Origin of the sequence: Photorhabdus asymbiotica (genome assembly GCF_003634575.1) — a bacterium.
Lineage (GTDB): Bacteria > Pseudomonadota > Gammaproteobacteria > Enterobacterales > Enterobacteriaceae > Photorhabdus > Photorhabdus asymbiotica.
Map to the genome: position 1 here is coordinate 173,015 of NZ_RBLJ01000001.1, position 57,671 is coordinate 230,685.

Genomic DNA, 57,671 nt, shown 5'->3' on the forward strand with positions numbered 1-57,671 from the left:
TAGGATTTTATTTGTTTTATCAAACTCCATTTCTGTTGCTTCTGTTTTAAAAAACATTTGCTTATAAGATGGCTCAATAATATTGATTTGATCTTTGCTCAAAACAAAATAGTGCTCTTTAGATGGGTTGACTTTTTCATAATATTTATCGTCAATATATTTCAATACTTCGTCGGAACATTCTCCACAATACCCCTTTCTACTTTCGAGGAGGATTTTCCGCTCATATGGGTTTTGCTGGTAATAATCAAACCCGAACATTTCATTGTTTTTTATAATGATATCATTTAATCGAGCTTCTACTTTATTGTTCAGCATTTCTGCTGTGTCATTATCACTTCCGTAGGAGGTATGCATGTCTACTCTCCGGGGAAGTGAACCTTCACTGCTACTGATTTTGGCTGAGATATATTGATAATTCGATACTGGCCCTAACATGTAGTTTATCCTTCTTGGATTCAAAAAATAGTAAGTGGATTATAATTCACAGCCAAAATTCAGTATACTAAAAAGGAGTATGAGTTTTTCAGAATAAAGCCCTATACCGGGGAATACGAAACTACTACATCAACTTCTTCATTTTAAGGCAAATCAGACTGTATGTATATACAGTCATTATAATTTATCCTCAAATCACTTGTTATTTGACCTAATCAGGTCATCTGTCTATTATAAAATTGACAAATGACTAACGAGGTGCTTATGCAAGTTTTTACACCAAGCCATAAAGTCCAAAGTCCTTCCCCACTTTGGCGAACAGTGGGTTTCCCTTCAAGCAGCGGGCCACATTTGAATGCGGTATTAAACGAAGGGCTACCAGTAACGATAGTTGAGAAAATACAAAATTGGTCCACATTCGGTAAAGGAGATATCCTGCGGATTGCTGGTATTCAAATACGCAGCTATTCAAGACGCCGTTCAGGCAAAGGTAAATTCACGGCTGATGAAAGTCAGCGGATTGCCCGATTCGTTCGTGTAATGGATTACGCTGTGGATCTATTTAACGGTGACAAAGATAAAGCAACTCAGTGGATGAAGCGCCCAATCCGAGGTTTAGGATACGTAACACCTGAATCAATGCTTGATACAGAAAGTGGAGCGTTAGATGTCATGAATCTCATAGGAAGAATTGAGCACGGGATTGTATCGTGATCCTATACCGACTTACCCGTTCAAAGTATGTCGAATCAGCATGGAGCGGTACTGGGGCAAAACTGTATGGTGGCCGCTGGCATAATATAGGAAGACCAGCGGTCTATGTTGCCACTTCTATTTCTCTTGCTGTGCTGGAAGTACTTGTCCATGTAGGAGACGATGAGCTTCTCGCTGATTTTTCGCTGTTAAGTATCGATATCCCCGAAAACCAAATTGATATTTTAAACCTTGATACATTACCGCCTGATTGGAATGATCCCATACCTCCTGCTTGCACTATGGAAATAGGCAGTGAATGGTTCGAAGTTAGTCATTCCATTGGTCTGATGGTTCCCTCTGCCATCGTCCCTTATGAAAATAACGTCATGTTGAACCCCATGGCGAAAGATTTTCATCAGTATATCAATACAGTTAAACACCTTGATTTCGGCATTGATTCCCGATTGGTAAAGACAAAAAATAATCTGAGATAGTAAAACAAAAAACCGGAGCACCTGTCTCCAGTTAGTTTTTCATGGTTAAAGCAGCATGCAAAAAGGGGTAGCTGCGATAACTGCCAACAAATGCAAGGCTGGCGTAGCCCCGCATTTACTATTGTTTAATACTTTGAAGTGACCTGCGACATTTCTTCCTGCTCGCCATATAAAACAATCCCAGACGTGTCGATTTGATTTTCCAACTGACGCAGGTCATAAGCGCTCTGGAGACGCAGCCAAAACTCAGGTGTACTTCCCAGCGCTGCGGCAATACGAATTGCCAATGGTGGAGTTAACGCAGTTTTACCGGCAAGAAAACGCGATACCGTAGCGGGTGTTACTCCAATATTGAGTGCAAAGCGACGACCACTAACACCCATGTCCTCTAAATCTCTGGCTATAATCTCTCCAGGATGGGAAATTTTAAATTGTCTCATTAGTGATAATCCTCATAATTCAAAATGTAAGCATCACCGTTAATGAACTGAAAAGTAATGCGCCAGTTAGCCCGGACAGTAATAGACCAGTAACCTTCGCGATCTCCTTTCAACGGGTGAAGTTTATAGATTTGACGGTTTAACTCACCTATTTCATTTGCCGCATCAATAGCCTGTAAACGGTCGTTAATCCTCTCGGCATCCTGCGCCAGTACACCAGAAGTAATCCCTTTTTCAAAAAGTTGCTTCAACCCTTTGTGCTTGAATGATTTAATCATCGTCCTATCCGTATTACATGGTGTGTAATAGCATACGACAATGTTACACGTCATACAATAGTCACAATAAGTCAATTATCGCAGTAAAACAAAAAACCGGAGCGCCAGTCTCCGGTTAGTTTTTCATGGTTAAAGCAGCAATTATTTCAAGCTGCCAACCATATCTTCAGGACGAACCCACTCGTCAAACTCAGCTTCTGTCAGATAACCCAATTTCATTGCTGATTGTTTCAATGTCAGCCCTTCTTTATGCGCTTTCTTGGCAATCTCAGCTGCTTTGTCATAACCAATATGCGTATTCAGCGCGGTTACCAGCATCAAAGATTCGTTCAACAATTGAGTGATCCGATCACGGTTAGGCTCGATACCTATAGCGCAATGCTCATTGAAGCTACGCATACCATCAGCCAGTAAGCGGATAGATTGCAAGAAGTTATCAATAACCATTGGGCGGAACACGTTCAGTTCAAAGTTGCCAGATGCTCCACCAATATTGATAGCAACATCATTACCCATCACTTGAGCACAAAGCATAGTGACTGCTTCGCATTGAGTCGGGTTAACTTTACCTGGCATGATTGAGCTGCCTGGTTCGTTTTCAGGAATTGAAATTTCACCAATACCACAGCGTGGGCCAGAAGCCAGCCAGCGAACGTCGTTGGCAATCTTCATCATTGAAGCCGCCAGACCTTTCAATGCACCGTGTGAATGAACCAGTGCATCACAGGTAGCCAGAGCTTCAAATTTATTTGGTGCAGTGACAAACGGATGGCTGGTTAATTCAGCCAGCTTCTTAGCCACGCGAACGGCATACTCAGGATGCGTATTCAGACCAGTACCTACCGCTGTACCACCTAGTGCCAATTCACAAACATGAGGAATAGTGTCTTCAATGTGTTTCAGGTTATGAGTCAGCATGGCTGCCCAGCCGGAAATTTCCTGACCAAGTGTTAGTGGCGTCGCATCTTGCAAGTGAGTACGCCCAATTTTGACGATATCCTTGTAAGCTTCAGCTTTATCAGCCAGTGTTTTTTGTAATACTTTCAGCTCAGGGATAAGGTGTTCACGCAGCGCGATAACTGCGGCAACATGCATCGCGGTTGGGAAAACATCGTTAGAACTCTGGCTCTTATTGACATCATCGTTAGGATGGATAAGACGTTCACTACCCCGTACCCCGCCAAGAATCTCGCTACCACGGTTCGCCAACACTTCGTTCATATTCATGTTACTTTGTGTTCCGGAACCGGTCTGCCAGATAGCAAGCGGAAATTCTGTTGAATGTTTACCTTCCAGCACTTCTTTTGCGGCAGCAATAATTGCGTCACCCCGCTCTTTCGGCAGAAGACCCAAATCCATATTTACACTAGCCGCAGCCTGTTTGGTTAATGCAAGAGCGTGGATCAATGCAACCGGCATTTTCTCCTGCGAAATGCGGAAATGCTCCAGCGAGCGTTGAGTTTGCGCTCCCCATAATTGGTCAGCAGGTACTTCGATAGGCCCCATTGAGTCTTTTTCAATGCGAGTGGCTGCCATTACTATCTCTCCTTAACACACAGAATAATCGAATATGCATATACCCTTCATCCTTCAAGTTGCTGCTTTGTTGGCTGCTTTCACTCACCCCAGTCACATAGTTATCTATGCTCCTGGGGATTCGTTCACTTGCCGCCGCGCTGCAACTCGAAATTTATTGGGTATATACCCTTCATCTTTCAAATCACTGCTTTGTTGGCTGCGTTCACTTACCCCTGTCACATCGTTATCTATGCTCCTGGGGATACGTTCACTTGCCGCCACGCTGTAAATTGAAATCTATTGGGTATAGCATTCTGTTATCATGCCATATATTAGTTCCTGATTATGCCGACCAAGTCGTGTTTATCGTATTGTAGTCGCAAGGAAATAGATTGATTTTTTTAAAAAGAGAGTAACGGCCATGTTTAAGATGATAAATCAGATCCAGCACTATTCCTGGGGAAGTCAAACTGCCCTGACTGATATTTATGGTGTTGAAAATCCAGATAATCTGCCAATGGCTGAATTATGGATGGGCGCTCATCCTAAAAGCAGTTCAATTGTCGTCAATCCTGAAACGGGGAAACCGGTTGCCCTAAATGAATTAATAGCCGGTGATCCGGAAAAATATCTAGGAAAAGAAGTTGCAGATAAATTTCACCGTTTACCTTTCTTATTTAAAATTTTGTGTGCAGCTCAACCGCTCTCTATTCAGGTTCATCCCGATAAGAAATCCGCAGAAGAGGGTTTTGCCAAAGAGAATACCGCGGGTATTCCACTAGATTCACCGGAAAGAAATTACAAAGACGATAACCATAAACCCGAATTGGTTTATGCCCTGACTCCTTTCCGGGCAATCAATGGATTTCGGCCATTAAACGAAATCGTACAATTATTGGAATTTGTTACTGCGGCGCATCCCAAGATTCGATTTTTTATCCAAAAACCGGATGAACAGAATCTTGCTTTTTTATTTTGCCAATTACTCAATATGAGCGGCAAACAAAAACAGCTGGCTCTCGGCGTATTAAAATCAGCATTAAACAGCCGCATCGGAGAACCCTGGGATACCATTAAAAAAATGGCAGAGTTTTATCCTGACGACAATGGTCTGTTTACCCCGCTTTTGTTAAACGTTATTGAGCTTGAACCAGGCCAGGCTATGTTTTTATGCGCCCGCACGCCTCACGCTTATCTGGAAGGCGTTGCGCTTGAAGTCATGGCAAACTCAGATAATGTTCTGCGGGCTGGCTTGACCAATAAACATATGGATATTCCTGAGTTAATGGCAAACCTCGATTTTGTACCAAAACCAGTAAACACATTATTAACCCTGCCAAAACAGCAAAAAACAGCGCAGAACTTCCCGGTTCCCATCAATGATTTTGCATTTTCTATTTATCCTTTATCAGAACAGCCAATTGCTCTTGAGAACAATTCAGCATCAATTGTTTTTTGTGTTGAAGGTCAAACAGTTATACAATCTGGCGAACACCAATTAAGAATTTTCCCAGGTGAATCGGTATTTATATCTGCTACCGAGAAAGTTGTGACTATTCACGGTAATGGTTTTACCGCTCGGGTTTTTAATTAATAATATACGCTAATCTGGGTCTAAAACTTATTCACAGGCTGTTAAACACGACTTAAACTCCAAGCTGTGTCAACGGCCATTTTATACTAGAAGAGTACATATTATCCGCTAATTACCTGCAAATATGTACTAAAAGGATGGATTTCCATTATGAAAAAATCGTTAGTGGCAGTAGGCGTTATCGTTGCCTTAGGTGCAATCTGGACTGGAGCTTCATGGTATACCGGTAAACAAATCGAGCAACATATTGGCCCAGCTGTTGCCCTCGCAAATGCAGAGTTGGAAAAAGCATTCCCTGAAACTGGTCTGGTATTACAGAGTAAAGATTTCCAGCGTGGCGTATTTAGTTCTGATGTACGTCTTGTCCTGAAGGTTAAAGAAGGTATTAAAAACGCAGAAATCAAACCTGGTGAAGAGATCTCAATTAAATCTGTGATTGATCACGGCCCTTTCCCGCTGGCACAAGTGAAGAAATTTACCCTTATTCCCAGCGCGGCTTCCGTGCATTCCGAATTGGAAAATAGCGAAGCTTTAAAACCATTATTTGAAGTTACGAAAGGCAAATCTCTGTTCACTGCTGATTCTCGTATCAGTTATAGTGGCGATACTATTTCTGATGTTGATATCATCCCTGTCGATTTTGCAGAAAATGGCGCTAAATTCAATTTTTCTGGCGCCAAACTGACTTCAGATCTCAGCCACGGGCTGAAAGATATCTCACTGACAATAAAGAGTGACCAACTGACCATCAACAAAAATGACGAAAACTTCGTTGTTAAAGGTATTGATTTAGACCTGTCCAATAAAAAAGGCAAGTTTGATATCTATGTGGGTGATCAAAACATCAAAATTCAGGAAATCAGTCTGAAAGGTATCACCAATCAAGATATCGTTCTCTCTGGCCTTAAAATGGGTTCAAATATCAGTGAAGACGAAACGAATCTGAAAGGGAAAATCACGTATAGTTTAGATGGTTTCAAACTAAAAGATATTGATTTTGGTTCCGGGACATTTGCTATTACCGCGGATCGTCTGGATGGTGCAGCCGTGCGTAAATTTACCCAAGCATATAATGATGCCACAGCCAAATCTCTCGCTTCTGGCGATCTCTCTTCCGATGCAGCAGACACAGCTATTATTGATGCTATTTTTTCTAATCTGCCCATCCTGCTGAAAAATAATCCGCAATTTGGTATCGAACCATTAACCTGGAAAAATACCAAAGGTGAAAGTACCATTAATTACAAAGTGAGTCTGAAGAATTTACCGAAAGATAAAAGTAGCTTATCTTCAATGAAAACCGAGGAAGCTATCCGCACTTTGATTCAGGATATGTCTCTGAATGTGACATTACCAAAACCAATGGTACTTGAATTCGCCACTCAAGCATCATTGGTTAATGGTATGGATAAAGGCAGAGCTGAAGAAAACGCGGAACAACAGGTAAAACAATTGGAGCAACTTGGAAAATTGTTTAGAATCACCACTGTTGATGATAACGCTATTAGCATTAAGTTTAATTATGCAGACGGTAAAGTAGAAATGAACGGTGAGAAAATGTCCTTACCTAAGTTCATGTCTGAGTATGGTTTATCCGAGTCTTCTGATGATGACGAAGCACCAGAGCAAACGATGCCAGAGGATGACAGCCACAACAGTGGAAATATACAGGCAGAAGGCACGGTGCAACCTGCACAATAAACAACCATAAACGCTTATGCTAAAATGCCAGTCAACCAATTTGACTGGCTTTTTTATATAAAAAAAGGACCCGGAATATGATTGATATACAGCTCCCACTAACAGATTTACACCGCCATCTTGACGGCAATATCCGGCCAGCAACCATTTTAGATCTTGCCCACCAGCATAATATTCAACTACCAGCTAATAACCTGGAATTACTACTTCCTCATGTTCAGGTTATTGAAAATGAACCCGATCTCGTTAGCTTTTTACAAAAATTAGATTGGGGTGTGGCAGTACTGGCTGATTTAGATGCCTGCCGGCGGGTTGCTATTGAAAATGTTGAAGATGCTGTAAATGCTGGTCTGGATTATGTGGAATTACGTTTTTCCCCTTATTACATGGCAATGAAACATCAATTACCCATTGAAGGGGTTGTTGAAGCCGTTATTGATGGTATCTATTCTGCCCGCCAAAATAACGACATCGATATTCGCCTTATTGGTATTCTAAGCAGAACTTTTGGTGAAAACGCCTGCTATCAAGAATTGGCTGGTTTACTGGCTCACCACCAGCATATTACTGCATTGGATCTGGCGGGTGATGAATTAGGTTTCCCAGGTCATCTTTTCCAATCTCATTTTACTAAAGCTCGTGATACTGGCTGGCAAATAACTGTCCATGCTGGTGAAGCAGCAGGCGCTGAAAGTATTTGGCATGCCATTCGTGAATTAGGCGCGACTCGTATCGGTCACGGTGTAAAAGCGATTACTGATCCAGCCTTGATGGATTATTTAGTTGAAAATCGTATCGGTATTGAAACCTGTTTAACCTCAAACCTTCAAACCAGCACCGTTAATTCTTTATTGGACCATCCACTAAAAAGATTCCTGGAAAAAGGGATTCTTGCTTCCATTAATACAGACGATCCGGTAGTTGAAGGTATCGACATTCGCCATGAATATGACGTTGCTGCCCCTGCCGCAGGTTTATCCGCCGCTCAAATCCGCCAGGCTCAAATAAATGGGCTGGAAACCGCTTTTATCAGTGATGCAGAAAAACAAGCATTACGGGCGAAAGTAGCAAACCGTTAAGTTCAGATAGTAATCAGGAATGGGTTTCCCATTCCTGATTATGGTTATTTATTTGGAATTTAATCCTCGTCTTCCGTTGGTAAAACCGCCTTGGGTAAAGCACTAAACGTTCCCCAATAAAAAGCAATTAAAGATATCACTGCTACTGCAACGATATCCCAAGGCGCTGAAATAATGCCTTTACCGCCAAATGTGCCTAAATAGGACAAAATGATCATTGCACTATAGAAACCAATCAACCACAAAGAAGAAGTTATCTGTTGGCGTAAACTCACTTTGTCTACAGGAACTTTATTTTTGAATAACAAGTAGATAAAGAATAAGACAATCTGTAATCCAAGCAACCAGGAAACCGTTTCCCAACCAGACCAATAAACAATGAAAGCGGAAATAATAAAAGAGAGCGGACCAATGATCGCAAACCATTTAATATAAAAGGGACGTTTTATCTCTTTGGCATTTCGGCGTAAAGCAGAAACGGTTACTGGCGCTAACGCATAGCTCAAGACTAATGCCGCGGAAACAACACTGATGAGTTTTTCCCATGAAGGAAAAGGTAATGTCCAAAAAATAGCAAGAATAAATGTCAACCAAAGTGCAGGACGGGGTATTCCCGATTGTTCATCAATATGGGTAAACACATTAAACAACGTTCCACTTTTTGCCCAGCCATAAATAACACGCGGAGTCGCATTCATATAAATATTCCCAGTGCCACTTGGGGAGATCACCGCATCACATACCACCAAAAAAGCAAGCCATCCTGCACCCAGTATTAAAGCTATGTCACGAAACGGCAGTGAAAAATATTGTCCAATTTGTTTCCAGCCACCAAAGAGTAACTCTGAGGGTATCCCACCAAGAAAAGCTAATTGCAATAAAACATAAATGACCGTAGACAGTAAAATAGACAGAATAAGGGCAATCGGAATTGTCTTTTGGGGTTTTTCCACTTCACCGGCGACAGAAATAATTGGCGTCAAACCAAGATAGGCAAAAATAATGCCACCAGCCGAAACCGCAGCTTGAACACCAGATACCCCATAAGGAGAAAATCCGTGAACTTGCAGATTACTTGGATTGAAGTAATTCAAAAGGATAACAATAACCAGCAGCGGAACAACGAATTTGAAGATACTAATAATATTGTTGGATTTCGCAAAGGTTTTCACACTGTTGTAATTAAGGTAAAAGAAAAATGCTAATAAAATAAATTGAACCAACCAACCTGCCAAAGTTGGATCACCAGAACCAGGCCGACTAAGAAATGGGAACCACGCAGCCGCATATTGTCGAGCCGCAACAACTTCAATAGCGATAAGACTAGAAAACGCGATTAAAGTGATAGACCCCATTAAATATCCCATGAGCTCACCATGAGAAAATACCGGATAACGAATAATGCCACCCGATTTAGGTAATGCCGCCCCCAGTTCGCAATAAACAATGCCGAGTAAAAGTACGGCGATACCGCCAATCACCCAGGAAAAAATCCCAGCTGGCCCTGCAATAATAGACACATGGCTGACGGCAAATAACCAGCCAGAGCCAAAAATAGCCCCCAATCCAATGAAGGTTAAATCTGTGAGTGTTAACTGTTTTTTAAATTTTCCCTGCCCGGAATCGGATTTTGGCAGTGACGCGGCTTCGTATGGGACCATAATTATTCGCTCTTTTCTGTTTTTTATTTGATATACGCCAAAGCAAGGTAACTTCGCATAACAGTGGCGCAATAATGAGCTTCCCGATAGCAAGCGATGCTAACTTATAATGCTTCTCTACTCATTCCCCCATTAATTAACCGAGAAATATTTAACGGATTACGGTTTTGCAGAGCTGGGGGAAGTAAGGATTCAGGATAGTTTTGGAAACATACCGGACGCAGAAAACGCCATATCGCCAGTGTGCCAACTGAAGTGCCTCTCGCATCTGAAGTCGCTGGGTAAGGCCCGCCATGAACCATGGCATCACCTACTTCAACTCCTGTTGGGTAACCGTTAATAACCACCCTGCCAGCAATGTTCTGTAATCTTCGACTAAGCTCGTGCGCATTAGCTAATTCATCGTGTTCACCAATCAAGGTCGCGGTAAGCTGTCCCGGCAAACAGTCAATTGCGTGCAAGAGCTGATGTTGATTTACGGCTTCAATCACAATAGCAACAGGACCGAAAACCTCTTCTTGTAATAAGGTATTTTTATTCAACAACAAAGCAATATCTGCATAATACAGCATCGCACTGGCTTGATTTTCATGATGTTTACCAATGGCTAACCGTCTCATTAAGGGTTCATTATCCAGCTGATGAATACCTTTTTGGTAACTCAGTAATGTGCCTCGGTTTAGCATTGACTGTGCCGGACGAAGAGTGATTTCCTGCCCTAATTGAGCCATAAACTGAGTAAATTCTGGTGAACGAATACCCAGGATCATCCCCGGTTTAGTACAAAACTGACCGCAACCTAGTGTGAATGAATTTACCAGTTCTTGAGCGATTTGTTTTCCTCGCTGTGTTAAGGCGTTTGGCAGCACAATAACTGGATTGATACTCGACATTTCAGCAAAAAACGGAATAGGTTGTGGTCGCTGCATGGCCATATCAAATAGTGCCCGTCCACCAGCGAGTGAACCGGTAAAACCAACGGCCTGAATAATCGGGTGTTTGACGAGATCGGCCCCCACGTTATTGCCATAAATCATATTGAACACACCTAAGGGCATTTGTGTGGCGGTGATTGCACGTTCAATGGCTTCTGCAATAATTTCAGCGGTAGCCATATGGCCGCTATGTGCTTTAAAAACAACAGAGCAGCCCGCAGCTAATGCTGACGCCGTGTCACCACCAGCGGTTGAAAAAGCTAAAGGGAAATTACTGGCACCGAAAACCGCAACAGGACCAAGAGGAATATGACATTGGCGAATATCAACTCTGGAGAGTGGTTTTCTCTCAGGTTGTGCCGTATCAATACGGGCAGCATGAACATCACCACGGCGTAACAGCGTGGCAAATAGCCTCATTTGCCCGCTTGTTCTCGACTGTTCGCCCTGAAGTCTGGCGGGTGGTAAGGCTGTTTCTGCTGATACAAGGGCAATGAAGTCATCGCCGAGAGCATCAATTTCATCTGCAATTTTATCTAAAAAAGCGGCACGTTCTGCTAACGATGTTTGGCTATAACATGTAAATGCATTGCCGGCGGCTTGAGCGGCGAGCTCAACCTCACGTACTGTAGCCTGATAAAACGCATAACCCATTGGTGAGTTATCCTCCGCCCGCTGGCTGTGTAAACAACGCTCTCCCTCTGCTTGCCTGCGACCACCGATAAATTGCATACCTGAATGTGTTACCAACATAATGATTTCTCCTAAGGTATAAGATAAGCCCCAAATGGCATTCAGAGGCCCACATCAGGCAGCAAAGGACGATTTGCCAGAGCTTTTTCTACAATAGCGCGTACTTCAGCCAATATTTCCCCTTCCAGTGGTAAACGTGGCGGACGGGTAATAGCACTACCACGACCAACCATTTCTTCACACAATTTGATGCATTGCACCAAATCAGGACGGAAATCCAAATGCAGCAAAGGCATAAACCAGCGATATAACTCCCGAGCTTCTTCATAACGTTTCTGTTTAGCCAGCCGGAATAAGGTCTCTCCCTCCCGTGGAAAGGCATTTGACATGCCAGAAATCCAACCTTCTGCTCCCACGGCGACCGACTCTAAAACGACGTCATCCAAACCAGCAAAAAGAATGAAACGATCACCGGTTTCATTGGGAATATCACTAAAAGGACGTGTATTACCTGATGAATCTTTAAACGCAACGATATTTTCACAATCGGCCAGAGATATCAGCATCTTCGGCGTAATATCATTTTTATACAGCAGAGGGTTGTTATATAGCATGATGGGCAAATCGGTAGAGGCGGCAATTGTACGGAAATACGCCCTATTTTCTTTTGGTGTTGGCGTATAAACCAGTGGCGGCATGATCATCACCCCACTAGCCCCTGCCTGGCGGCATTCAGCAACCATTTTGCACGCATTATCGGTTGTCAGTTCTGCAATCCCCGAAAGGACGGGAACTTTTCCACCAGCAACATCCACCGCAAGCTCAATGACAGCACGCTTTTCCTCCATGGACAAAGAGGTGTTTTCCCCTACGGAGCCATTGACGACTAAACCAGAAACCCCATCTTTAATCAGGTTGGTCATTACCTTATGAGTGGCGTCTAAATTAATGGAAAAATCGGGGTTAAATTGTGTCGTCACTGCTGGAAAAACCCCCTGCCAGTTAACTTTCTTTTTGCTCATAGCCCTATCCTGTAATTGCCATTGATTTATTTGATTGATATTCAAAATACGAGTTGTTTTTATTTTGTAAACAAAGTGTGACTTATTGGTTTTGATCGAATGATGGCTATTTCGCCACAGAGAAGCTTGTCACTTTTCGCAGTGAACAATGACGAAATTGGCATAATAGGAATTCCTGATTACAGATAAAAAGGCCAATTGGATCACAAAAGGATGGGTGAATCAGGAAGCCGCAAAATTGACTGGCGAAAATCACTGGGAGTTAGCCCAGTTAACGCCTTAAATTGCCGAGTAAATGCGCTATGATCCGTATAACCACATTGCAAAGCGACATCTGTGATAGGCAGTTTTGTAGCCAGTAATTCAGACGCTTTTTCAATTCTGATTTTGTGGATCATTTGTCGAGGGGTCAGGTGAAATACGCGTTTACAGTAACGTTCCAGTTGAGCAACCGAGAGATGTGTTAAATGAGTTAGCTCTTTGAGACGGATCGTTTGATCAAAATGTTCACGAATATAATCATCAACAATCGCCAGTTTTTGGTACACAGGATGGTTTTCCTTAATTTCCATCAGATCATGAGAAATTCCAGCCATACCAATAACTTGATTATGCTGATTATACAATGGCAATTTATATGTCATGCACCAGCCTGTTTTACGCCCATGGTAAAAATGGAGTTCCAGCTGGTTTTGGATAATCACCCCTTGATGTAATACACGTAAATCTTGTTCGGTGTAACAGCTACCCATTTTGGCCGGAAAGACTTCCGAGGAAGTTTTACCGAGTAGTGAAGAGATCGATTTAAATCCGCAGCGCGTAGCCAATGTAAGGTTAGCAATGAGATAACGTGCTTTGATATCTTTAATAAAGAAAACCACACTGGGAATCGCATTTAGCAAAGGGGTAATTAAAGCAACCGTATTGAGAATATCTTGCAAGTTATTGGGTTTGTGATTAACAAGCCCACTGCACAGTGTTGATAAAAACTCAATATTACAAACATCATAGCCGCTTTTTTCATTATTCTGGTATAGGTTGTCATGGACTATATTCATCATCAATATCTCCAGGATATTATCACTAATATAAGATTATTAATCTTATATTTGATTATTTATCTTGGCTAAATAAATATCAGATTTAATATATACGCAATGTTCAAAAGCAATATATTATGTTCATGTGATAATTATCACAGAAATTCGTTGCCATTATTTTCATTTATTTGATTTATTTGATTTATTTTTATATTGGGTATAATTTATAAATTGTTTTTTTAGTAAAGATAAAACTCAACGATTTATTTGTAATTTTTCATTTTATTAGAACGTCTCTATACCCAATAGATTTCGAGTTGCAGCGCGGCGGCAAGTGAACGAATCCCCAGGAGCATATACCCTATGGATTTCAAGATGCATCGCGACGGCCAGGGAGCGAATCCCCGGGAGCATAGATAACTATGTGACCGGGGTGAGTGAGTGCAGCCAACAAAGAGGCAACTTGAAAGATAACGGGTATAGATAACTCTGTGACTGGGGTGAGTGAAAGCAGCCAACAAAGCAGCAACTTGAAAGATGAAGGGTATATGATAATTCAGCAATCTTTTCACTATGCTGATTTCAACATGTTATGGTATGAAACTCATCAAGCGACAAACAAAATATTACGCCACCATCTGGTAAAAATGTACTAATTTGGTGGCCTTATGGCAGAGAAAAACGCATATCAGATTATTCACGTCATTGATTCACACACAGGTGGAGAACCCACACGCACGGTAATAGAGGGATTTCCATCTCTTGGCAAAGGAACCGTTGCCAAACAGCGGCAGCGCTTTGAAGCTGAATTTGATCACTGGCGCCAGGCTCTCATTCTTGAACCAAAAGGGAATGATGTATTAGTGGGTGCACTCTTATGTCCACCTGCTGCACCAGAAGCCGATATAGGGGCTATCTTCTTTAATAACGCAGGGTATTTGGGCATGTGCGGCCATGGTACCATGGGCCTTATTGCTTCACTCCATCATCTGGGCCGATTAAAACCTGGCAAGTATAAAATTGAGACACCTGTTGGTCTTGTGGAAGCCGTGCTCCATGAAAATAGAGAGGTGTCTGTTCATAATGTCCCCTCTTATCGTTATCAACAGAATATCACCGTAAATGTGCCTGATGTGGGTGATGTTAATGGCGATATTGCCTGGGGAGGAAATTGGTTTTTTCTGATTAGTCAACATGGTCAGTCGCTAACTCCCCGCCATATCGCTGAACTCACGCAATACAGTTGGGCCGTTAGGCAAGCATTGGAACAAACGGGGATCACGGGTGAAAATGGCGAGTGTATCGACCATATCGAATTGTTTGCTCCTGATAACCATGCGAATAGCCGCAATTTTGTGTTATGTCCGGGGAAAACCTATGACCGTTCACCCTGTGGCACTGGAACAAGCGCTAAATTAGCCTGCTTAGCCGCAGATGGAAAATTGCAGCCTGGTGAGATTTGGCGACAATCGAGCATTATTGGCAGTGTTTTTGAAGCCCAATATCACTGGGTTGGTCAGAAAATTGCTCCCGTGATCCGGGGAACAGCGCATGTTTACGGTGATAATAAATTAATCATCGCTAAGAACGATCCTTTCGCTTGGGGAATTAACCTATGACCCCATCTCAAATATCGGATGTTATTATCGTTGGCGCTGGTATTGTTGGAGCCGCATGTGCTTATCAGTTAGTACAAGACGGTTTGAGCGTTGCTGTCATTGATGATGGTGGTAAAGGGGCGACACAGGCAGGAATGGGCCATCTGGTGTGTATGGACGATAATCCTGCCGAATTGGCATTGAGTAGTTACTCATTAGATATATGGCGAACATTCACCTCTCATATGCCAGAAAATTGTGCATGGCGTGGATGCGGTACACTTTGGCTGGCCGATGAAGAAGATGACATGGCACTTGCTGAGGAAAAAAGCGCACATTTTGCCAACTATGGAATTGAAAATATTCTGATGACAGCAACCCAGATTCATCAAATAGAACCTATGGTGAAAGCTGGAATAGCCGGTGGTTTATGTGTTCCTGGAGATGGAATTGTCTATGCACCGAATGTCGTACACTGGTTTCTTGCTGCCTGTAATGAAAAGATTCACTTCATTAAGGGACAAGTCCATGCCTTAGAGCCTCAGTCTGTTGTGTTGAATGATGGAAAGAAATATTACGCACCGAGAATATTGTTGGCAAATGGGTTGTGGAGTACACATCTGTTACCTGAATTACCTATTTTCCCTAAAAAAGGGCAATTGGCGATTACCGATCGTTACCCTCCCTGCATCACCCATCAATTGGTGGAATTAGGGTATAGTGCCAGTGCGCATGATGATGGCACGTCAACGGCTTTTAACGTTCAAGCCCGGCCTACTGGTCAGCTCTTAATTGGATCTTCACGCCAGTTATATAACGAAAAACCCACAATTGATCTCACCCTACTCCGTTCTATGCTCCAACGCGCACTTCATTTTCTACCTCAGCTTGGTCAGATGAATATCTTACGTTGCTGGTCTGGTTTTCGTGCCACGACTCCGGATGGTTTGCCGCTATTGGGACAACATCCTGATTGTGAATGGCTATGGCTGGCTGTGGGCCATGAAGGATTAGGAGTGACGACAGCACCGGGCAGCGCCAGAATCATCGCTGCATTGATGCTGAACAGAAAAACAGAGATTGATCCATCACCTTACCAACCTGCACGTTTCACCCCTAAGTCCGTCAAACAGTAGCATGAAGAGGTTGCCATGATACTCAAAAACCCACCGTTTATTACTTTGTTTATTGATAGCAAACTGATCACCGTTCCTGCGGGGATTACTGTTGCGACTGCGCTGGCTTATACCGGTGATGAGCACTGCCGTATGTCGGTATCACAGCAATTGAGAGTACCTTTTTGTGGTATGGGGATCTGTCAGGAGTGCCGTTTGATGATTAATGGTCGCCGTCATTTAGCGTGCCAGACAATGTGTGAAATGGGTATGAAAGTTGAGAGGATCTGAACATGGCAACATCTTCTTCTACCGTATTGCACTGTGATGTGTTGGTTGTTGGCGCCGGACCTGCGGGATTAGCTAGCGCACAGGCCGCCTTACAAGGACGGCAAATCGTTATCCTGCTTGACGACAATCCCAGAGCAGGCGGACAAATTTGGCGTCAAGGACCATTTCATGCATTACCCCCCATAGCGAAACATTATCTATCGGTGCTATCAGAAGACACATTGACCTACTTACCGGGTTGTAAGGTAATTACTGTAGACAGCCAATGTGTCACTGTTGCAACAGCAAGTCAGTACCGAATTATCCACTATCAACGCATTATCCTTTGTACCGGGGCCAAAGAAAAATTACTGCCTTTTCCTGGATGGACATTGCCGGGTGTCACGGGCGCTGGAGGATTGCAAGCACTGATAAAAAATGGCCTACCCATGACTGATGAGCATGTTGTGATTGCTGGTAGCGGCCCGCTTTTGCTTGCGGTTGCAGAGACGGTGAACAAAGCGGGAGGGAATGTAGTCGGGATCATTGAACAAGCGCCTTTGTACCGCTTAGTAGCGTTCGGCTTGCGCTTAATCCGTTGGCCAGAAAAATTGCGTCAAGCCATCACGCTCATGCCACTTAAAAATTATTACAAAAACAGCATAGTGTTGGGTGTAGAAACCTCCATAGCAGGAAAGTTGACTGGCGTATATATCAGGCATAAAGGGCGGAAACAAAAATTATCCTGTACACGTCTGGCATGTGGTTTTGGTTTAAGGCCCAATACGGAATTAGCACAACTATTTGGTTGCTTGTTGGATGAACAAGGAAACATTCAGGTAGATACGTGGCAACAGACAACCATACCCAGTGTATATGCAGCAGGAGAATGTACAGGTATTGGTGGCAGTGAACTTGCCCTTTGTGAAGGGTTTATTGCCGGATTTGCAGCAAGTGATGAATACGCACTGGCTGAAGCATGGCAGCAGAAACGAATAAAATGGCGGCGTTTCACCGCAGCGGTAGCACAAACATTTAAATTGAATGAAGAGATCACACAGTCTCTTCCACCCGATACGTTGATCTGCCGTTGTGAAGATGTGAGTTTAAAAGAGCTTGAATCATTTCAGAATTGGCATAGCGCAAAAATGGCGACACGGTGCGGTATGGGAGCTTGTCAGGGAAAAATCTGCTCTGCCATTCTCCACGATATCAAACATTGGGCGATACCCTCTCCTCGCATTCCACTATCGCCTGTGAGTCTTGAAACGCTGGCAGAAGAATTCCCCTTTCAAGAAGGACAAGAAGCAGAACTCGGAAAAGAAAACCCCAGCCGTCGCTGATCAATAAATGATGACACACTCAAATTTGTTTAATCGCCTTTGCTATAATTCACCTCTTTACTCATTAAAATACATAATAAATTAATTTAAAGATTAAGGTGTGAGCATTTATGTATAAAACAAATGGAACAATCCTGGATGTGCCAGGTATCAAGGTTGGACATGCTGAAGATGAATTAAAACAAACCGGTTGCAGCGTCATTATTTTCAACGACGGCGCTGTTTGTGGTGTTGATGTCAGGGGTTCTGCACCGGGAACAAGGGAAACCGAGCTTTTAGATCCCATTAATATCATTCAAAAAGTCAACGCAGTGGTGCTAAGTGGCGGTAGTGCTTTTGGATTGGATTCCGCCTCTGGCGTCATGCGCTATCTTGAAGAAAGAAAAAAAGGTCTTGATGTCGGTGTCACTGTCGTACCTATCGTTCCAGCCGCAATAATTTTTGATCTAAATTTTGGCGATCCTGCTGTTCGTCCTGATGCCAAGATGGGCTATATTGCAGCACAAAACGCTTCTACCAACGCTTTTCCATCGGGAAACATTGGTGCCGGTGCCGGGGCCATGATAGGTAAGATAGCTGGTTTTGACAAAGCCATGAAAGGTGGACTTGGAACAGCATCTGTTAAATTACCCGGGGGGCTAACAGTAGGCGCAATGGTTGTTGTAAATGCTGTTGGTGAAATCAGAGACCCTAAAAATGGCAAAACCATCGCAGGTGCATGTGATGAAAATGGTCATCTTATCGATCTCATTTCCTACATTTTAGAAAATTATAAAGATCATCATTTCACTCAGGGAATAAATACGACGATTGGTATAATTTGCTGTAACGCAAATATGAATAAAAGCCAGATGAAAAAAGTTGCCCAGATGGCTCATGATGGCCTTGCAAGGACAATATACCCGGTTCATACCATGAGTGACGGAGACACTATTTTTGCAGCGACAACAGGGGGAGTGGATTCATCGGTGAATATTGTTGGTATGCTTGCGGCTGAAGTCATGGCTGCCGCAATTTTAGATGCTGTAAAATCAGCTAAATCAAAATTTGGCGTTAGAGGTTATGCCGATTTAGCAAAATAAAAAATACTGGGTTACTTCTCGAAGCACGATGAAATTCATAATCCACAACGTTTTATCACCCTTTTCACAAATGAGTAAAAAGGGTGATTTGGTCCTAATGGGTAATAAGATATCTCACAGTTTTATCTTTTCCGACTAAATCTAGCCATCCCCGGTTTTTCAGAATTAGGAACAAAACCTGGATTTCCAGCGCCCGGTTTCCAACTCACTTTCATTTTTGCGCCAACCTTGTTGTAAAACTTTTCTAATTCATAAATATCATTGGCTATTATCCATTTTCCTTTACAGATAATAGCAACTGGAAACTCTCCAGGTTCGGCAACAACTTTAACAATCCCACCACGTTTCTTGACTTCTTCTCTCTCTTTATCCATAGCAAAAGCAGGATAACTTACCTGAGGACCATGTCTGATAACATTATGTTCTTTATCTTCAAATGGCCGGTTTAAATCAGATTGAGCAATAAATCGGTTAATAAGATCAATAATTTTCTTTTCTTCTAATGAAGCAGATGGAACTGAATGTGGCTGTGTCGTGAAACTAATCATGTCATGCATATCATAGTCGCCAGTGAAAGGCAGCGCAGCCCAGTTCTCTTTTCCTTTCAAGGAAGAGAGACTTACTTCGAGATTATTTAAATCTATTGGATAAACTCTTTTCCTGACCAATCCATCTGATAACCCGTGGTTACTACTCATATACATCCCTTTAAGATGACCACTTTGTCTATCCCAGTGACCAACATAACCCTCAATAGAGGCTTGCTGCACCTTATTTATGACATCTGAAGCTTCACCTTCAGAATAAGCTTTTCTAATTGAACCAGGTTTAATTGTTTTTTCTAGTATATCGTGTCCTTTCGCTGCGGCACCTTTACTCAGCGCCCTCAAAGTTGGTTCCCCTGCCGCACGAAAACTGACAGCAAAATTACCCACTTTAGACGCTTTTTCAATCGCCTTCATGTGCCCTTCCCAAATAAATTCTCTTTTAACTTGTTGGCGAACACCAACATCATTCTCGAACATATTTATCAATCCTCTGAATAATTAAAAAGCAAAATAACCAAAATAAGATGAGCATTAACTTATTTAAATATTCTTCCATCTATGTGGTATATACAACAAACTCTAAACCAAATTAATCCATACATCACGATTAAATATTAATTTTATGACAAATCAGAAAATGCAAATCCAAAATCCAAAGTCCACTTCAGTAACTGGGTCACCCAACAGTATTAGACCTAAAAGCCCCGATCGGTTATTTTTCACTATGTGACGGGTTATGATGGATTAGTCTAGAAACGCTGGCAGCGGAAGCTAATCAAGACAACTGATTAATCATAAAGAGACTGAAAATATCTTTATCAGTGATGTATAAAAAAGCATTACGGGCGAAAGCAACCAACCTTAAATATAAAAAACTCAGGAATGGAGTTCCCATTCCTGATTATGATGATTTAATTCAGACTAAAACAAAATTAAATCAGATACCAAGCTATCATTTATTTATCTTATGAAGAAATCAAATGATAAATATTATCACCACTATCTCTGACATGATCGTCAAAAATAATAACAAAACTGTTATGTGAAGCAGAATATGATTTTTTTGCACCTCTCTGTATGACTGAAAATACGAAGCCATCCCCATCCGTATCGGATAGATCCCACACTTTTACATCTTCACAATCAATATCCAGATATTCTTCTCTATCCTCCTCCCCACATTTACTAACCGAAACTTTAACCGGTTCACTTGAGAGGTTTTTAATATAAATCATATAATTCCCCATTATATCAACAATATGGATTTACATTTAGTTCAAGAATATATTATATACACCACAATTAAATTAAGAAAACTGGTTCAAGATAAAAAATATTTTAGTGGACCAGTATCGAAATTTTATATCTAGAAATAAAGATATTTATAATAACTTTTAGTCTATATTTAGACAGATGGTAAAGAATATAAAGGAGATATCCCTCTACCGTTATTTTCAACAGAGCTACTATAAATAATTATGTAGCCATCTAATCTCATTGAATACAATACTGGTTTATTATCCCCCCATATTATTGACATTAGAAAACCACGTTCATCCGATCTAAACCACTGCACCACCTCTCCTGGACCAATCTCAAGATATTCGTCATTAGCTTCTTCACCACTCCATTTACTAATTGCAACTTTAACCACTTTATCTGAAACATTTTTAGCATAAATCATATTACCCCCTCCATTATATCGACATAGATTTATATAGAACTGATTCAACAATACCCTAATATGTACCACAATGAAATTAAGTTAAGTATAGATGAAAAAAAACCAATACAACGATTATTTGTGTGGCTCTCATCAAATTTTTAGACCTAGAAAAGAAAACACCTAAAATATTAAATTACATTAATTGGATTAATGAAAATATTTTCAATCTAAATTTAGTAACTCAATATTATATTGTTGTAAATATAATAATTGTCATTAATGTATATTTACAACAATTTCCTATCATGGGTTTATATCTAATAGATTTCGAGTTGCGGCGCGGCGGTAAGTGAACGATATTGGTATCTAACAGCAAATCCATTAAGAGTATTTTCCTTCAAACATATCAATAACTTCGGTGCTGTTCATATCGTCAAAATTGGCTGGAACGCTACCTTTGCCTTTGAGAAAACCGAGCTTACGCTTAGGTTTATCTTCTCTGTATGCGATGACTTTAACCAATGCATGACCATTCTTGGCGATCACTATGGGCTCACCAGTGCGAACAACTTCCTGGATAATTCTGGACAAGTTAGTTTTCGCGTCGTAGATGTTAATCTTTTCCATAAAATGACCTCTTGTTGTATATATTTTAATCATAGCCATTTTTGTTGGTCTAGTCAATTTGGTTAGACTAATGATTTGCTTAAAACAGGCAGAGGCTGGAAATATCTTTATTAGCAGTGATGCAGAAAAATAATATTAAAAGTGAAAACACAAATCGTTAAATATAATTAGCTCGGAAATGGAGTTCTCACTCCTGATTATAGTTATTATTTGGAATATAAAGTCCAATAAAATTAGATGCCAGACTGAATATCCAAACGATAAATTTATTCTCATGCTTTATTTCAAAGGATATATCCAATGATCACTATCCTCAACATCTCTACCGTAACCAGTAATATCTTTATCATGAATAACAATGTTGCTATTTGATAAAACAAAATACGGCTTTGGCTCTGCCTCACCTTCCCGTATTATTGACATTACAAAACCGCGACCATCAGTACGATCCCAACCCTCTACCAATCCAGGATTAATATTAAAATACCCTGTACCACCTTTTTTCCCCCATTTATTAATTGCAACTAGAACCAGCTTATTTGAAGCATTCTTGACATAAATCATATTACCCCCCATTATATCGACGTAGATTTATACCCGTCATCTTTCAAGTTGCCTCTTTGTTGGCTGCACTCACTCACCCCGGTCACAGAGTTATCTATGCTACCGGGGATTCGCTCCCTGGCCGTCGCGATGCATCTTGAAATCCATTGGGTATATATAGAACTGATTCAACAACACCCTAATATGTACCACAATGAAATTAAGTTAAGTTAAGTTAAGTTAAGTATAGATAAAAAAAAACCAACACAACGATTATTTGTGTGGTTCTCATCAAATTTTTAGACCTAGAAAAGAAAACACCTAAAATATTAAATTACATTAATTGGATTAATGAAAATATTTTCGAGATAAATTTAGCAACTTAATATTATATTTTTGTAAATATAATAATTGTCATTAATATATATTTACAACAATTTCCTATCAACAGATGCCATCCGCTTTTTCTGTTGAGATAAAATATGTAGATCAATCAGGGCTAAAAACTATACACGCTACAGGTCCGGGTGATTGCATGATCCATGGAGGAGGAGCGGGAATAGACCAAATAAGATATAAAAGTTTCTCTACAGGACAAAATATTATAGTTACTTGGGATTAATAGTAATATACCCAATAGATTTCAAGTTGCAGCGCGGCGGCAAGTGAACGAATCCCCAGGAGCATAGATAACTATGTGACTGGGGTGAGTGAAAGCAGCCAACAAAGCAGCAACTTGAAGGATGAAGGGTATATACTATTAACAGCCCTACTTGAATCTTAAGTGGGGCCCTATGCAACCGTTCAATCATGACAGGAGCAAAAAATTATGAAAAATTTATTTGCTATTATGATACTTCTCTCTGCAATGGTAGGGTGTTCAGATAAAGGTAATCGAAATAAACTAGTTCAAGCAGAAGAAGGGTTAAAATTTGAATTTTCATCCGGTGATAAATTTCTCTTAACCCAAGCATGTACCGATCAAATCGATTATTTAGGACCGCACAATGGAATGAATAGTGTGTTATCAGTAGTAGTGAAAAAAGATGAACAATGTTTTCCCCAATTTAATGCTCTAATCAAGAAAAACATCGGAACCTCAATGACAATATCATTCAGAGGTGTTCATGTGGTCACTGCGACTATTCAAACCGCTCTAATTCCTTCATTCAGAATGAGTACAAAAAATGAAAAACAAGCCATAAGTATTTTGAACACATTAAAAAATTAAATGGATTGCCTTAAGTAGTTTTTAAAATAGTAGAACACCAGGAGCCCAGTCCAATTTAAAAGATATATCCAATCTAAACATCACAATTGCTTGCGCAAAAGAACTTATTTTGGTAACTATAATTGAGAACACTAATGTCAAAAATGAGGGCAAACCGCTATGACTAAGTTAATTCTTATACTATCTACTATTCTTGGTCTTACAGGGTGTGTTTCACAAAAAAAAACACTTTCCCTTGATTATATAGCAGGTAATGAAACATTCCATTTATCTAAGCCGTGTATAGAACAGGCTCTTTCCGCAAGAGAAACTGGTGATCAGTTATCTGTGAATTCCAATAATGTTTTTATTAAGGTTAAAAAAGGATTGAATTGTAATGATAGGTTCAAGCTTTTTTTAGAAAAAAACTTAGGGAAAGAGATGTTCATTTATTTTGACGGTAAGCCAGTAATAAAAACAAGAATTGTTTCTATGTTTTCTCCAGAAAAGGGGTTTTATCAAGCAGTTGAATCGAAAACATTATCAGATGAAATTCTTAAACATCTGAATTAATAAAAAGCCTATAGTTGTTACCTTTTGGGTTTTATTCATCTTGAAAAAAGGTAAACCATAGGCTCACTTTAACCGTTATAGGTAATCCTAATAACTTGGCCTATAGAATAGCTTTTAAACCTAATGCGATCTGTACCTGCACCATAATTATCTGTAATTTGATGTGAACCAGGTCCTGTTGTATTTACCCGTTTCACTCCAGACTGTATTGGATATTCAATTTCAACGCCAAAAGCTGATGGAGCCATTGATTCAGTATCAAAACTCACAGTATATACTGAACGTCCCGAATGAGGTAGAAGATCGACCCATGGACCCCATGTCAATGGTGGTGCCCAACCTTGTTTCACTGTCATAAAAACCTCCTTCCAAAACCGTTATTAATGGTCTTTATAAGAATAGACTATTACTATATATATGCACGTTTTTTTATGTATTTTGTAGTGATATATATCACTCCTTTGTGTTGTTTACATATTTTACACAGCTGTAAAACTGATGTATTCCTTCGATCTGATATAAAGTGCTTTGCCAACCATTTACATATCTACTCCCGTTTTAACCTCTGCGCATAACGCTGCGCCTATACTTTCCAACCCAAAAACCGAGTCTTAATCATCTAACACCCACTGAGATGAATTGTCTTATACAAATCTGAGGTTAGGTTATGTAAGCGATACCCACTTGGATTAAGATACTCATACTGAATTCTAAGACACATTAATAGTTCTCTGCCATTTTTCTCCAATCACTCGAAAGGTTGAAAGGACCGCTTTTACCATGTCTTCCACCATTGGTGCAGCGAAAGCCAAGAACAAAGGTAAATCTGTATAGAAAAGTACTATGTAACAAACAGGTATACCAAAGAACCATGCTGCTACCATATCTATAATGATAATAAAACGATTGTCTCCCCCACTCCTGAGGGCGCCAACGATATTTATCGTTGAAAGTGACTTGATAACAATAGTAACTAATACAATAATATAAGCATCATGAATAAAGTCGATAGACCTTTGTGATAACTCAGGATAAAAGGATAAAATAAACCCATTTAGCAGATAGAGCAGGACTGCAAGTGGTAAAGCAAATGCCAAACCTAACACCATACACAAACGTGATATAACCGTGGCTCTTTCATACTCCTTTTTGCCTAACGCTTCACTTATTACGATCCCTCCGGCGATTGCAATCCCCCAATAAGAAATATGGGCTAGGTTAGTAATTGAGGAAATCACCGCAGCTGAAGCCACCAAGTCTTTGCCTTGAAAAGCAATTATTAAAGTGTATAGATTCATACTCGCCGCCCAAAGTAAAGCATTTATAGCTTGCGCACCTCCTATATTCAGCAACTCTCTAGAGGATTTGCACCTATAATTAAACTTGTAAAAGTCAAGGTACAATCCATTGTACTTTTTTAATAGAAAGAATATGATTAGCCCTATTTCTACTAACTTTGAAAGAATTGAGCCCAATGCAGCTCCAATAAATCCAAGTCCATCCACATCAGCTATGCCAAAAACCAAAAAATAGCTGAAAAAGATATTGGAAACAACACCACTTGCAGATATCAAAAACGCTAACGATGTGTTACCGAGCGCATTGAGAAGACCTATATAGACTTGAATGATGGCAGACGCCAAAATTGTATATGAAATGACATCAAGGTAGTCTATTGCTTTAGAGGTGTAATCCTCCTCTCCCCAAAAAAACAAAATAACTTCTTCGTTAAACAGCTTAACAATAGAAAAAATGAAAAATGATAAAGTAAGACTAAGTACAAGCCCATTAGTCACAATCAATTTTAGAGTGTTTGGCAAGTGCTTATTTTGAGCAATTATAACTGATACTGAATTTGAGAAAGAGTAGACTACACTCAAAAAAACTAACACAATACTAGTTGCCAGTCCCATTCCAGCTAGCTCTTCTGTGCCTATATACCCAATCATTATTGTGTCGATAATTGACATCGAAGTAAACAATATCGACTGAGCCATAATCGGCAACGCAAGCTTAATTATTCGATAAGTATCAGTGGTTACGCGAGACGTCATTGGTTCCGCCTCAAAACTGATCTTTGACGAAGTACCTCTTCAATCCCCCAATATTCATGCTGTAATAACAGGTATGTTTCATCTAGTAAATGCTTAGAGTGTATATATTCAAAGGCATTAAAGTTAGATTTCTTTTTACTGACAACGTCTTCTGATTGAGGGATATGCATCGAAGCTGATTCAAAAACGAAACTAAATATTGCTCCCTCTTTCATAAGTCTAATACCCAACTCGATATCCTCTCCTCCCCAAGATCTGAACGACTCATCAAATCCAGATATAGAGTTGAAGAGAGACTTGTGTATAGCTATTACCCCACCCCAGCAATACACCCATGGAGCACGTAAGTTCCGCATATCCATATCATGATATGAAAGATGATAGATTCTAGGATCAAGAAAAGTGGAAGTTGAGATATATAGTTTTAATGCACCTTCGACTCCATAATTTTCAATATCGCTAAGAATGATTTTCTTGTTGTCAGGGCAGTTAGTGATTCCGTAAATATTTCCTAGAGACACACAGCATTTATCACACAAAGAAGGTTCGATAATACTCGAAACAGCATTTTTTTCTAGATATATTCCACAATCAACGAACAATAAAACTTCACCACTGGCAATCCTTGCTCCTCGGTTTCTAGCTAATGACACTTGAAATCCTTCATCCCTTTGAGAAACGACAATTATTTCATGCATGCAATTAATATTATTTACATTTATGGGCTCGTCTGAACCGTCATCAACTATCACCACCTCCAATTCAACCTTATTTGATAGTATTTGATTATCTAAAGATGCTATAGTCGATAGTAATTGAATCGTATTATTATAACAAGGAATGATAATACTGATAATCATAATAAGCCAGCCTAAAATATCTCACTTTTAATCATTTTTACAATATCATGCCTACCACATATTAATGCTTGAGCACTGCTTATATCACTAAAAGAATAATGTACCTGAAAGCCTGCCTCCTTTAATATAATATATCCCGCTGCGACATCCCATTGATACAAATTTAGCTCAAAGAACGCAAGCAGACGGTTTGCAGCAACGTATGACATACAGAGAGCTGCGCTACCATTTCTATAGGGCAAGTAGCCAAACTCAAGTAAACTTGTTAATACTTTTGAAATTTTCCTCTTGTCATCACGATAAGACGTACCAAACGCTAAGTAAGGCATAGGACTATGCTCCTGCTCTACAAACGGCTGGGCGCTTGCAGATAATCTTGTGGAATTTAAGAAAGCTCCTTGAGCATGGTAAGCACTAAAACATTCTTTACGAATTGGATCGTAAATTAAACCAAATAATATGCTGCCTTTCCTAAAGGCAGCAATAGATATACACCATCCAAACACACCTGTGGAAAAGCTATGAGTTCCGTCAATTGGATCAATTAGCCAGATATATTCGCTTGTATCTGTAAAGTGATGAAAGGAAGACTCTTCAGAAACAATCGTATCACTAGGAAATATATCTGAAATGGAGCTTTTTATATACTCATCTACAATCAGGTCAGCACTGGTAAGCACATCTCCTTCTTTTTTATGTTCACATATAAAAGCTAGGTTGTTGAACATTTCTAGTGCAATATTTCCTGCATCTGCAATAACTTGCTTGGCATGTACAAACCTTTCATCCTTTAGCATACTTCTCTACTTCCTATGAATGAGATAGTTATCTATAATTAAAAAATCCAGCTTGCTTTCCCTATAGAAATTAATCGCATCTTCGGGAGTTTCTACAATGGGAGTGTCCTTGCCATTAAAGGAGGTATTCAGCAAAATTGGGACATCTGTAAGTTTGTAGAACTCATTAATAAGATTATAGTAGTTTCTGTTTAATTCTCTAGTCACTGTTTGAACGCGAGCAGTTCCATCGACATGTACTACCGCACCAATTTGCTCTGATTTCTCCGGTATTACTTGTGAAACCTTGATCATATAATCGCTATCTTCATTGCCAGGCTTAAAGAAGTCTGAATACCTATCCTTTAAAATTGAAGGCGCGAATGGACGAAATTCTTCACGATTCTTGATTGCAATGTTGATATAATCAAGCATCTCTTTTCTTCTTGGATCAGCTAATATACTCCTGTTCCCCAAAGCCCGAGGTCCAAATTCAGATCCCTTTCTAAAACACCCGACTACCTTTCCCTCACTAATATGCTTTGCGACAACTTCTTCCAAATTACCCGGCTTAGTTATTACATAGTTGTCATCCAAGTATTTGCATAGACTAGACTCAGAGGTATCATACTTTATGCCAAAATATGGGTTTCCATTAAATGGGACTTTTTCTTTATTAAGTACTTTCATCCAACCGTAATAACATGCTCCTATTGCAAGGCCATTATCACCAGCAGCTGGCTGAATATAAACATTCTTGAATGGCGTATTCTGCGTTATTTTACCATTAGCTACCGCGTTTAGTGCTAATCCACCCGCATAACATAAGTTATCTGACGAGTACATTTCGTAGTATTCATTAAGCAGATAAAATAAAGCTTCTTCAGTTTGTTCTTGCACCCATTTAGCTAAATCAGCACAATACTGGAAATTATCCTTGATGTTTGTATCTTTTAGGCCCAAGTTCTCAATTAGATCATAGTTTATCTTGACCCTGGCATCCTTCATCAGAAATAGTTCGCCCGAGAATCTTCCACTTTTACCATATGGTGCCAAGCCCATTAATTTGCCTTCGTTGAAGTCGTTACCGAATACAAACTTACTTGCACCTCCATATAGCCCACCTATGGAATGTTCGATATCATAAGGCGCAATTTTATATCTATTTAGGTCATTAAAATTAAATCTTGAGTAATCTTTAAATACTGGTATTACATTATTATTAAAGAATTTATAGTAGCTCTCCTTTTCAAAATAGTCGATATAGTCCGATTTAGATAATTTTGCTATATCGCTGGGAACTAGTCTTATGTCATGATCTAGGCAACTATCAATACTTCCTCCCATGCCATCGCATACAATCACGGCAGACTCTGAAAATGGAGAAGTGCCAACTGCACTGTATGCGTGCGCAATATGGTGACCAATTCTAACAATGGGGAGGTACTCAGGTATAATTCTACCTCGACGTTTGATTACATCATCAGGCTTGTGTTTTTCATTTACCGTATATTTCTCAACAAATAGATCTACATCCTTAAAAGTGATTCCTGCTGCGTTTAAGCAATACCTTATAGCATCATTATCATTAAATCCATCATGCTTAATCTTCGTGAGCCTTTCTTTTTCAATACCAACGATGATCTTACCATTCTTCATTAAGCATGCTGATCCGTCATGTGATAACCCAGAACCTAAAACATAAATTGGCTTGTTCATAGTTCCCCTCAAACTTAAAGCATATGTTTTGGTACTTCAAAGGCAGCTAGCTTTTGACACTCAGAAATGGCCTCTTCGATTTTCAACTGCACAGGAGGCGTTTTTTGAGTCCATGCTGAAGGACCTTTTAAGGCACCTTTTAGCCCCATGTCTCTAGCAATCTTCAAATAACGTATAGCATCAATCACAACACCAGCTGAATTCTCAGAATCTTGCACCGATAATTTAGTGTCAATTTCGACTTTGCTTCCGCCAAATCCGGTAAGTTCCAAACGTATATGCGCTACCTTGTTATCTTTCAAATAAGGTATATAAGTCGATGGTCCGGCAAAAATAGAATCCTCGTGAACATCCACTCCGGCAATTTCATTTTGACTTCTAATAACGTTCTCTTTCGAGATTTTTTTGGATGTTAATCTCTCTTGAACCATCATATTATTGAAATCAGTGTTTCCTCCAATATTAATTTGCTGGTGATAGTCAACAGTTAGATTTCTTGAGAATGCTAATTCCTGGTATACTTGCGACAAGATTGACGCACCTAAATGACTTTTCATATCATCACCTATGATAGGGATGCCTTTATTGTAGAACTTTTTGTCCCACTCCGGATCAGACGCTATGAAAACTGGAATACAATTAAGCAACGAAACACCAGACTCCAAACAACATTCGGCAAGGTACTCGGTAGCCTTTTGAGAGCCAACAGGCAAATAGTTTATCAATATATCTATTTCGTTTTCTTTAAGGCTAGAAACCAAGTCAATTGGTTTTTGAGTGTTAGAAACGCGAAACCCGCGATCTTCAGGTTGATTACTCATATACAGAGATACACCATCAAAAACTTCAATTTTCTCGACAATCGGACCTTCTGGCAAATCGGTACAGAATACCCTCGCACAATTGGGCTTTGCAAAAATTGCTTTTGATATTGGTAAGCCAACTTTCCTACAATCAACATCATATGCAGCTTTCACATTGATATCTTTGATTGAAACACCTAGATCATTAATTATTGGATCGCTATCTAAATGAAAATAAATCCCTTGATAGAGAGACGAACAGCAATTTCCAACACCTGCAATAGCAACGTTAATCATATTAAAAATCCTTTTCGTTAGTATTTTTTGAAATTATTAAATCATTTAATTTAAATATATTCTCTTCTTTTATAAGCCAATCTGTCATTTCATGACTATACTTCTCAGAAATATACTTTTTATTTTCTAAATTGGTCTTATAGTTTTCATCATCTTCTTCTGGATGAGACAGATGTACACCTTCTATCCCCTCAAACAAATGAAATTGAGAATTAGCTTTGTGAAGCCGGAAACCAAGATCAATATCTTCACCACCCCATGATTTAAAGTGTTCATCAAAACAGCCCACTTTTTCAAAAAGTTCTTTTTCTACACTAAATATTGTTCCCCATAAGAAAACCCAGGGTGCTGGCATGGAACATAATTTATAGTTGAACCTCGCATACGAGCTTTGACGAATATCTTTGCCAACACTCAGTTCTTCCATCCTTTTAATTGTGCTGTCTACATCATCTAGGTCAACTTTTAGATCCCATTTATTCTCAGAGTACAGACCGTACACATTTCCAATCGAAACTGATTGTGGATTAGAACTATGGAACTTGATCACGCTCTTCACAAAATAGCTTGGCAAAAGTACGTCAGCATCAACAAAAGCTAGTAGCTCCCCTTTTGCATTTTTAGCCCCAATATTTCTCGCTCGGGCTACACGGAAACCTTCGTCAGGTACATATATATACTTGAATTTATAGTTGTAAACTCGTTTAGTAACAGCGAGGCAAGTCTCATCGCTAGAACCATCATCTACAACTATTACTTCGAAGTCATTAAAGTCCGCACTTTGCTTGTCCAGTAAAGAAAGCAAAGACATTAAACTTTCTTTTTTGTTATAAGAAGGGATGATTATACTTAGGGTCATAAATACGTTCCTTATTCCTTAATCTTACTTTTTATTTCAAGAAAAGAAGCTTTAAAATTATGCATATCTGATAGAATATAGCTCCCTTGTAGAGATAAACAATTATTTAATCTGTTTAGGAACTCTTCAATAACTTCATTAATATTGAAATAAGCACCAAATTTTTCAGTATATGAATTCATTGAGATTATAAATCCTTCAATATCGTTTTTATACTTTTCTTCCAAAAAGGTATTAGGACGATGCACAGAATTTCCTTTAAATCTATATTTAAATGGAATGTCTTCTAGTACTTTAATAAATGCTCCATCCGCAACCATATTCATCCAAGTGACATGATCTTCCGAAACTGAAAAGTCTGGGAATGGACATCTAAGTGCCAAGTCAACATTGACTGCCGTGCCTGATGTCGGAAATATGTACCCACAGTGCCTTATCATATCGAGGTATTTATTGCTTCCTTCTGGAGTATACCGACTATGCTGGACAGCGACATCGAGCATATCACTCCTAAAGTTTTCGAGAGAAACCGGATTACCATTTCCATCAATTCCAGTAAAGGTTGTACTAATAATTAAATCTGATTGACTAATTTGTTCTGCAATACATAACGTTTTCTCTACACGATATGGATGCGCAATATCATCATCGTCCTGAAAAAAAATGATATTAGCACCGTGTTTGTAAGCATACTTGACGCCAATATTTCTTGCTGACGATACCCCTCCCCTCTTCTCATTAACTATAAAATGAAATCTATTATCAATTATATCGTTCGGAAAATAGTCCTTTATTCTGACATTCAATCGATCATAGAAACTTGAATTATCATCCACTATTACAACACACCAATCTGGGGTTGACTGAGCATGTATTGAAAATAAGGTTTCAATCAGGTAATCATTACCTCGCTTACTCTTTGCATGATGAGGAATTACAAACCAACTTGACATTTATGTGCAACCTTATTTATTTCTTTTGCAAAATCAACTATCCAATCTTCCGATTGAAGTAACACTTGATGAGGGAACGCCATTGTTCGATTGTAAAAATTCTCAGCACCTGGAAGCTTATAACTTATACTATTCAGTCTTTCGAAATGGCTATAATACTTGTTTCTATCAACTCGACTTGGTTGGTAGAGTGGATTGTTATTTAAAGGTTTATCAAGCCTTTCAAAAGGTATTCGATATTTCTCTGAGAAATAGTTCGATATTGCTTGTGCTTGTTCATCTTTAACTTCACAATTGAAGTCAACGACACAACGCCAATATACTCTTTGATCAATATTTTCGTCTGCATCAAGGATATTACATATTTTATTTTTTCTAAGGCAGTCATCAAGAATCATGGCGTTTAAACGTCGCTTTTCGTTCTCGCCATCTAATCTTTTCAGACCGTTTAACAAAATGGCACACTGCATCTCAGTAATGTTGTAGTTCCTTCCTTGCACTTCTCCATTACCGGAAATAACCATAAGATTTCTTGGATTTACGCTATCAGTTTTAGCTCTCCCATCCATCATCAAATTTTGTATTATGGAATAGTAAACATCCGAGCTAGTAGCAATAATCCCACCTTCTCCACTAGTAAGTAGTTTTGATTGCTGGGTAGAAAATACAGATATATCAAAAAAAGAGCCAGCCTTCTTTGATTTCCACGTCGCCCCATGGCTTTGTGAACAATCTTCAATAACTTTTAAACCATATTTATTTGCAATAGCACCAATTTTTTTCACATCTACCATGCCGCAATAAGCATGTACCAAAATAATGGCTTTGGTGTTCTGGGTAATATTCTCTCGTATTGCCTTCTCTGATATTTGTCCGGTTAAAGGATCAATATCAGTCAAAACGGGAATAGCACCTAGATTATATACAACTTGGGCAACTGCAACCCAAGTCATACCTGGTACTATGACTTCATCTCCAGGCAAGATACCTATGGTTTCAAGAGCGATGGATAACGCCGCTGTTCCAGAAGTGCATGGAATAGCGTGTTTAATACCTATGTAGTCTGCCCATCTTCTTGAGAAAAGAGTACTAAAGTATGGCAATGTTTCAGACTGGCCTGACAACGTCCAACGCGTAGATCTAAGTGCTCCTTCTACATCAGTTAATAGGTCAACATCGCACACCGGCCAATTCATCTCAAAAGGTTTCATACATCCTCCTATAACACCAAATTTAATAGCCTTTTGCTTAACAACCGTTTGTAGGCACTTATGATATCGCCTTCTCGAATACGTCCATCAAGTAGAAGTTGACTAATTGTTTTAATGCCATCAGCGACATCAAAACAGGACAACTCTGTCTCTGTAACCCGCTCGCTGTATGTTGCTATATTGATGTAATATGAACAGGATTCACTTGTAGCTTTTTTGATAGTAGTTACAAACTCTTTTTTTATTGGTCGCAATAACTCGTATAGCTTATCACCACGAATTCTTTTCTTAATAATGAAATCGCCGACAACCAAATAGTCCAAGTCTGTAAGTAAAAAGCATTGTATAGCATCATACGCATCACATACAATTGGCTCCGCATTTACATTAAATGAGGTATTCAATAAAACAGGAACCCCTGTAATTTCTTTAAAATTCTTTATTAGCTGGTAGATGTCTTTATTATATTCTCCAACAGCTTGAACTCTCGCTGTATTGTCTATATGTGTTATAGCTGCAAGTTTTTGTTGGTTTTCTTTAACAACCGGGAGATTAAATACCATATACTCCAAGTTCACTTTACAATCTGGAACTAGGAACCAATCTGAAATTTCATCCACCAACACCATGGGTGCAAATGGGCGATAGGACTCTCTCTGCTTAATAATTCGATTAGTTCTATATTTTGATTCAATAGGTCTGGGATCAGCTAGAATACTACGACCACCAAGAGCTCTTGGACCATATTCCATTCTACCTCTAGCCCATCCTATTATCTTGCCATTACTAATTTCATTCGCAAGAAACTGAAACTCATCTTCAGCATTAATAACTTCTATGATATCTTGATTTCTATCTATTATTTCAAGCGCATGTTTACTATTTATATCGGGTCCTAAGTAAACATTGTCGAGTTTATTTCCATTAATCCTAGCGTCAGGATACATTGCGCACATAGCTGCACCGACAGCACTTCCACCATCGTGTGAGGCCGGATGAACAAAAATATTATCAAACAATTCGCTAAAGGCGAGCTTTCCGTTCAATGTACAGTTTAGAGCTACCCCACCACTGAGACATAGATTTCTTTGATTTAGCTTCTTTGACCAGAAAGATATTATATGAAATGCCATCTTTTCCAAGTATTTTTGTATGGAATGCGCAAAATTTTGATGACTTTTTGAAATATATTCATTTTCTCTTCTTGGCAAGATACCTCTATCTAAAAAGTAAGCAAGTATATTTGTATGATTAAATGAAACCTTTCCACCTTTTTCAAAATTTATAAGTTCTTCGAAAAGTTCATCAAATTGATTTTGTTTGCCATAGGAAGCCAACCCCATTACCTTATACTCATCAAATCGTTCATATCCTAGTAAAGATATACAATCGAGATAATATCTTCCCAGTGATGAAGAAACTGGATATCTATATATACTTCTAACAACCCCATCGATATATGAGTAGATTGATGTAGACTCATCTTCTCCATTTCCATCTATTATGACAACTAATGAACTATCGAAGCCAGAGTTTTCAGCCGCCATGATCGCGTGGGTGTCATGATGACGTACATATTCAATTGGGATATCTTTAACTTCTTCACCAAATTTACGCACAAGTATCTTGTTAATTAAACTTCTAGAAGTTTCGACCTCGAGACTTTTTCTTTCAATATATTGTAAGCCAAGTCCAGTATCTGTATTTAACTCTTCAAAATAAAATGCAATTTTGTCAACATCAGTTATTTCAACTTGTGCTATTTTTAAGCACTCAACAATGGCGTCAATAGGAAACTGATTAGAGTGTTTAATCCTATCCAGACGCTCTTGTTCCACAGCCGCAACAACCTTACCATCTTTGATGATTGCAGCTGAGGCATCATGACCAAACCAATTTGGTATATCCCCAATAACAGGTATTTCAAATGTTTCGAAACTACCGCTAATCCCTAGAGTTATCATAAGAAGAATCTCCTTACCCTTGATGAAAATAATTCGATATCTAATAGCGTCTCATTCATTTTAGTAAGCGGCCTAAATTTACTATTCGTCATTATAGTTTCTATGATATTGATGGACTCCAAAGACCGTTTAATATCAAGTAAAGGTTCTAATTTGTAATTTAGTGAAGTGGCTAAGTCTAAGACGCCAGTAGCTTGGTCAATAAAGTGAGTATCATCATATCTTCTGTCTATCTTGTGAGGGTGAAGCATTTTTCTTAGAGAAAAGTGTTCTGGTGGGCGGTCGATTTTATCTTCTTTATTCTTCCTTAAAATTATTGGAGAGTTCGCCATCCATAAATCTTCAACTATTATTTCACCTTCATCTCCAATTATCCGAAAGCTATGATTCTCACTTTCAACAATGCTGAGCTCAACTTTTGCTCTTCTACTATCACCATACTCCAAAGTAAGATCAATCCAATCAGGGGCAGGTGAATCTGTAACCTCTTTATCCGGGTAGATTAAGGCTGAGCTATAGCTCATGCTATCTGGCGTCCCCATTAAAGCCAGAATTAGGTCAATCACATAAGAGCCATGTTCAAAACCACAACCAACTTCAAATTCATTCTTTGCCGGCCAAGGTGCGCCTGAAGGACTAATCCAACTACCAAAATTCATTTTATGAACTGGCCCCTCATGAATAGCACTTTTAATTAAACGTATTTCTCCAATCTCGCCAGAACTCAATATCTCTATTACCTTGATGATTGGAGGATTTAATAATAAGGAAGGTGAGCTTGTTATAATACAGTTATTATTTTTGGCAACTTCTACCAATTTTCTTGATTCTTTAATACTCATAGTAAATGGCTTTTCACTGTATACTGAAACTCCATTAGCTACGGCTTCCAGTGACACATTGTAGTGCTCTTCTGGATTCGTCAAGTTTAGCAATATATCAACATTTGCATTTTCTAACGCATCGCTTACCGAAGAGTAAGCACCGAAACTATGATAGTTTGAGAAATCTTCAAGCCGATTTCTATCTCTATCAACACAGCCAACAATATTTAGGCATTCATAGTCATTAAGATTTGACACATAGAAATCTGCTGCATAACCACAACCAACAATTAGAATATTTGACTTTTTCACCTCACCTCCATTTTCAGACTAATGGGCACTAAATAACAGGTATCAAATTGACTACTGTATCGGCATTACGAAATGCTATTTAATATTTCTCAATATAATTGAGATGGAAAAACGCAAGTGTTTATTAGATCACTTAAAATTACAACGCGCCTTCATTATAGGTATAAAATTCAAAAAAACAATAAAATATTTAAAATAAAAACCAAATTCATATATTAAACTCATTTTTTCTTATAAAGATATCTATCATTTAACATTATATCCTATCAATAATAAAACACCTATAAACATTTATATAAAAGGATTATAAATTTTCTCTAATTAACACATGAAACTTTTCAATAAATATAAGTTCCAAACCGTGATAAAATTTTCATTAAAAACCAATTTCATAATTATATTAATTTACAATCCATATATTAAACTTACTTATTTTATGGTGTAAAATATCAAATATATTATTTTCTACCACAGTTCTCTATTAGGACAAAATTGCGGATATTTAAGTAAAAATCCACCTCTCCAAGAAATGGTTCAAGGATGACAAAAAAATCATAAATGATTTGCCACACGGAAACATATGACCTAACGCTTCCTTTTACAGGAGACCGAATTATACTTACTGATGTATTTGCACATTATTTTAGCTGCATGCAAGATCCGAGACTGTTTGGCAAAGTCACTCATCTCCTCTTTGACGTTTTATTTTTAATTGTCTACACCACCATTACTGGTGTGACTAGGAGGAAACACATGGAGACTGATTTCGGTGGAACCAGTTTGATTTCCTATCATAGATTTATCTACTCCCGTTTTAACCTCTGCGCATAACGCTGCGCTAATACCGCGCACACCATCAATTGAATTTGATGAAAAATCATTAATGGCAATAACATGACACCAACCGTCACAGCCGGAAATAAAACATTCGCCATTGGCACACCATTAGCTAGACTCTTTTTCGAACCACAAAAGACAATGGTAATTTCATCTTCTTTACTAAAACCCAACCGGCGAGCGGTATAAGTGTTAATAACCAACACAATCGCCAGCAAGATACAACAAATAACCCCAATCATCAGCAGTGAATAACCATCAATCTTATGCCAGATACCTTCTACAACCGCCTCACTGAAAGCGACATAAACCACCAAAAGAATTGATGAGCGGTCAGTCATATTAACCAGCTTTTTATGCCGCTCTACCCAACGTGCAATCAATGGCCGTGATAAGTGTCCGATAATAAAGGGAACCATTAATTGAAGAATAATGGATTTTATTGCCTCCAGCGTATCAGCGCTACCTTCCCCCTGTGTATGGATCATTAATCCGACGAGTATTGGCGATAAAAATACCCCCAAAATACTGGATGCCGAAGCGCTACAAATAGCAGCAGCAACATTACCACCAGCAACAGAAGTGAAAGCAATAGCTGATTGAACCGTAGCTGGTAATGCACAAAGATAAAGAAATCCCCAATAAACCGTTGATGTCATTATTTCAGGCACCAACAGATTCAGCCCTAACCCTATAATAGGAAACAAGACAAAAGTACTGAGAAAAACCACCAGATGAAGCCGCCAATGTCCTATACCGGCAATAATGGCTTGACGGGATAATTTGGCACCATGCATAAAGAATAGCAGAGCAATAGCCGCTGTAGTTAACCGCTGAAACCAAACTTTAATCTCACCCTCGCAAGGAAAGAATGTTGCAATAACGACCACCGTCACTAATATCATTAAAAAAGGATCTATTTTTAATCTTTGCCACCAAGTCATTATATTTTCCTTGCTTTGCAAATAATTAGCCCGGCAAACCGGACTAATCGATAAAAGTCATGATTAAACTGCCACTGTACTTTGTTGCTTTGCGGACTGAATACCGGCTTCAATTAATTTCATAATTTGAATAGCTTCACTTGCCGTTACTGGATTAGGTTTGCCTAGCGTAATCGCATCACGGATCGCCGCATAATAAGCGGTATAATTACCGGGCAAAGTCGGCACATGTTCCGTCACTAATTCCTCTCCACATGACAACGTCACAATCCCATCACGAATATCATATCCCCAATCGGCATGCGGTGGCCTTTCCCCTGCTTTCAATCGTTCTTCTTGTGGATCAAGACCGTATTTTACATAACTGCCTGCCATACCATGCAGGGTATAAACAGCAGACTCGGCAGCTGCCACCGTTGTTGCATGAAGAACTACTTTAATATCCGGATAATTCAGCAATACATGGAAATAATCCAACGTTTCAGCTTGTGGACGTATCATGCCCAAATCAGCCGTAATAGATTGCGGTTTACCAAATAGTTGAACCGCCTGATCAAGTAAATGAGGTCCTAAATCATACCAAATGCCACTTCCTTCTCCTGCAGCTTCACGCCATCTTTGACGTATAGCCGGACGATAACGATCAAAATGGGATTCGAAATACTTTAATTTCCCCAGACGATTTTCTTTAATCAAAGATTTTATAGTCAAAAAACCGGAATCCCAACGGCGGTTATGAAATACAGAAAGGAGTAATCCAGCTTCTTCCGCTTGTTTCTTTAAAGATTCGGCTTGTTCAACAGTGATAGTAAAGGGTTTATCCACTACAACATGTTTACCCGCTGCCAGTGCCTTCTGAGCCAATGGGTAATGCGTATCATTAGGTGTCGGAATAACGATTAAATCAATGTCAGGATCATGGAAAAGATCTTCAGGGCGAGATACCACCGGAATATTTGGCCAATCTAATTTCACTTTTTCAGCATCGCTACTGGAAATTGCTGCCAATTTAACACCGGCAGTCCCGGCAATTAATGGTGCATGGAACGTTTTGCTGGCATAACCATAACCTACCAACCCAACCTTTAACAAATCACTCATGACAGCCCCTCAACTTTATCCTTAAATAATAACTGCAATGTTATATCAGTAAAAAATATCACCACCGATAGCTGTTTCACAAATTATCTCTGAATCCAGCCGTGAAGATCTTTCAATCAATCTATTTCCTAACCCAATAGAATCGCCTATTATCCTTCCTTCGCATCGCTTCAAATGGAATGATTTATGTATCAAACCCATGACTACCACAGAATTAATGGCTGGATTCTGGCTCCAGCGGCTTATCTGATCATGACATTTCTCAGCGCCAGTGTCATGTTGGGCTTATACATTATGGCTTTTTTCAGTCAAAACAATATGTTGGGTAGCACAACTAATCACTTTACGCTAATGTGGTTTCTTTCCGTCGCCATTACTGCGGCAATGTGGTGCTTTACCCTATGGGTACTCAAACTGCTTTTTATTCGGTCAAAAAGATTCCCTCAAACTTTTATTATTTGGCTTATTGTTACCGTATTAATTGCATTGAAAACTTTCACCTTTTCCCCTATCCCCGATCAAATGGCTTTACGTGCATTAGCATGGCCATTACTGGCAGCCGCTATTTTTGTCCCCTACATTAAACGTTCTCATCGGGTCAAAATGACTTTCACACAAGATCGATAACCGCAACTTTCTTTGGTTGTTATCATAAATAATAGATTGCCCTTCAGTAAGACGAGGGCATGTTTATAATTTTATAAAAAGTAAACAACTCCATTTTCAGGCACAGCAATGACTGACTATTTTCTTTTATTTGTTGGAACCGTATTGGTTAACAATTTCGTCTTGGTGAAATTTCTCGGCTTATGTCCTTTTATGGGCGTCTCTAAAAAGCTGGAAACTGCCATCGGGATGGGATTTGCAACAACATTCGTTATGACACTAGCCTCAGTGTGTTCATGGCTGGTGAATACGTTTATTTTGTTACCACTGGATTTAATCTATTTGCGTACCCTGAGTTTTATTCTGGTCATTGCGGTTGTCGTGCAATTCACAGAACTTGTTGTACGCAAAACCAGCCCAACGTTATACCGGCTGTTGGGTATTTTCCTGCCGTTGATTACAACTAACTGTGCCGTACTCGGTGTCGCACTGCTGAATATCAACCAATCACACGATTTTCTTCAATCTGCTATTTATGGATTTGGGGCTGCCGCAGGTTTCTCTTTGGTTATGGTACTGTTTGCCGCTATTCGTGAACGTCTGGCCGTTGCCGACGTGCCAGCTCCCTTCCGGGGTTCATCTATCGGTCTTATCACCGCGGGTTTAATGTCCCTGGCTTTTATGGGCTTTAGTGGTTTGGTGAAGTTCTGATGATATCGTTATGGATTGCTATTGGTGCGCTAAGTGCACTAGGGTTAATTTTTGGTTTAATCTTGGGTTTTGCTGCCCGCCGTTTTCAAGTAGAAGAAGACCCTATTGTTGAAAAAGTAGATAATATTCTGCCTCAAAGTCAGTGCGGCCAATGTGGTTATCCTGGCTGCCGACCTTACGCCGAAGCCGTGGCTAACAACGGTGAAATGATTAATAAATGTGCACCCGGCGGGGAACAAGCAATGCTGAAAATCTCAGAATTGCTGGGTGTCGATCCACAGCCACTGGAAGGAGATGAAAGCGTACAAAATCCTGTCCGTAAAGTCGCATTTATTGATGAAGAGAATTGTATTGGTTGTACCAAATGTATTCAGGCATGCCCTGTAGATGCTATCGTCGGCGCGACCCGTGCTATGCATACCGTCGTTGAAGATCTCTGTACCGGTTGTGACCTATGCGTTGCCCCTTGTCCTACAGACTGTATTGCGATGATCCCGGTGGCAACGACCACTTCCAATTGGAAATGGGATTTGAAAACCATTCCAGTAAAAAATATTCCTGTTCAGCCATCTCATGCTGTTTCCGTTAAAAATATTGAGGCTGAACACCATGTTTAATTTGTTCAATTTACTCAACAAAAACAAAATCTGGGATTTCGACGGTGGAATTCATCCCCCAGAAATGAAGCTACAATCCAGTCAAACACCATTGCGCATTGCACCACTGCCAGAAGAGTTAATCATCCCATTGCAACAACATTTGGGAACAGAAGGCGAATTACTGGTTAAAACAGGTGATAAGGTGCTGAAAGGTCAGTCTCTGACATTTGGCTATGGTCGTAGCGTACCAGTCCATGCATCGACTTCCGGCACAATCATTGCTATTGAACCTTGCATTACAGCGCATCCGTCCGGATTGAAAGAATTATGTGTTCGCCTACGCCCTGATGGTGAAGATCAATGGTGTGAGCGCATTCAGACACCTGATTATCAATCCCTTGGCGCGGAGACAATTCTTAATCGAATCCATCAGGCAGGTATCGCTGGTTTAGGGGGCGCTGGTTTTCCGACTGCTTCTAAACTTCAAAGTGGCCGTTCTGGTATTAAAACACTGATCATTAACGCCGCAGAATGCGAACCTTATATTACCGCTGATGACCGTCTAATGCAGGAACACGCAGATGAACTGATTGAAGGAATTCGTATTCTGGAACATCTGCTTAAACCTGAGCAAATACTGATTGGTATCGAAGATAATAAACCCGAAGCAATAGCAGCTCTTAAAACCGCATTAAAGGGCGATAAAACTATCATCGTTCGGGTTATCCCAACCAAATACCCTTCTGGTGGTGCAAAACAACTGACCAAGATCTTAACAGGTAAAGAAGTGCCATCCGGTGGCCGTTCCTCCGCTATCGGTGTTCTGATGCAGAACGTCGGCACAGTAGTTGCGATTAAACGAGCCATTATTGATGGCGAACCCTTGATTCAGCGTGTGGTTACCGTCACTGGTGACAACGTAACTTCTCCCGGTAATTTCTGGGCACGACTCGGTACTCCAGTTCAATTTCTTCTCCAGTTAGCCGGTTTTGAACCCCAATCAGAGCAGATGGTCATTATGGGTGGTCCGCTAATGGGATTCACTCTACCTGACTTGAACGTACCTGTTGTCAAAATCAGTAACTGTATTCTGGTGCCATCTCACCAAGAAATGGATGCAAATACTGCGGAAGAAGCGTGTATCCGTTGTGGATTATGTGTGGAAGCTTGTCCCGCTAGTTTATTACCACAACAACTTTACTGGTTCAGTCGTGGTCAAGAGCATGAAAAAGCTCGCAATCACAACTTATTCGACTGTATCGAATGTGGTGCCTGTGCTTATGTCTGTCCAAGTAACATTCCTCTAGTGCAATACTATCGCCAGGAAAAAGCTGAAATTAAAGCATTGGATCAGGAAAACCGCCGTTCAACAGAAGCCAAAATTCGTTTTGAAGCTAAGCAAGCGCGTATGGAACGGGAAAAACAGGCTCGTGAAGAAAGGCACAAAAAAGCAGCGATTCAAGTCGATAATAAAGATCAAAATACTGTACAAGCTGCGCTCTCCCGTGTGAGGGAAAAACAGGCTGACGCCGGCAAAATTGTTTCCATAGAACCGGGACAAGTGCCAGATAATTCAGCAGTAATCGCTGCCCGACAGGCGAGAAAAGAGCAACTTCGTGCTCGCCAGGCGGAAAAACAAACGGCTGAAAATATTCATACTGCTACATCTGAGCAAACAGGAGCAGAAGATCCACGTAAAGCGGCATTAGCAGCAGCAATTGCCAGAGCTAAGGCTAAGAAAGCGGCTCAGAATCAAGAGGTGACAACGTCACCAGAAATAGCAGAACCTGAATCTACAACCGGTGAAAAACCAGATCCCCGTAAAGATGCGGTGGTAGCGGCAATTGCCCGGGTTAAAGCCAAGAAAGCGGCTCAAACTCAGCAAACAGAGGAAACCCCGACAGAAGTTCCACCCGCCGAGGAAACTGATCCGCGCAAAGCGGCGGTCGCTGCCGCCATTGCCCGGGTTAAAGCCAAGAAAGCGGTTCAAACTCAGCAAACAGTGGAAACCCCGGCAAACGCGCCACCAACCGAGGAAACTGATCCGCGCAAAACGGCGGTTGCTGCCGCAATCGCCAGAGTCAAAGCTAAGAAAGCGGCTCAGGAACAACAAAAAATTTCAACAGAATAGTGATTGTTATAAATGAAATTCAGGCCCGTTCATACTGACAATAAAAAGTTAAAAGTCGCAAGTTCGCCTTTTACACACAACCAGCAAAGCACCAGCCGCATTATGCTGTGGGTCGCGCTGGCAGCTATCCCCGGTATAGCTGTACAAACTTACTTCTTTAGTTATGGGACATTGTTCCAGCTTCTGCTTGCCATGATTACTGCCCTGCTTGCGGAATCACTTGCCCTGTCTCTACGTAAACAGGCAATTATGACGCGTTTGAAAGATAATTCTGCGCTGCTGACAGGCTTACTTTTAGGGATCAGCCTTCCGCCGCTGGCTCCTTGGTGGCTGATTGTATTGGGAACCATTTTTGCGGTAATTATTGCCAAACACCTATATGGCGGTCTTGGACAAAACCCGTTCAACCCAGCAATGGTAGGCTATGTGGTGCTTCTTATATCTTTTCCTGTCCAAATGACCAGTTGGTTGCCGCCCATGGACTTGCTGGCAACTCAAATTACACCACTAGACAGCCTGATGGTGATCTTCACCGGCCATACTCCCGATGGAGCGACATTACAACAGTTGCAGCAGGGTTTCGACGGAATAAGCCAAGCCACCCCCCTCGATAGTTTCAAAACCGGCTTATTGACCCACAATATCGATGATGTTCTTCGCCAACCTATATTACAGGGATCTCTGGCTGGTATTGGCTGGCAATGGGTCAACATTGCTTATCTTGTTGGCGGGCTTATTCTGCTAAACAGAAAGGTTATCAGTTGGCAAATTCCTGTGGCATTTATCCTGACATTAAGTCTCTGCGCACTCGTAAGCTGGCTGATTGATCCAACCCGTTACTCTCCTCCATTACTGCAACTACTTTCAGGCGCAACCATGTTGGGCGCATTCTTTATTGCTACTGATCCAGTGAGTGCAGCCACAACACCTAAAGGCCGTCTCATTTTTGGCGCCATTATTGGCTTGCTAGTTTGGGTCATCCGTGTTTATGGTGGTTATCCTGACGCAATCGCATTTGCCGTCTTGCTGGCGAACATCACCGTGCCACTCATTGACCATTACACTCAACCTCGCGCTTACGGGCATAAATAAGGAGCCGTTATGTTAGAAACAATGCGACGTCACGGCATCACACTAGCTATTTTTGCTGCATTTACCACCGGACTGACCGCGATCGTGAACTCATTAACCCAAAACACTATCGCAGAGCAAGCCGCATTACAGCACAAGTCACTACTTGATCAGGTAATCCCTCCAGAGCTGTATGACAACGATATACAAAACGAATGCTATCTGGTCAGTGCTGATGCTCTGGGAAATAAGTCACCTCATCGTCTCTATCTGGCCCGCAAAAATGGTCAGCCCGTCGCTGCCGCGTTGGAAAGTACAGCACCGGATGGTTATTCAGGCGCTATTCAGTTATTAGTTGGTGCAGATTTCTCAGGAAAAGTGTTAGGTGTACGCGTGACAGAACATCACGAAACCCCAGGCTTAGGTGATAAAATTGAAACCCGGATTTCAGACTGGATCAATGGGTTCTCAGGAAAAACCATAAAATCCGATCATGACCGGGACTGGGCAGTGAAAAAAGATGGTGGTGAATTTGATCAATTTACCGGTGCCACTATTACCCCGCGAGCTGTGGTAAACTCGGTCAAATCGACCGCACTCTATTTACAAACCCTGCCCGAACATCTCTCTTCTTTAGAGTCCTGTGGAGAAAAATCATGAGTGAAACCAAAAACTTATTTATCCAGGGATTATGGAAAAATAACTCTGCTTTAGTGCAGTTACTGGGACTATGTCCACTACTGGCGGTATCTTCCACAGCAACCAATGCGCTTGGCTTAGGGTTAGCCACCACATTAGTCCTGACCTGTACCAACATTGCAGTTTCCTGCTTGCGCCGTTGGGTACCTAATGAAATCCGTATCCCGATCTACGTAATGATCATCGCTTCGGTTGTCAGTACCGTACAAATGCTAATTAATGCCTATGCTTTTGGCTTGTATGAATCATTAGGGATTTTCATTCCACTGATTGTCACTAACTGTATTGTTATTGGCCGCGCTGAAGCCTATGCCGCTAAAAATCCGGTCATACTTTCTGCTATTGATGGCTTAGCAATGGGATTAGGAGCCACTTTTGCTCTATTTGTTCTTGGTGCCATGAGGGAAATTCTCGGCAATGGAACCTTATTTGACGGCGCTGATCTACTGCTGGGCAATTGGGCTAAAGTATTACGGATAGAAATCATTCATATGGATTCCCCTTTCTTGCTAGCAATCCTACCGCCCGGTGCTTTTATTGGCCTTGGGCTCATGCTGGCCGCGAAATACCTTATTGATGAAAAAATGAAGACCAGAGCAATAAAAGAAAAAAGCAATGCAGTGGCTATGTCACAAGGATCGGAGAGCACTTCCTAAATATGAACACCCAAAAACGTATCGAGATTTTAACGCGCTTACGCGATAACAACCCAAAGCCAACAACTGAGTTGGTTTTCACAACACCGTTTGAGCTACTTATTTCAGTATTACTTTCAGCTCAAGCCACCGATGTGAGTGTTAACAAAGCCACAGCGAAACTCTATCCCGTTGCCAATACTCCTCAGGCAATCCTTAATCTGGGAGTGGATGGGCTGAAAGAATATATAAAAACCATCGGTCTGTATAACACGAAAGCAGAAAACACAATTAAAACCTGTCGAATGCTGCTGGAACAACATGCTGGTGAAGTTCCCGAAGATCGCGCTGCGTTAGAGGCATTACCGGGTGTTGGCCGCAAAACGGCCAATGTGGTGTTAAACACCGCTTTTGGCTGGCCGACAATTGCTGTTGATACACATATCTTTCGGGTTTGTAATCGTACCCAATTCGCTCCCGGTAAGAATGTCGATGAAGTCGAAAATAAGTTACTGCGCGTTGTTCCCAGCGAATTTAAAGTTGATTGTCATCACTGGCTTATTTTGCATGGCCGTTATACTTGCATAGCGCGTAAACCTCGCTGTGGTTCTTGCATTATTGAAGATTTATGCGAATTTAAAGAAAAAATTTACCCTGAGTAACTATTGTAATTTTTATTGCAATTTCCATGCTGTTTTATGCTATTTTGCAGATGTTGCTTGCTCGACACCGCCAATTCGCGTAAAACTGTTGTTCCAAAACTATCTGATAATAACTTCCAACTTTCTCCGGATATTATGTTTCAAAACAACCCGCTGCTTGCGCAGCTAAAACAGCAACTTCATTCCCAGACTCTTCGTGTGGAAGGTTTGGTTAAAGGCACCGAAAAAGGTTTCGGCTTTCTGGAAGTCGACGGGCAAAAAAGCTATTTCATTCCTCCTCCACAAATGAAAAAAGTTATGCATGGCGATCGGATTACTGCCGCTATTCATACTGATAAAGAAAGAGAGATCGCCGAACCAGAATCATTGGTCGAACCTTTTCTAAATCGCTTCGTTGGCCGTATCCAGAAAAAAGAAAATGACAACCGCCTGTGGATTGTCCCTGATCACCCACTGCTAAGAGATGCTATTCCTTGCCGCCCTGCTAGTCATATTACTCATCCATTTCAGCATGGTGACTGGGCTGTCGCTGAAATGCGCCATCACCCATTGAAAGGAAGTCGTGGTTTTCATGCAGAGATTACCGGCTACATTACTGAAAGCAACGATCATTACGCGCCGTGGTGGGTAACACTCACTCGCCATAATCTGGAACGCAATGCCCCCGCCATGACTGCTGATTGCCAGATGAATGATGGTGATCTTGAGCGTATAGACTTAACCTCTCTGGATTTTGTCACTATCGACAGTGCGACCACCGAAGATATGGATGATGCTTTACATGTCGCCAAACAAGATGACGGCAGCCTGAAACTTAGCATCGCTATCGCTGACCCAACAGCCTATATTGCTGTTGACAGCGAGCTAGATAAGATAGCCCACCAACGAGCTTTCACCAACTATCTGCCAGGTTTCAACATCCCAATGTTACCACGCGATCTGTCAGAAAATTTATGTTCGTTACGCCCCAACCTTCGCCGCCCGGCACTGGTTTGCCAAGTTTCCATTCTCGAAGATGGACAACTTGGTGATGATATTGCGTTTTTCTCTACTTGGGTTGAATCAAAAGCGAAGCTGGTTTACGACGAAGTTTCCGACTGGTTAGAAGAAAAAGGTGACTGGAAGCCTTCTTCTGAGTCCATTGCCACGCAAATCTCTCTGCTGAAAGAAATAAGTGATCGCCGTAATCAATGGCGCCATCAGCATGCACTTATTTTCAAAGATCGCCCTGATTACCGTTTTGTCCTGGATGAAAATGGCTATGTACTGGATATCGTTGTAGAACAACGTCGCACAGCAAACCGTATTGTCGAAGAAGCCATGATCACAGCCAACCTATGCGCTGCAAAAATGCTACGTGATAAGTTTGGTTTCGGTATCTACAATGTTCATACGGGTTTTGAATCACTTCAGATTGAACAAGTAGTTGAATTACTGCAAGAAAATGGTATTGATGCAAATGCAGAAGAATTATTGACACTGGATGGCTTCTGTAAGTTACGCCGTGAATTAGATAAACAACCAACTCAATTCCTCGATAGCCGTATTCGCCGTTTCCAAACTTTTGCAGAAATTAAACCTGAAGCAGGTCCTCATTTTGGCCTTGGCTTTGATGCTTACGCCACCTGGACATCACCCATCCGTAAGTACAGCGATATGATTAACCATCGCTTACTGAAAGCCATTATCCAAAAAACGGATGCAGGAAAACCAGCAGAAGAAACCTGTTTGCAACTCGCTGAACGCCGTCGATTGAACCGAATGGCTGAACGCGATGTGGGCGATTGGTTGTATGCTCGTTTCCTGCAACCGCATGCAGGAACAGAGCAACAATTTACAGCGGAAGTCATCGATATTACCCGTGGCGGTTTACGTGTCCGCTTGGTAGATAACGGAGCAGTTGCCTTCATACCAGCCCCATTTCTACATGCCGTGCGTGATGAACTGCAATGTAGTCAAGAAACCGGTACCGTGCTTATCAAAGGTGAAGCTATTTACCGATTAAATGACATTATTAGTGTCCGTATTGAAGAAGTAAGAATGGAAACCCGCAATATTGTCGCTCGCCCTGTTTCCTGACTTCTATCACAGAACCTTTGCGTTTTCTGAATCAAACTACAGCGCTCACGCTGTAGTTTGTCTTTAAAAGTCAGCAATTACACAATAATAAAAAGCCTCTAGAACTTAGAGGCTAAACAGAAATAAATATGAAATCAGAACATTTACAAAAAATTATTTTAATTTATTTATACCCAATAGATTTCGAGTTGCAGCGCGGCGGCAAGTGAACGAATCCCCAGGAGCATAGATAACTATGTGACTGGGGTGAGTGAAAGCAGCCAACAAAGCAGCAACTTGAAGGATGAAGGGTATATACCAGTATGAATAACAAAATTAGCCTCCATGCCTCATTATTAAAACCCAATAACCTGACATATTAAATCTGACAAAAAAAGTATACGTAACCTTCTGTTAACAAATCGCTTTGCTGAAACTCGTCATCATTTATATATCAAAACTTATAACACACCATTTATTCATCCTTTTATAGAAAAATATAACAACGTGTTTATAAAATGATTTATATCGCAATGATTTTATTGATTGATAATTTTAAGTATTAATAATTGATATTTGAAATTAACGTGAGTTGACTATAATCCAACGTGATCATCAATGTGATCTTCAGTTCACCTAGTCATGTTTCTATAAGCAGCAACTTGAAAGATAACGGGTATAGAGTAACCAAAGCAAATCAGGTTAGTGCGGTAGCTATTGTCTATAGCTCAGTACTCATAAAAACAAAACGTTAATCGCTCTTAACATGTAATACACATGAAAAAATAAAGGAAATAATTATGGCCACAACCACAGTTGACTATCCAATACCGGCTTATCGATTTGTTGTCTCCGTTGGTGATGAACAAATCCCTTTTAACAGCGTTTCGGGGCTGGATATTACTTATGATGTCATCGAGTATAAAGATGGCACCGGTAATTATTATAAAATGCCGGGTCAACGTCAGTTAATCAATATTACACTGCGTAAAGGGGTATTCCCTGGCGACACTAAACTTTTTGATTGGCTTAATTCCATTCAGCTTAATCAGGTTGAGAAAAAAGATGTTTCAATTAGCTTGACCAACGAAGTTGGAACTGAAATTTTAATGACCTGGAGCGTAGCCAATGCATTCCCAACCTCATTAACATCTCCTTCTTTTGATGCCACCAGCAATGATATCGCTGTTCAAGAAATAAAACTGACTGCCGATCGAGTCACTATTCAGGCAGCTTAAAGCATCACGATGATTGATATATCAGACGGGACAAAATGATCCTCAAAATTTGGCACAACGGCTACCCGTCCAACTAAATTTACCCTCTTACAGTTCACGCAAAATATCGCACAATACAATTGGAGGCAATATGCCAACAACAACTTATCCCGGCGTTTATATTGAAGAAGACGCCTCACTGTCACTTTCCGTTCGCTCAAGTGCAACGGCGGTGCCCGTTTTTACCGTTGAAGATGACAGTCAACTTCATACTCCTACCAGAGTGAATAGTTGGTTAGAATATCTGACAAAAAAAGCAGATAAAAAATTCAATTCTACCGACAAACTTGATATCGCATTGCGCGCTTATTTTATTAACGGCGGCGGATATGGTTATCTCGTCAAAGCGGGTGAATTAACAAATCAAATTCCAAAACTTAACGATGTCACATTACTGGTCGCGGCTGGAGAAAATATCAAAGATGCTGTGAGTACACTTTGTCAACCGGGCAAAGGCTTATTTGCCATTCTGGATGGCCCAACCGAAGAGTTAAAGTCTGATGGCAAATCCAGAGATCCGTATGATCAAAGCCCTTTTGCCGCCGTTTATTACCCCTGGCTAGTTGCTGATTGGGCAGACAATATTCCGCCAAGCGCGGCCATTGCCGGTATCTATTGTTCAGTTGACCGTACCCGCGGTGTCTGGAAAGCCCCAGCAAATGTCATATTACAAGGCGGGGTGAAACCGAAGTTTAAAGTCACCGATGACTTACAAGGTATTTACAACACCGGTAAAGCCATCAATATGATCCGTGAATTTCCGAATACCGGTGTCACCATCTGGGGCGCCCGCACACTTAAGGACGAAGATAACTGGCGTTACATCCCAGTTCGCCGCCTGTTTAACAGTGCAGAGCGAGACATTAAAAATGCCATGAGTTTCGCGGTCTTTGAACCTAACAGCCAACCCACCTGGAAAGCTGTACACCGAGCTATTGATAATTATCTCTATGCCCTTTGGCAACAAGGAGGGCTAGCAGGAAACAAAGCTGAACAAGCTTACTTTGTGCAAATTGGTAAAGGGATAACCATGACCGATGATGATATCAAGCAAGGGAAAATGATTGTTAAAGTGGGTATGGCCGCAGTGCGCCCGGCTGAATTTATCATCCTTCAATTTTCACAAAATGTAGCACAGTAACCGTACTGAGGCGCGGTTTAACACCGCGTCCATTCAGTCTATTGAATGGAGGAGACAATAATGATAACGGAGATAAAACAGCCGGGCGTCACCATCACGGAAAATTCGATATCCCCGAAATCAGATAATGAATTTATCGGCGTCCCCGTTTTTATTGGCCATACCGAAAAAAATTCAAGCCATAAAACGGCTGTTAAACTAAATAGCCTGATGGACTTTACCCAAGCTTTCGGTGCATCAGGATTAACCTATTATTCAGTACGCCACTTTTTTGAAAATGGTGGACAGCAAGCTTATATCTTGTCACTGGGGATTAATCAACAGCTAAAAGATTTTCAATCATTGATTACCGCCCTGCAATGGAACTGGGTAAAACAAGCCATTGCCGCAGAAAACGAAATCACATTGATTGTTGTGCCTGATATTACCCGTTTTAATGATCTCAGCGCTCAAAAAAGCCTTTGGCTACAACTCTGGCAATCAATACTTGAACTGTGTAAAAGTCGGCGTGGCATCATGGGATTACTGGACGCGCCTGATGATCCAACATTAGCAACTGAGTGTTTAAAACAATTCTCTTCCACTGATCGCCAATGGGGCGCCGTATACTGGCCAAGGCTAAAAAGTACCTACCAAGAAAACGGTACATACATTGTACTTTCACCTACTGCTGCGGTCGCCGCCGTTATGCAACGCAATGACAGTCAGAAAGGCATATGGACTGCTCCCGCCAATGTGGCTTTAGCCAACGTCATCGGTCCGGTACGTTCTTACATTGAAGCTGGAACCTTGCTGAATCAAGAAGGCACTTCGTTGAATCTGGTGCGTAGCTTCCCCGGCAAAGGCATTAAAATCTGGGGCTGCCGCACTCTGGATAACATACCTCATTCTCCCTGGCGTTATATCCAAATTCGCCGTTTGGTTTCCTATATCGAAGCTCATATAACCCAACTTGGCCGCGCCTTTGTCTTTGAACCCAACAACGCCATCACCTGGATGAAATTTAAAGGTCAGGCCCACAACTGGCTACGTCAATTATGGCTAAAAGGTGGATTACGGGGCACTCAGGAAGATCAAGCATTTGAGGTGTTACTGGGTGTTAATGAATCCATGAGTGAAACGGATATCTTGGCCGGAAAAATGATCATGAAAATCAGGCTGGCGCTGTTAATTCCGGCAGAATTTATTGAGCTGAGTCTGACGTTTGATATCCGTAACAATACCGTACCTAGCTAATCTAAACAGGGGAAAAACATGTACAACTTATACACCCCGTCAGTATCTCACCGTTTTATCGCCAGTTTTCTGTTTAACAACATTCCCAGCCCACTTGATATCGCCTTTCAGCGTATATCTGGCCTGAGCCGAGAACTGCAAACCACCCAACATAGCCAAGGTGGAGAAAACGCCAGAAACGTCTGGTTATCCGAGAAGATCCAACATGGCAGCCTGGTGCTGGAGCGCGGTGTTATGACCATCACTCCCCTCACCTTGGTTTTTGATCGCGTGCTGCGCGGTGAAAAAGCCGTGTATGCCGATGTTGTCATCATGCTACTGAATGAAAATGCGTTACCCGTGGCGAGCTGGACAGTCAGTAACGCGCTACCGGTTCGTTGGTCCACCAGCGACTTTGATGCTAATAGCAACACCGTACTGGTGAGTTCTCTGGAATTACGTTATCAGGATATGCGCTGGTTAGGAGTAAAAGCATGACGGTAGAAATTAAAGAACTGATTATTCAGGCTAAAGTCACCGATTCTACGAGTGATCAACTCGCCCCAAGAACATTAGCCCAAGAAAAGCTGGATAACGCCCGTTTGATTGACATAGTGAAACGGGAAGTGTTAGAGGCATTACGTGAAGGAGGCCATCATGAGTTTAATTGAACGTGGTTTATCCAGACTCACCCTAACCGCTTTTAAAGACCGAGAAGGTAAAGTTTCCGTGGGTCGCTTACAAGCCATGTATAACCCCGATACGATCCAGCTTGACTACCAAACCCGCTACCAACAGGATGAAAGTGTTAATCGTGCCAGCCAAAGCAGCCGTTATGTATTATCCCAACCCGCCGGATTATCCTTAGTTCTGCTGTTTGATGCCTCGATGCCCGATAATAACATGCCGATAGAAACCCAGCTTGCGACCCTGAAATCCCTGTGTGCGATTGATGCCAGCACCAAAGTACCCCACTTCCTTAAAATCAAATGGGGCAAAATGCGCTGGGAAAACAAAGGTTATTTCGCCTGCCGAGCCAGTAGCCTGGCCGTCAACTATACCCTGTTTGACCGGGATGCCACACCATTGCGGGCCAGCGCCACTCTATCTCTGGTAGCGGACGAAAGCTTTATTATTCAAGCTACCGAACGGCAGTTAAAATCACCGCCGGCCACTGCGGTTAGCGTAACTGATATGCTCTCCCTGCCTTTGATTGCTTTAGATGCTGGAGCGTCTCTGGCTGGTGGCATTGATTATCTCTCGCTGGCCTGGCAAAACGGTCTGGATAATCTTGATGACTTTACCCCCGGACAAACACTGCAAGCGCGGGGGGATGCATGAAGATACCCATGATAACCCTCAAAATAGGTGGCAAAACGCTCAATCAATTGACTGTCATCAGTCTGACAATAAACCATCAAATCAATGGCATTCCCTCGACCAACATCACCTTGGGGATCGCTGGCGATGCGAGCCATATTTTCGACACCAAAGCCCAAGCTGAACTGGCAAGTTGTCGCCCCAATAATGAACTCACCCTACAGATCCAAAAAACCGTGGTGTTTAAAGGGAGCATCGTTCGACAAGCACTTGAACTGAAAGGTCAAGACAGCATCATTACCCTGACAGCAAAACATCCACTACAAAAGTTAACTCATAGCCTCCATTCACAATTATTCAGTCAACAGAGTGATGAAGCGATTATCAGGAAATTATTCAATCAGGCGGGTATCCAAACAACGATAAAGCAGGCTCCTCAACTTAAAACCGTTCATGAACAAATGGTGCAATTTCGTTGCAATGACTGGGCATTCCTAAAAAGCCGATTGATTGCCACTAATACCTGGCTGTTGCCCGGCAATGAATCGGTTACTTTGATAACACCTAAGGCCCTGAATCAATCGACAGTGCATACTCTTCATCGACAGGCCAGTGCTGAAGATATTGTGTTATTTGCAGCGGATCTCCAATGGAATAACCAATATAGCCCTAAAACGGTGAGTGTACGTGCCTGGGATATTGCTCAACAAAAGCTTTCCCCAGCAATTAATACCCAAAACAGTCAGCTTGGCAGTCATAAATTGGCCGTGGACAGTATCGCCGCACTGGCTGATAAAGAGTGGCAATGGGCTTACAGCTATCCATTAGATAATGAACAAGCCAAACACCTTGCTCAAGGCATTATGAATAACCTGCGAAGCCATAATATATCTGGCAGTTTTGAAATCGAAGGTAATCACCGTTATCAACCGGGGGATGTCTTGGCGTTAAATGGTTTTGGTCAGGGGATGGACGGTCAAGGGATTATCACCGGAGTCAGTCAGATAATTAATCAGCGGCAAGGCTGGCACACCCTATTAACCTTAGGCATGTTACCCGATGTAGAACCGCCGGTGCCTCAGGTGAAAGAGTTGCATATCGGTATCGTGGAAAAATACCAGCAAGACCGCCAATCACTAAGCCGTATCCCAGTCAGAATACCCGCATTAAACTTGACCAAAGGTGTCCTTTTTGCCCGGCTAGGTAAACCTTATGCCAGTCATGAAAGCGGATTTTGCTTTTATCCCGAACCGGGAGATGAAGTGATTATCGGATTCTTTGAATGTGATCCTCGTTTTCCAGTGATATTAGGTTCCATGCATAATCCGAAAAATAAACCACCGTTAGAACCCAGTGAAAAAAATCCGGTGAAAACTTTAGTTATCAAGCAAGGGGATAAACAACAAGCATTAATATTCGATAATAAAGAAAACACGGTGGCACTTAATAGCGGCGAAAATAAAGTCTCTCTGCAACAGGATAAAAACATTACGCTCAATTCAACTAAAAATCTCATCACTCAGGCCCAAGAAATTAATATACAAGCGGAAAAATCTCTGTCAGCCACAGGAAAATCTGGCGTCGATATTAAGGGCGCGAAAATTAACTTAACCCAGTAATGAGGTATTGAAATGACAAGCCAAATATTAGCCAATATTTACGGTTGCGGCTGGAAATTTCCGCCACAGTTTTCTATTGAAACTGGCGTAGAAATGGCCGAAGGTGCCGAAAACGTTCGCCAAAGTATGAAAATCCTTTTTTTAACTGAACCCGGTGAACGAATTATGCGTGAAGATTATGGTTGTGGTCTGAATGATTACATGTTTGAAAATATCAGTGATGAATTATTATCGGAGATTCAAACCCGCATTGAAGAACGAGTATTGCGCTATGAACCCCGTGCTGAAATCACAGATATCCAAGTAACTCAGAAAACAGACTCACCGAATACTTTACATATTCAAGTGACCTATGCCCTGAGAGGCAGCCAAATCAGTCAACAGCTTGAAGGGGTTCTTGAGATCAACGAAGGTCAGGCAAAGGTGAGTCTATGAGCAAACAACTCATTATTGATGGCGACAGCCTGCTATTCGAGCCATTATTCGGCAACCGGCAGGTCACTATTTTGATGCCAGCGACCATCAGAGGCAGCGGACACGCGCAAATCCAAGGCAGAAAGATAGCGATTGTCGGCGATGAAAAAAAGGTACAACTTCAAGCGCAATACATTACCCCAAGCCACCCGGTACCTGGCATAGGCACAGTTACCATTGCTCAATTAGATACCAGCCAGCAAGTCAACTTTTGCCACAGCCCTGCCACAGTGATAGTTGTCGGGCAGCAATTTACCGCTCGATTTACCCCATCACAGCCGGCAATTAATCCGTCAACCGGGCCAGATGTCACAACACCCAGTATGGGCAAAGGCCGTTTTATTGCCAGTCAACATACTATCAACGCCGGATAAATAACTCTGCAAAATCATTATTCAATAACGTTCCTATTCTGCAATAGCTATCAGCAATATATTCAAATAACAGGTGGTATAATATGGGACTCACCGAATTAAAAAATAAACTCTCTGCTATCGTACTCGATACGGATTTTAAACTTGATGAAAGAAGTACACTGGATATTTTAAACTGGCTACAAGAATATGCTAAAAAAATCCCTTTCAATCAAGAGAAAAAACAGTTCTGGGATAGTTTCTATTTTATTCAGGAAAATAGTCCTGAGAAATTAGCCGATCTTTACCAAAACGTTAATAAAACGAATGGCCATTTACCGGCCCATCAAGCTTTTGTTTTAGCCTTTTTAAAACTTTTAGAAACCACCAAAGTATTATTTAATACTTTTCCGGCACGACATCGTGATCTTTATTACCGGGAATTATTAGGTCTAAAACCCAGAAATGCCCAAGCAGATAGTGTTGCTTTAGGCATTACCTTAAATACAGATAACACAGAACATCTTATTCCTAAAGGAACCTTGTTCGATGCCGGGCAGGACAGGGCCGGAAATCCGCTACAATACGCATCAAATGCAGATTTACTGGCGAATCAAGGAAAATTGAGCGATCTGCGTTGGTGTCGAAAAGATAATGATAGCTGGCAATCTGCAATACTACTGAACCACTCAGATAATATTGAATTACCTGAAAACAGTATTCGACTTTTTAGTCCAACGCCGGATGATATTCCCGTTTTATCCGGTTATTTGATAACTTCGTCTTTATTTGCTATGCCAACGGGGGAACGCAGTATTACATTGACTTTAGCAGATAATTGGCATGGTGATATTAAGCACATCACCGCTAAAATCAGTTCGGGAGATCACTGGCTTTCACTATCAGTAAAAAAAGAACAAGACAATAGTATTCACTATCTTAAACTTTATTTATCAACCAATGATGACCCCATCGGTCCTCCTGATGCTTTGGATAATATAGCGTTTGATGTACCGGTATTAAAGCTGGGCACTGTTCAGGGACCTATACTACCCAAGATTACGGGTATTGAAATTAGCATTAACGGCAACAGTAATGTACATTATTCCTCTGATAACGGTATTGAAAAAATAGATGCAGCTAGTTTTCCCTTTGGACAATCACCGTCACCAGGTTCCGGTTTTAATCTGATTGCCCCTGAATGGTATGGTACAGAAAGCGCCAAAATTACTCTTACTCCTCAATGGACTGGATTACCCAAAGAGGGGTTTAAAGAGTGGTATCAAGGATATAGTTCTACCCCCGAAAATAATGCATTTAAAGTACAGGCTTATTTAATCACACCTCAAAAGAGAGAAAAATTTAATGAAGCTCAGTCATTATTTAATGAAAGTAAAGACAAGAAACCACAAGGAAAAAGCC

General features: G+C 40.8%; 60 protein-coding genes (2 of these 60 running past the window's edge). 34 read left to right on the forward strand and 26 right to left on the reverse strand.

The features are described from left to right. Nucleotides 1-438, reverse strand: partial view of a hypothetical protein gene (locus tag BDD30_RS00635; RefSeq protein WP_015834300.1) — the 5' portion only. Its footprint begins 132 nt before the window's first position; 438 of the gene's 570 nt are visible here — the first part of the coding sequence; it begins with the start codon at nt 436-438; its stop codon lies beyond the left edge, outside the window. A gap of 264 nt (nt 439-702) precedes the next feature. Between BDD30_RS00635 and xre the strand changes: the two genes are divergently transcribed. Both xre and BDD30_RS00645 read left to right on the forward strand, forming a co-directional pair. Next, entirely contained in the window at nt 703-1,152 is a 450-nt protein-coding gene (xre, locus tag BDD30_RS00640) for a type II toxin-antitoxin system antitoxin Xre (RefSeq protein ID WP_015834299.1), read from the forward strand. Further along, the gene (locus BDD30_RS00645) at nt 1,149-1,628 is read left to right on the forward strand and encodes an RES family NAD+ phosphorylase (protein WP_015834298.1); all 480 of its coding nucleotides are present in this window, start codon (nt 1,149-1,151) and stop codon (nt 1,626-1,628) included. Before xre ends, BDD30_RS00645 begins: the two co-directional genes overlap by 4 nt. A gap of 125 nt (nt 1,629-1,753) precedes the next feature. Here BDD30_RS00645 and BDD30_RS00650 read toward each other — a convergent pair whose 3' ends face one another. The 3 genes from BDD30_RS00650 to fumC form a co-directional block, all read right to left on the reverse strand. Then, nucleotides 1,754-2,068, reverse strand: coding sequence for a HigA family addiction module antitoxin (locus BDD30_RS00650; RefSeq protein ID WP_015834297.1), 315 nt, complete (start codon nt 2,066-2,068; stop codon nt 1,754-1,756). After that, entirely contained in the window at nt 2,068-2,346 is a 279-nt protein-coding gene (locus BDD30_RS00655) for a type II toxin-antitoxin system RelE/ParE family toxin (protein WP_015834296.1), read from the reverse strand. Before BDD30_RS00655 ends, BDD30_RS00650 begins: the two co-directional genes overlap by 1 nt. A gap of 141 nt (nt 2,347-2,487) precedes the next feature. Continuing rightward, the gene (gene fumC, locus BDD30_RS00660; protein ID WP_015834295.1) at nt 2,488-3,882 is read right to left on the reverse strand and encodes a class II fumarate hydratase; all 1,395 of its coding nucleotides are present in this window, start codon (nt 3,880-3,882) and stop codon (nt 2,488-2,490) included. A gap of 403 nt (nt 3,883-4,285) precedes the next feature. Here fumC and manA point away from each other — a divergent pair, with 403 nt between their 5' ends. The 3 genes from manA (at nt 4,286) to add (ending at nt 8,238) form a co-directional block, all read left to right on the forward strand. Beyond that, a complete protein-coding gene (manA, locus tag BDD30_RS00670; protein WP_015834293.1) occupies nt 4,286-5,458 on the forward strand; it encodes a mannose-6-phosphate isomerase in 1,173 nt (390 codons plus the stop codon). Between the two features lie 150 nt (nt 5,459-5,608). After that, nucleotides 5,609-7,159 (forward strand): YdgA family protein, encoded by a 1,551-nt coding sequence (locus BDD30_RS00675; RefSeq protein ID WP_015834292.1) that lies wholly within the window; start codon nt 5,609-5,611, stop codon nt 7,157-7,159. 77 nt (nt 7,160-7,236) lie between these two features. Beyond that, nucleotides 7,237-8,238, forward strand: coding sequence for an adenosine deaminase (add, locus tag BDD30_RS00680; protein ID WP_015834291.1), 1,002 nt, complete (start codon nt 7,237-7,239; stop codon nt 8,236-8,238). A 59-nt stretch (nt 8,239-8,297) separates the two neighbouring features. Here the strand turns inward: add and BDD30_RS00685 are convergent, their stop codons facing one another. The 4 genes from BDD30_RS00685 to BDD30_RS00700 all read right to left on the reverse strand — a co-directional run bounded on the left by BDD30_RS00685 (nt 8,298) and on the right by BDD30_RS00700 (nt 13,610). Then, a complete protein-coding gene (locus tag BDD30_RS00685) occupies nt 8,298-9,899 on the reverse strand; it encodes an APC family permease (protein WP_015834290.1) in 1,602 nt (533 codons plus the stop codon). 104 nt (nt 9,900-10,003) lie between these two features. Then, on the reverse strand, nt 10,004-11,587 hold the full coding sequence (locus BDD30_RS00690; RefSeq protein WP_015834289.1) for an aldehyde dehydrogenase (NADP(+)): 1,584 nt from the start codon (nt 11,585-11,587) through the stop codon (nt 10,004-10,006). 41 nt (nt 11,588-11,628) lie between these two features. Continuing rightward, a complete protein-coding gene (locus tag BDD30_RS00695; protein WP_015834288.1) occupies nt 11,629-12,549 on the reverse strand; it encodes a dihydrodipicolinate synthase family protein in 921 nt (306 codons plus the stop codon). Between the two features lie 203 nt (nt 12,550-12,752). After that, on the reverse strand, nt 12,753-13,610 hold the full coding sequence (locus BDD30_RS00700) for an AraC family transcriptional regulator (protein ID WP_015834287.1): 858 nt from the start codon (nt 13,608-13,610) through the stop codon (nt 12,753-12,755). Nucleotides 13,611-13,923: 313 nt separating this feature from the next. On the opposite strand from BDD30_RS00700, the gene BDD30_RS23330 reads away from it, so the two are divergent. From BDD30_RS23330 to BDD30_RS00725, 7 genes are all read left to right on the forward strand, one after another. Further along, nucleotides 13,924-14,076: a hypothetical protein gene (locus BDD30_RS23330; RefSeq protein WP_170152931.1), complete on the forward strand. Its 153-nt coding sequence runs from the start codon at nt 13,924-13,926 to the stop codon at nt 14,074-14,076. Between the two features lie 4 nt (nt 14,077-14,080). Continuing rightward, a complete protein-coding gene (locus tag BDD30_RS23335) occupies nt 14,081-14,245 on the forward strand; it encodes a hypothetical protein (RefSeq protein WP_015834285.1) in 165 nt (54 codons plus the stop codon). A gap of 12 nt (nt 14,246-14,257) precedes the next feature. Continuing rightward, complete coding sequence (locus BDD30_RS00705; protein ID WP_015834284.1) at nt 14,258-15,208, forward strand: 4-hydroxyproline epimerase; 951 nt, start codon at nt 14,258-14,260, stop codon at nt 15,206-15,208. Next, complete coding sequence (locus BDD30_RS00710; protein ID WP_015834283.1) at nt 15,205-16,323, forward strand: NAD(P)/FAD-dependent oxidoreductase; 1,119 nt, start codon at nt 15,205-15,207, stop codon at nt 16,321-16,323. The genes BDD30_RS00705 and BDD30_RS00710 overlap by 4 nt, the downstream gene beginning before the upstream one ends. Before the next feature lie 15 nt (nt 16,324-16,338). Then, complete coding sequence (locus BDD30_RS00715) at nt 16,339-16,593, forward strand: 2Fe-2S iron-sulfur cluster-binding protein (protein ID WP_015834282.1); 255 nt, start codon at nt 16,339-16,341, stop codon at nt 16,591-16,593. A 2-nt stretch (nt 16,594-16,595) separates the two neighbouring features. Continuing rightward, nucleotides 16,596-17,915 (forward strand): FAD-dependent oxidoreductase, encoded by a 1,320-nt coding sequence (locus BDD30_RS00720; RefSeq protein ID WP_015834281.1) that lies wholly within the window; start codon nt 16,596-16,598, stop codon nt 17,913-17,915. 110 nt (nt 17,916-18,025) lie between these two features. Then, on the forward strand, nt 18,026-18,997 hold the full coding sequence (locus BDD30_RS00725) for a P1 family peptidase (protein WP_015834280.1): 972 nt from the start codon (nt 18,026-18,028) through the stop codon (nt 18,995-18,997). Between the two features lie 122 nt (nt 18,998-19,119). On the opposite strand, the gene BDD30_RS00730 is transcribed toward BDD30_RS00725, so the two are convergent. From BDD30_RS00730 to BDD30_RS00755, 5 genes are all read right to left on the reverse strand, one after another. Then, entirely contained in the window at nt 19,120-19,959 is an 840-nt protein-coding gene (locus tag BDD30_RS00730) for an Insecticial toxin (RefSeq protein WP_231849211.1), read from the reverse strand. 551 nt (nt 19,960-20,510) lie between these two features. Continuing rightward, entirely contained in the window at nt 20,511-20,780 is a 270-nt protein-coding gene (locus BDD30_RS00735) for a hypothetical protein (protein WP_015834278.1), read from the reverse strand. Between the two features lie 170 nt (nt 20,781-20,950). Beyond that, nucleotides 20,951-21,229: a hypothetical protein gene (locus BDD30_RS00740; protein ID WP_015834276.1), complete on the reverse strand. Its 279-nt coding sequence runs from the start codon at nt 21,227-21,229 to the stop codon at nt 20,951-20,953. Nucleotides 21,230-21,592: 363 nt separating this feature from the next. Next, nucleotides 21,593-21,838, reverse strand: coding sequence for a type II toxin-antitoxin system Phd/YefM family antitoxin (locus tag BDD30_RS00750; RefSeq protein ID WP_015834275.1), 246 nt, complete (start codon nt 21,836-21,838; stop codon nt 21,593-21,595). Nucleotides 21,839-22,117: 279 nt separating this feature from the next. Next, nucleotides 22,118-22,402 carry a hypothetical protein gene (locus tag BDD30_RS00755; protein WP_015834274.1) on the reverse strand — a complete coding sequence of 95 codons (285 nt, stop codon included), beginning with the start codon at nt 22,400-22,402 and terminating at the stop codon, nt 22,118-22,120. Nucleotides 22,403-22,832: 430 nt separating this feature from the next. On the opposite strand from BDD30_RS00755, the gene BDD30_RS24920 reads away from it, so the two are divergent. From BDD30_RS24920 to BDD30_RS00765, 3 genes are all read left to right on the forward strand, one after another. Beyond that, complete coding sequence (locus BDD30_RS24920) at nt 22,833-23,003, forward strand: colicin Z C-terminal domain-related protein (protein WP_387794671.1); 171 nt, start codon at nt 22,833-22,835, stop codon at nt 23,001-23,003. Nucleotides 23,004-23,210: 207 nt separating this feature from the next. Continuing rightward, the gene (locus BDD30_RS00760; protein WP_015834272.1) at nt 23,211-23,612 is read left to right on the forward strand and encodes a hypothetical protein; all 402 of its coding nucleotides are present in this window, start codon (nt 23,211-23,213) and stop codon (nt 23,610-23,612) included. Nucleotides 23,613-23,771: 159 nt separating this feature from the next. Further along, nucleotides 23,772-24,164, forward strand: a complete 393-nt coding sequence (locus tag BDD30_RS00765; RefSeq protein ID WP_015834271.1) for a hypothetical protein — start codon at nt 23,772-23,774, stop codon at nt 24,162-24,164. Between the two features lie 68 nt (nt 24,165-24,232). Here the strand turns inward: BDD30_RS00765 and BDD30_RS00770 are convergent, their stop codons facing one another. From BDD30_RS00770 to BDD30_RS00830, 13 genes are all read right to left on the reverse strand, one after another. Continuing rightward, nucleotides 24,233-24,520: a colicin Z C-terminal domain-related protein gene (locus tag BDD30_RS00770; protein WP_015834270.1), complete on the reverse strand. Its 288-nt coding sequence runs from the start codon at nt 24,518-24,520 to the stop codon at nt 24,233-24,235. Between the two features lie 354 nt (nt 24,521-24,874). Further along, nucleotides 24,875-26,218 (reverse strand): MATE family efflux transporter, encoded by a 1,344-nt coding sequence (locus BDD30_RS00775; RefSeq protein WP_015834269.1) that lies wholly within the window; start codon nt 26,216-26,218, stop codon nt 24,875-24,877. Continuing rightward, the gene (locus BDD30_RS00780) at nt 26,215-27,078 is read right to left on the reverse strand and encodes a glycosyltransferase (RefSeq protein WP_015834268.1); all 864 of its coding nucleotides are present in this window, start codon (nt 27,076-27,078) and stop codon (nt 26,215-26,217) included. Before BDD30_RS00780 ends, BDD30_RS00775 begins: the two co-directional genes overlap by 4 nt. Nucleotides 27,079-27,089: 11 nt before the next feature. Continuing rightward, nucleotides 27,090-27,875: an inositol monophosphatase family protein gene (locus BDD30_RS00785; RefSeq protein WP_015834267.1), complete on the reverse strand. Its 786-nt coding sequence runs from the start codon at nt 27,873-27,875 to the stop codon at nt 27,090-27,092. 6 nt (nt 27,876-27,881) lie between these two features. After that, nucleotides 27,882-29,573, reverse strand: coding sequence for a carbamoyltransferase family protein (locus BDD30_RS00790; protein WP_015834266.1), 1,692 nt, complete (start codon nt 29,571-29,573; stop codon nt 27,882-27,884). 14 nt (nt 29,574-29,587) lie between these two features. After that, nucleotides 29,588-30,673, reverse strand: coding sequence for an inositol-3-phosphate synthase (locus BDD30_RS00795; protein WP_015834265.1), 1,086 nt, complete (start codon nt 30,671-30,673; stop codon nt 29,588-29,590). A gap of 1 nt (nt 30,674) precedes the next feature. Then, a complete protein-coding gene (locus BDD30_RS00800; RefSeq protein ID WP_015834264.1) occupies nt 30,675-31,532 on the reverse strand; it encodes a glycosyltransferase family 2 protein in 858 nt (285 codons plus the stop codon). Between the two features lie 11 nt (nt 31,533-31,543). Beyond that, nucleotides 31,544-32,485 (reverse strand): glycosyltransferase family A protein, encoded by a 942-nt coding sequence (locus BDD30_RS00805; protein WP_041381844.1) that lies wholly within the window; start codon nt 32,483-32,485, stop codon nt 31,544-31,546. Continuing rightward, nucleotides 32,467-33,696 carry a DegT/DnrJ/EryC1/StrS family aminotransferase gene (locus BDD30_RS00810; protein ID WP_015834262.1) on the reverse strand — a complete coding sequence of 410 codons (1,230 nt, stop codon included), beginning with the start codon at nt 33,694-33,696 and terminating at the stop codon, nt 32,467-32,469. Before BDD30_RS00810 ends, BDD30_RS00805 begins: the two co-directional genes overlap by 19 nt. An 8-nt stretch (nt 33,697-33,704) precedes the next feature. Beyond that, the gene (locus tag BDD30_RS00815; RefSeq protein WP_015834261.1) at nt 33,705-35,660 is read right to left on the reverse strand and encodes a carbamoyltransferase family protein; all 1,956 of its coding nucleotides are present in this window, start codon (nt 35,658-35,660) and stop codon (nt 33,705-33,707) included. Then, a complete protein-coding gene (locus BDD30_RS00820) occupies nt 35,657-36,796 on the reverse strand; it encodes a Gfo/Idh/MocA family protein (protein WP_015834260.1) in 1,140 nt (379 codons plus the stop codon). The genes BDD30_RS00815 and BDD30_RS00820 overlap by 4 nt, the downstream gene beginning before the upstream one ends. An 803-nt stretch (nt 36,797-37,599) precedes the next feature. Continuing rightward, nucleotides 37,600-38,577 (reverse strand): bile acid:sodium symporter family protein, encoded by a 978-nt coding sequence (locus tag BDD30_RS00825; protein ID WP_041381842.1) that lies wholly within the window; start codon nt 38,575-38,577, stop codon nt 37,600-37,602. A gap of 63 nt (nt 38,578-38,640) precedes the next feature. Further along, nucleotides 38,641-39,678: an oxidoreductase gene (locus BDD30_RS00830; protein ID WP_015834258.1), complete on the reverse strand. Its 1,038-nt coding sequence runs from the start codon at nt 39,676-39,678 to the stop codon at nt 38,641-38,643. Between the two features lie 186 nt (nt 39,679-39,864). Here BDD30_RS00830 and BDD30_RS00835 point away from each other — a divergent pair, with 186 nt between their 5' ends. From BDD30_RS00835 to BDD30_RS00920, 19 genes are all read left to right on the forward strand, one after another. Continuing rightward, the gene (locus tag BDD30_RS00835) at nt 39,865-40,305 is read left to right on the forward strand and encodes a DUF2569 domain-containing protein (protein WP_015834257.1); all 441 of its coding nucleotides are present in this window, start codon (nt 39,865-39,867) and stop codon (nt 40,303-40,305) included. Nucleotides 40,306-40,413: 108 nt separating this feature from the next. Next, a complete protein-coding gene (gene rsxA / locus BDD30_RS00840; protein WP_015834256.1) occupies nt 40,414-40,995 on the forward strand; it encodes an electron transport complex subunit RsxA in 582 nt (193 codons plus the stop codon). Beyond that, complete coding sequence (rsxB, locus tag BDD30_RS00845) at nt 40,995-41,612, forward strand: electron transport complex subunit RsxB (protein ID WP_015834255.1); 618 nt, start codon at nt 40,995-40,997, stop codon at nt 41,610-41,612. The genes rsxA and rsxB overlap by 1 nt, the downstream gene beginning before the upstream one ends. Beyond that, a complete protein-coding gene (gene rsxC, locus BDD30_RS00850) occupies nt 41,605-43,725 on the forward strand; it encodes an electron transport complex subunit RsxC (protein ID WP_015834254.1) in 2,121 nt (706 codons plus the stop codon). The genes rsxB and rsxC overlap by 8 nt, the downstream gene beginning before the upstream one ends. Nucleotides 43,726-43,737: 12 nt before the next feature. Continuing rightward, a complete protein-coding gene (rsxD, locus tag BDD30_RS00855) occupies nt 43,738-44,817 on the forward strand; it encodes an electron transport complex subunit RsxD (protein WP_015834253.1) in 1,080 nt (359 codons plus the stop codon). Nucleotides 44,818-44,826: 9 nt separating this feature from the next. Next, nucleotides 44,827-45,456: an electron transport complex subunit RsxG gene (gene rsxG, locus BDD30_RS00860; RefSeq protein WP_015834252.1), complete on the forward strand. Its 630-nt coding sequence runs from the start codon at nt 44,827-44,829 to the stop codon at nt 45,454-45,456. Further along, nucleotides 45,453-46,151 (forward strand): electron transport complex subunit E, encoded by a 699-nt coding sequence (locus BDD30_RS00865; protein WP_015834251.1) that lies wholly within the window; start codon nt 45,453-45,455, stop codon nt 46,149-46,151. Before rsxG ends, BDD30_RS00865 begins: the two co-directional genes overlap by 4 nt. A 2-nt stretch (nt 46,152-46,153) precedes the next feature. Next, nucleotides 46,154-46,792, forward strand: coding sequence for an endonuclease III (gene nth, locus BDD30_RS00870; protein ID WP_015834250.1), 639 nt, complete (start codon nt 46,154-46,156; stop codon nt 46,790-46,792). A gap of 135 nt (nt 46,793-46,927) precedes the next feature. Next, nucleotides 46,928-48,871: an exoribonuclease II gene (locus BDD30_RS00875; protein ID WP_015834249.1), complete on the forward strand. Its 1,944-nt coding sequence runs from the start codon at nt 46,928-46,930 to the stop codon at nt 48,869-48,871. Between the two features lie 779 nt (nt 48,872-49,650). Further along, the gene (locus tag BDD30_RS00880; RefSeq protein ID WP_041381840.1) at nt 49,651-50,088 is read left to right on the forward strand and encodes a phage tail protein; all 438 of its coding nucleotides are present in this window, start codon (nt 49,651-49,653) and stop codon (nt 50,086-50,088) included. A gap of 130 nt (nt 50,089-50,218) precedes the next feature. Beyond that, nucleotides 50,219-51,268: a phage tail sheath family protein gene (locus BDD30_RS00885; RefSeq protein ID WP_015834247.1), complete on the forward strand. Its 1,050-nt coding sequence runs from the start codon at nt 50,219-50,221 to the stop codon at nt 51,266-51,268. Between the two features lie 60 nt (nt 51,269-51,328). Further along, nucleotides 51,329-52,504 carry a phage tail sheath C-terminal domain-containing protein gene (locus tag BDD30_RS00890; RefSeq protein ID WP_015834246.1) on the forward strand — a complete coding sequence of 392 codons (1,176 nt, stop codon included), beginning with the start codon at nt 51,329-51,331 and terminating at the stop codon, nt 52,502-52,504. An 18-nt stretch (nt 52,505-52,522) separates the two neighbouring features. After that, the gene (locus BDD30_RS00895) at nt 52,523-52,981 is read left to right on the forward strand and encodes a phage tail protein (RefSeq protein WP_015834245.1); all 459 of its coding nucleotides are present in this window, start codon (nt 52,523-52,525) and stop codon (nt 52,979-52,981) included. Then, complete coding sequence (locus BDD30_RS23340; RefSeq protein WP_015834244.1) at nt 52,978-53,154, forward strand: DUF5908 family protein; 177 nt, start codon at nt 52,978-52,980, stop codon at nt 53,152-53,154. Before BDD30_RS00895 ends, BDD30_RS23340 begins: the two co-directional genes overlap by 4 nt. Further along, nucleotides 53,141-53,824 carry a CIS tube protein gene (locus BDD30_RS00900; RefSeq protein WP_015834243.1) on the forward strand — a complete coding sequence of 228 codons (684 nt, stop codon included), beginning with the start codon at nt 53,141-53,143 and terminating at the stop codon, nt 53,822-53,824. Before BDD30_RS23340 ends, BDD30_RS00900 begins: the two co-directional genes overlap by 14 nt. Beyond that, nucleotides 53,821-55,422: a phage baseplate assembly protein V gene (locus tag BDD30_RS00905; RefSeq protein ID WP_015834242.1), complete on the forward strand. Its 1,602-nt coding sequence runs from the start codon at nt 53,821-53,823 to the stop codon at nt 55,420-55,422. The genes BDD30_RS00900 and BDD30_RS00905 overlap by 4 nt, the downstream gene beginning before the upstream one ends. A 12-nt stretch (nt 55,423-55,434) precedes the next feature. Beyond that, nucleotides 55,435-55,857, forward strand: a complete 423-nt coding sequence (locus BDD30_RS00910) for a GPW/gp25 family protein (RefSeq protein ID WP_015834241.1) — start codon at nt 55,435-55,437, stop codon at nt 55,855-55,857. Next, nucleotides 55,854-56,270 carry a hypothetical protein gene (locus tag BDD30_RS00915; protein WP_015834240.1) on the forward strand — a complete coding sequence of 139 codons (417 nt, stop codon included), beginning with the start codon at nt 55,854-55,856 and terminating at the stop codon, nt 56,268-56,270. The genes BDD30_RS00910 and BDD30_RS00915 overlap by 4 nt, the downstream gene beginning before the upstream one ends. A gap of 83 nt (nt 56,271-56,353) precedes the next feature. Further along, nucleotides 56,354-57,671, forward strand: the beginning of a protein-coding gene (locus BDD30_RS00920) for a baseplate J/gp47 family protein (protein ID WP_015834239.1). The gene runs 2,738 nt beyond the window's last position; the window shows 1,318 of its 4,056 coding nt (coding positions 1-1,318); its start codon is at nt 56,354-56,356; its stop codon lies off the right edge, out of view.

Bases quoted from the DNA above. Each gene is read 5' to 3' on its own strand.
- BDD30_RS00730 (WP_231849211.1), bottom strand. From the start codon at position 19,959: ATGAAGGCGATTGAAAAAGCGTCTAAAGTGGGTAATTTTGCTGTCAGT.
- BDD30_RS00800 (WP_015834264.1), bottom strand. From the start codon at position 31,532: ATGACCCTAAGTATAATCATCCCTTCTTATAACAAAAAAGAAAGTTTA.
- BDD30_RS00780 (WP_015834268.1), bottom strand. From the start codon at position 27,078: ATGATTATCAGTATTATCATTCCTTGTTATAATAATACGATTCAATTA.
- BDD30_RS00895 (WP_015834245.1), top strand. From the start codon at position 52,523: ATGTACAACTTATACACCCCGTCAGTATCTCACCGTTTTATCGCCAGT.
- BDD30_RS00775 (WP_015834269.1), bottom strand. From the start codon at position 26,218: ATGACGTCTCGCGTAACCACTGATACTTATCGAATAATTAAGCTTGCG.
- BDD30_RS00910 (WP_015834241.1), top strand. From the start codon at position 55,435: ATGACAAGCCAAATATTAGCCAATATTTACGGTTGCGGCTGGAAATTT.
- BDD30_RS00875 (WP_015834249.1), top strand. From the start codon at position 46,928: ATGTTTCAAAACAACCCGCTGCTTGCGCAGCTAAAACAGCAACTTCAT.
- BDD30_RS00735 (WP_015834278.1), bottom strand. From the start codon at position 20,780: ATGATTTATATTAAAAACCTCTCAAGTGAACCGGTTAAAGTTTCGGTT.
- BDD30_RS00685 (WP_015834290.1), bottom strand. From the start codon at position 9,899: ATGGTCCCATACGAAGCCGCGTCACTGCCAAAATCCGATTCCGGGCAG.
- rsxD (WP_015834253.1), top strand. From the start codon at position 43,738: ATGAAATTCAGGCCCGTTCATACTGACAATAAAAAGTTAAAAGTCGCA.
- BDD30_RS00770 (WP_015834270.1), bottom strand. From the start codon at position 24,520: ATGACAGTGAAACAAGGTTGGGCACCACCATTGACATGGGGTCCATGG.
- BDD30_RS00905 (WP_015834242.1), top strand. From the start codon at position 53,821: ATGAAGATACCCATGATAACCCTCAAAATAGGTGGCAAAACGCTCAAT.
- rsxB (WP_015834255.1), top strand. From the start codon at position 40,995: ATGATATCGTTATGGATTGCTATTGGTGCGCTAAGTGCACTAGGGTTA.
- BDD30_RS00785 (WP_015834267.1), bottom strand. From the start codon at position 27,875: ATGCTAAAGGATGAAAGGTTTGTACATGCCAAGCAAGTTATTGCAGAT.
- nth (WP_015834250.1), top strand. From the start codon at position 46,154: ATGAACACCCAAAAACGTATCGAGATTTTAACGCGCTTACGCGATAAC.
- BDD30_RS00650 (WP_015834297.1), bottom strand. From the start codon at position 2,068: ATGAGACAATTTAAAATTTCCCATCCTGGAGAGATTATAGCCAGAGAT.
- xre (WP_015834299.1), top strand. From the start codon at position 703: ATGCAAGTTTTTACACCAAGCCATAAAGTCCAAAGTCCTTCCCCACTT.
- fumC (WP_015834295.1), bottom strand. From the start codon at position 3,882: ATGGCAGCCACTCGCATTGAAAAAGACTCAATGGGGCCTATCGAAGTA.
- BDD30_RS00830 (WP_015834258.1), bottom strand. From the start codon at position 39,678: ATGAGTGATTTGTTAAAGGTTGGGTTGGTAGGTTATGGTTATGCCAGC.
- BDD30_RS00805 (WP_041381844.1), bottom strand. From the start codon at position 32,485: ATGTCAAGTTGGTTTGTAATTCCTCATCATGCAAAGAGTAAGCGAGGT.
- BDD30_RS00890 (WP_015834246.1), top strand. From the start codon at position 51,329: ATGATAACGGAGATAAAACAGCCGGGCGTCACCATCACGGAAAATTCG.
- BDD30_RS00835 (WP_015834257.1), top strand. From the start codon at position 39,865: ATGTATCAAACCCATGACTACCACAGAATTAATGGCTGGATTCTGGCT.
- BDD30_RS00795 (WP_015834265.1), bottom strand. From the start codon at position 30,673: ATGATTAACGTTGCTATTGCAGGTGTTGGAAATTGCTGTTCGTCTCTC.
- add (WP_015834291.1), top strand. From the start codon at position 7,237: ATGATTGATATACAGCTCCCACTAACAGATTTACACCGCCATCTTGAC.
- BDD30_RS00865 (WP_015834251.1), top strand. From the start codon at position 45,453: ATGAGTGAAACCAAAAACTTATTTATCCAGGGATTATGGAAAAATAAC.
- BDD30_RS00810 (WP_015834262.1), bottom strand. From the start codon at position 33,696: ATGAAACCTTTTGAGATGAATTGGCCGGTGTGCGATGTTGACCTATTA.
- BDD30_RS24920 (WP_387794671.1), top strand. From the start codon at position 22,833: ATGCCATCCGCTTTTTCTGTTGAGATAAAATATGTAGATCAATCAGGG.
- manA (WP_015834293.1), top strand. From the start codon at position 4,286: ATGTTTAAGATGATAAATCAGATCCAGCACTATTCCTGGGGAAGTCAA.
- rsxG (WP_015834252.1), top strand. From the start codon at position 44,827: ATGTTAGAAACAATGCGACGTCACGGCATCACACTAGCTATTTTTGCT.
- BDD30_RS00695 (WP_015834288.1), bottom strand. From the start codon at position 12,549: ATGAGCAAAAAGAAAGTTAACTGGCAGGGGGTTTTTCCAGCAGTGACG.
- BDD30_RS00760 (WP_015834272.1), top strand. From the start codon at position 23,211: ATGAAAAATTTATTTGCTATTATGATACTTCTCTCTGCAATGGTAGGG.
- BDD30_RS00825 (WP_041381842.1), bottom strand. From the start codon at position 38,577: ATGACTTGGTGGCAAAGATTAAAAATAGATCCTTTTTTAATGATATTA.
- BDD30_RS00900 (WP_015834243.1), top strand. From the start codon at position 53,141: ATGAGTTTAATTGAACGTGGTTTATCCAGACTCACCCTAACCGCTTTT.
- rsxA (WP_015834256.1), top strand. From the start codon at position 40,414: ATGACTGACTATTTTCTTTTATTTGTTGGAACCGTATTGGTTAACAAT.
- BDD30_RS00710 (WP_015834283.1), top strand. From the start codon at position 15,205: ATGACCCCATCTCAAATATCGGATGTTATTATCGTTGGCGCTGGTATT.
- BDD30_RS00715 (WP_015834282.1), top strand. From the start codon at position 16,339: ATGATACTCAAAAACCCACCGTTTATTACTTTGTTTATTGATAGCAAA.
- BDD30_RS00815 (WP_015834261.1), bottom strand. From the start codon at position 35,660: ATGATAACTCTAGGGATTAGCGGTAGTTTCGAAACATTTGAAATACCT.
- BDD30_RS00880 (WP_041381840.1), top strand. From the start codon at position 49,651: ATGGCCACAACCACAGTTGACTATCCAATACCGGCTTATCGATTTGTT.
- BDD30_RS00765 (WP_015834271.1), top strand. From the start codon at position 23,772: ATGACTAAGTTAATTCTTATACTATCTACTATTCTTGGTCTTACAGGG.
- BDD30_RS00790 (WP_015834266.1), bottom strand. From the start codon at position 29,573: ATGAACAAGCCAATTTATGTTTTAGGTTCTGGGTTATCACATGACGGA.
- BDD30_RS00705 (WP_015834284.1), top strand. From the start codon at position 14,258: ATGGCAGAGAAAAACGCATATCAGATTATTCACGTCATTGATTCACAC.
- BDD30_RS00720 (WP_015834281.1), top strand. From the start codon at position 16,596: ATGGCAACATCTTCTTCTACCGTATTGCACTGTGATGTGTTGGTTGTT.
- BDD30_RS00690 (WP_015834289.1), bottom strand. From the start codon at position 11,587: ATGTTGGTAACACATTCAGGTATGCAATTTATCGGTGGTCGCAGGCAA.
- BDD30_RS00725 (WP_015834280.1), top strand. From the start codon at position 18,026: ATGTATAAAACAAATGGAACAATCCTGGATGTGCCAGGTATCAAGGTT.
- BDD30_RS00750 (WP_015834275.1), bottom strand. From the start codon at position 21,838: ATGGAAAAGATTAACATCTACGACGCGAAAACTAACTTGTCCAGAATT.
- BDD30_RS23340 (WP_015834244.1), top strand. From the start codon at position 52,978: ATGACGGTAGAAATTAAAGAACTGATTATTCAGGCTAAAGTCACCGAT.
- BDD30_RS00885 (WP_015834247.1), top strand. From the start codon at position 50,219: ATGCCAACAACAACTTATCCCGGCGTTTATATTGAAGAAGACGCCTCA.
- BDD30_RS00675 (WP_015834292.1), top strand. From the start codon at position 5,609: ATGAAAAAATCGTTAGTGGCAGTAGGCGTTATCGTTGCCTTAGGTGCA.
- BDD30_RS00755 (WP_015834274.1), bottom strand. From the start codon at position 22,402: ATGATTTATGTCAAGAATGCTTCAAATAAGCTGGTTCTAGTTGCAATT.
- BDD30_RS00700 (WP_015834287.1), bottom strand. From the start codon at position 13,610: ATGATGAATATAGTCCATGACAACCTATACCAGAATAATGAAAAAAGC.
- BDD30_RS00915 (WP_015834240.1), top strand. From the start codon at position 55,854: ATGAGCAAACAACTCATTATTGATGGCGACAGCCTGCTATTCGAGCCA.
- rsxC (WP_015834254.1), top strand. From the start codon at position 41,605: ATGTTTAATTTGTTCAATTTACTCAACAAAAACAAAATCTGGGATTTC.
- BDD30_RS00740 (WP_015834276.1), bottom strand. From the start codon at position 21,229: ATGATTTATGCTAAAAATGTTTCAGATAAAGTGGTTAAAGTTGCAATT.
- BDD30_RS00655 (WP_015834296.1), bottom strand. From the start codon at position 2,346: ATGATTAAATCATTCAAGCACAAAGGGTTGAAGCAACTTTTTGAAAAA.